We start from the raw sequence: 52163 nt of genomic DNA on the forward strand, positions 1-52163 counted from the left end.
CATCGCAGTGGTGATTGCAACCACCCAGCTGAAAGATTTTTTCGGACTTAGCATTGAGAGTGAAGGCCACAGCTTTGTCGATAAAGCTGTAGGGATTGTATCTGCGCTGCCGGAGTTTCAGTGGCAGGAATTGGCCATCGCCCTGTTGACGCTGTTGACCCTGCTGTTGTGGAACAGGACAGGCAGTCGGACTCCCGCCCATCTGGCAGCACTGACATTAGGTACTGTGGCTGCCTGGTTGGGCAGTCGAATGCTGGATGGCGTTTCGGTTCATACTGTTGCATCTACGTTTGAATATACGATGAATGGAATTACTGCAGGAGGCATTCCACCCATTGCTCCGCGTTTTTTCTGGCCATGGCAACAGCCCGGCCCGGATGGTGCGCCGATCGGGCTGTCATGGGAGTTGTTTGGCCAGCTTGCAGGCCCCGCCATTGCGATTGCTCTGCTGGGCGCGATTGAGTCACTGCTCTGTGCCGTCGTGTCCGACAGTATGGCCGGCACCCGCACTGATCCGAACCGTGAACTGATCGGTCATGGCATTGGCAATATGGTCGTGCCGTTTTTTGGCGGTATTCCGGCTACGGCTGCAATTGCCCGAACCGCCACAAACTTTCGCTCCGGTGCAACGAACCCGCTGGCTTCGGTGATCCATGCATTGGTCATTCTGGCCGCCATTCTCCTGCTGGCACCGTTACTGGGCCACATCCCTATGGCTGCCATGGCTGCATTGCTGATGGTGGTGGCATGGAATATGAGTGAAGCAAGACATTTCATCCATATACTGAAGGTGGCTCCGCGCCACGATATTCTGGTGCTGCTGACATGCTTCTCGCTCACTGTGTTGATCGATATGGAGGTGGCTGTCGCTGCGGGCATGGCTCTGGCTTCAGTGCTGTTTATCAAGCGCATGATCGAACTAACCGGCGTGAATCTGATTAACCCCGGACATGAGCATGCTGATGCCGATGTGCCCGAGGAGATCGTAATCTACGACATCAACGGACCGATGTTTTTCGGAGCTGCACAAAATGCATTGAAAACGCTGGTTTCTATTCGCAGCGAAGTGAAAGTTGTTGTCCTCGATTTGTCCGATGTGCCGATGATCGATATGACTGCCATGGTGGCCATGCAATCTATCGTAAACAACCTGGCAGCAAGAGGTGTATCACTGATTTTCTGTGGTTTGACGGCAGAAGTGCGGTTGAAACTGAAGCAGTCGGGTATGTTGAGTGGTGCGAGTGTTTCACTCAAACGCAATCGGGGGGACAGCATCGATGCTGCGAAAGTGATGCTGTCAGGAGAAAAAAAAGAGGGGTAATGTTGCCATCACCCCTCTGAAATCCATGAAGCGTCAGACTCAGGCTTTTTTGACGAACTCCGATTTCAGACCCATCGGGCCAATGCCGGGAATTTTGCAGTCGATGTTGTGATCGGAATCGACCAGGCGAATGTTTTTCACCTTGGTGCCGACCTTCGCAACAGATGAAGAGCCCTTGATTTTCAGATCCTTGATGATGGTGACGGTATCGCCATCGGTCAGCACAGTGCCGTTGGCATCACGCACAACGAATGCGTCGCTCTCTTCGGCTGCAGCCTGATCGCTGGCCGTCCACTCATGCGCACATTCCGGACAGACAAGCATGCCACGGTCTTCGTAGGTATATTCTGAACTGCACTGCGGGCAATTGGGTAATCCACTCATTTGTTAACCTCATAAAACGGGTGCCGATTCCGGCACCACCGGATAATGGCGCGCACTCTCTGCCTGACCCACTGCAAAAGCAAACGACCTTTCCGGATGGGGAGAATCTGCCACTGCACATCGCGCTTAAACTTGCTAGCGTTCGCCGCTTACCGGGCTTGCATTGCCCATTGATGGAGTAGATACATGAAAGTAATGGTAGTTGGTGGTGGCGGTCGCGAACATGCGCTGTGCTGGAAGCTGAAAGGCTCGCAGTCAGTTTCGGAAGTGTTTTGCGCGCCTGGTAATCCGGGCATTGCGCGTGATGCGCGCTGCGTGAATGTCGGTGCTGAAGATATTGATGGCTTGATGGAGCTCGCACTGGCAGAGAAACCTGACCTGGTAGTCGTTGGTCCTGAAGTACCACTCGTGCTTGGTTTGGGAAATCAACTGCGTGCCGAAGGTTTCCCTGTGTTTGGCCCGGACAAAGCCGCTGCAAACCTTGAGGGAAGTAAGTCATTCTCCAAGCGTCTGATGCATGAAGCGAGCGTACCAACGGCTCGCTTTGAAGTGCATGTCGATGTTGAAGAGGCGATTGAAACTATCCGTGCATGGGGTGCGCCAATTGTGGTCAAAGCATCCGGCCTCGCAGCTGGCAAGGGCGTCATCGTGGCACAAACCGAAAAAGAAGCGATTGATGCAGTACGCGATATGTTATCCGGCAACAGCTTCGGAGAGGCCGGTTCTCAGGTTGTGATTGAAGAGTTTCTGACTGGTGAAGAAGCATCATGCCTGTTTATCGTATCCGGTGACACCATTTTACCGTTAGCATCTTCGCAAGATCATAAAGCCTTGCTTGATGGTGACAAAGGTCCAAACACCGGTGGCATGGGCGCTTATTCACCAGCGCCTTGCGTCACTGAGGCGATCGCCAACGAAGTCCTGGAAACAGTTGCCCATCCAATCATCAATGCCTTGAAAAAGAAGGGTGCTGAATTTATCGGCATTCTGTATGCCGGTGTCATGCTGACTGAAGATGGTCCGAAAGCGCTGGAATTCAACGTGCGCTTTGGTGACCCTGAATGCCAACCGCTGATGAGCAGACTCAAATCCGATCTCGGTGAAGTGCTTTTGGCTGCTGCTAACAAAAAACTCGATGGTGTTGAACTTGAATGGCATGAAGGCACGGCATTATGTGTGGTTGTCTCCTCTGACGGATATCCTGCAAGTTTTGACAAAGGCCAGAGCATCGGTGGACTCGATGCCGTGGAAGCTGCAGGAACCACTGTATTTCATGCAGGTACCGCTGAAAAAGATGGCAATATCATCAATGCCGGAGGCCGTGTACTGGGCGTCACTGCAGTTGCACCAACTGTGAAAGAAGCGCAGCAGACCGTATATTCAGCACTTGAAAAACTGGATTGGCCGGGCGGGTTTTATCGCCGCGACATCGGTTACCGCGCAGTGGCAAGGGAAGCAAGCTAATTTAAGCCGTGGGTGCGGCTTAAATTGGCGCGATAGTGCAAAGCAAAAACAGCCGTGGGTGCGGCTTAAATTGGCGCGATAGTGCAAAGCAAAAACAGCCGTGGGTGCGGCTTAAATTGGCGCGATAGTGCAAAGCAAAAACAGCCGTGGGTGCGGCTTAAATTGGCGCGATAGTTTTATTTCGTTTATTGAAAGAGGTATAAAACATGGAAGCAATTAAAGTATTAATTCTAATGGGCAGCGCAAACGACATGCCTGTCATGCAGAAAACCGAAGCTGTACTGGATGAGTTCGGCGTACCGTACAAAACCATGGTGCGTTCAGCCCACCGCACTCCTGAAGCTACAGTTACAGCAATCAAGGAAGCTGAAGAAGCCGGATGCAAGGTATTCATCTGTGCCGCAGGCATGGCCGCACATTTAGCTGGCGTTGTCTGTTCGAAAACTGTGAAACCGGTGATTGGTGTGCCAATCGCATCCGGGCCGATGAATGGTGAAGATGCCCTGTTCTCTACCGTTATGATGCCTCCGGGCATGCCGGTAGCAACAGTCGGCATCAATGGTTCAAAAAATGCAGGCCTGCTGGCAGTCCAGATGCTGGCCCAGAACGATGAAGTTCTGGCTGGCAAACTGAAAGCTGATCGTGCGGCACAGGCTGAGGCCATTCTTTCTGCATAAGGCAACCATGCAATGAAAGCCACATCAAAAAAGCTGGCTGCATTAAACGCTGCAAAAACAGTCAGGCAAGGCGGGCTGATTGCCCACTATACTGATACCCTACCGGGCATTGCAGCTCATCCGCGATTAAAAAAAAGTATTCAGAGCCTTTGCCGCTTTAAACAGCGGCAGGGTCCGTTCCTGTTGCTGGCAGATTCCATTCAAACGGCCACTAAACAGATACGTTTTTTTTCTCCCGCCCTGCGCAGGCTGATTAAAACGTCATGGCCGGGGCCTGTGACCATTATTGTGCAAGCAAAACCGGGCCTGTCCAAACAGTGTTATAACAAGGCAAGCATGGCTATACGTGTCGATGCATCCATGCAGACACGCCAACTTGCTCATGCCTGCGGTGGTCTGCTGCTCTCCAGCAGCCTGAATCGACGCAGCAAGGGCTCGATGATTCCTGATCGAAAAAACCAATATCGCCTGCATCGGCTTCTTCGCAATCGCCTTGCAGGAGATGCCGGCACAGGTAAAGCCTCAACAATCTTGCGTGTATGGCGCAATGATTCCACTATGATTCGGCCATGACGGAGCCTGCATGAATGGCTAACATGCCGGCATGAATTCTTTCTCTGATCTAATCAAACAACTCTGGCAGCGCCTGGGCTCGATGTCGCTGGCCATTGTTCTACTGATGGTACTATCTCTTGCATCAGTGATTGGCACTGTTCTGCTGCAGAATCAGCAGCAGACAGATTACCTGCAACAATTCGGGCCTTTGTGGTACTGGCTGTTCCGCTCATTGGGCCTGTTCGACATGTATCACACATGGTGGTTCCTCACCCTGCTCGGTTTCCTGATGCTCTCACTTACTGCATGCCTGTGGCGTCATGTTCCTCTTATGCTCAAAGAGATGCGTAGCCATAAAGGCACCATTAATGACCGCTCGCTGAAACGTATGGAGCTCAACCAACGATGGCGGCTCGGTGATGGCATTACCATTGAAACGATGCAGGATCTGTTAAAAAAACGGCTGCATGGCTGGGAGTTCAAATCTACCGAAGAGAACGGAGTCCACTTTCTGCGTGCAGATAAGGGCCGCAAACACAAATGGGGCTACATCTCCGTGCATGCAGCCATTCTGATTGTTCTGATCGGTGGTTTCATCAGCGTTCAGTTCGGTTTTCGCGGCAATATGTCAGTTGCGGAAGGAAGCATGGAAAAGACCATCTTTTTCTCTCAAGGTACTGAGACCGCCGAGCTGGATATGCCATTTCAAGTGCGCTGTAACAGCTTTGAGATCGACTTTTTCTCAACCGGTGCACCAAAAGAATTCCGCAGCAACCTGACGATTATCGATGAAGGCAAAGAGGTGCTGACCTCAGACATCATCGTCAATGAACCGCTATTTTATAAAGGTGTATACATCTACCAGGCCAGCTTCGGTGATGGTGGCTCGGATGTAACATTCAAATTTTACCACATCGATGGCTCACAAAAAACGCGCACAGCTGCAACACAGGTATATAAAACATTAAAGGATGAAGAGTCAGACATCTCCATCGAAGTGACTGATTTCAGGCCTTACAATGTAGAAAACATATCTGAAAAGTTCGGCGAGAAAAAATTCAAGGATATCGGCCCATCGGTTGAATATGTAATGCGAGGAAATGGCTTCAAACCTGTGAAGGTAAAAGCCTATATGAATCCGTATATTGATGCCGATGGTAATAACCAAGGCTCATGGATGATGGTTTCAGTCTCCGGCGATGCCAAAGACTATGAGCCGGTTGCCCTCGGGCTTGATCTGACCAACCCGCAGGAATGGCAGTTATTCCATGCCTTTTTCACGCGCATGTCTGAGATGCAAGGCGCACGCAATGAAAAAGCCAACCTGAAAGCATTCAAGCTGGCGATGCAAGATGTTTTCGGTGACGAGCGTCCGGCTGACTTCCAGAATATGGCAGTACGCACCCTGCAGGCGGTACAGATACTGCCCAAGCTACCATGGCCTGTGATTCCCATGCTGGAAGATTATAGCCATGTTTATTATACCGGACTGCAGCTGGCAAAAGACCCGGGCATGAATATTGTCTGGGCAGGCAGTGCGATTCTGGTCATCGGCCTGTGCATCATGTTCTATCTGCCTCACCGCAAGATCTGGCTGGTCATCCGCCCTGCAGATGGCGGAACACACATAACGCTTGCGGGTTTAACCAACCGTAATCATCTCGCTTTTCAGCAGACATTTAACGATCTGTTCACAAAACTCGATGAAGAGTTCAGCCATCATAAAAACAAAGGGAGCAAGACATGAGTGCAACCACAGCTGAAGTTTCTATCTTGGGCGGTTTAAATCAGGGACGACTGGCCCTGGCCCGCTTTTACGCCTACATCGGCCTGTCTCTCGGCATCTCCGCAATGGCGTTGTACGGTGCTGATGGCTACAATGAAGATGCTTTCCTGTACCAGATTCTGAGTATGCAGGGCCTGCTTTGGGGTGGCACCGGTGCACTGATTGGTGCAGGCCTCGCGGCTACTTTATCCACCATGAAACCCGGCATGCTTGAGGGGCGCGTCGCTCCAAATACCGTGCCATGGCTCGATGGCTCATTACTCATGGTCATTCTGGCTATTATTGCCGCTCAATTTGAACCCATCGCCAGTCAGATCTCCTATGACGATCAGTCCAATCTGGTTGCCGCAGACATCATTATGACGATGAATGTTGTCTTTATTTTCTCAGCCGTTGCCTATATTGCCTACCTGTTCGCACCAGAAGTGTTTATCGGTCGCATTGCTACCGCTTCCGCCTGGTTCGGCGTTTATGCCGGTGGCACTGCGCTGTTGCTGCGCTGGCATGAATCTTACCTGTTCGACATGGATATGGGACATGCTCCGGTATCCAACCTGTATGAAGTTTTTATCCTGCTATTCATGATTACAGCAAGCGTTTATCTCTCCTTCGAGCGCCGTTATGAAGCAAAAGGTATGGGGGCATTTGTCATGGCGCTGGTTTCTGCAGGCGTATTTTTCGGCATCTGGCTCGACTCTGTAGGTCAGGCTGACATCAAACCGCTTGTACCTGCCCTTCAGTCCTACTGGATGAAGATCCATGTACCGATGAATTTCGTTGGATACGGTGCATTTGCTGTTGCCTGTGGTGCCGGCATTGCTTATCTGCTGCGTCACGGCATGGAAAATCGCGGCAGCACATCACGCATGCTGAAGGTATTACCCACACTCGAACAACTTGATCAGTTTGCCTATAAATCAGTCGCGGTAGGTTTCCCTGCATTCACACTGGCCACGATTCTTGGTGCGGCCTGGGCTGCGGAAGCCTGGGGCGGTTACTGGTCCTGGGACCCGAAAGAAACCTGGGCACTGATTGTATGGCTGGTTTACGGTGCATACCTGCATGCGCGTGTCTCACATGGCTGGCATGGCAAAGCGCTGGCATGGTGGGCGGTTGCAGGCTTCCTGGTTACCGTTTTCTGTTTCCTCGGCGTAAACATGTATCTCTCAGGCCTGCATTCATACGGTCGTCTCACATAATTCATTTTGTGCTATACTCGTGCACCAATTGGATGGGGAGTCAGGCACATGAAACCTTTGCGTAAAATTATCTTTCCGGCAGCCGGCAATGGCACCCGCTTCCTGCCTGCCACCAAGGCAACGCCGAAAGAGATGCTGACTATCGTGGACAAACCACTGATACAGTATGGCGTTGAAGAGGCTCTGGCAGCCGATATGGAACAGATCATCATGATCACCGGTCGCGGAAAACGTGCGATTGAGGATCATTTTGATATTTCGGCTGAACTGGAAACCAGCCTTAAAAACGCCGGTAAAAGCGCCCTGTACCAGGAGGTTTCACGCGTCGCACGCATGGCTGAAGTCATTTATGTGCGCCAGAAACAAGCACTTGGACTTGGTCATGCTGTTCTTTGTGCACGTCACTGGGTTGGCGATGAGGCCTTCGGTGTTTCTCTGGCCGATGAGTTGATTATCTCAGATAATCCGGCCATGCAGCAACTTCGCCAGGTTTACGATCAGACCGGCTGCTCAGTCGTTGGTTTGATGCAGGTCCCTGCTGACAAGGTCCATAAATACGGCATTGTGGCATACAAGAAAGAGAATAACGGACTGCTGCGTTTAACCGATATGGTTGAAAAACCGGCAGCAGAAGATGCACCATCTGATATGGCCATTGTTGGCCGCTATATTTTCACGCCGCGTCTGATGGACCTGTTACGCGAAGTCAGGCCCGGAAGCGGAGATGAAATTCAGCTCACCGATGCCATTGCAGCACTGGCAAAAGAACAGCCTGTATATGGTGTACTCCTTGATGGTCAGCGCTTTGATGCAGGCAACCCTGAAGGCTTTCTACAGGCCAATGCAGTGCTGGGCATGCAACACCCGCAATATGGTGAAGTCCTGCGCAAGGTACTAAAAGAACACCTGTGATTGATTCGAAAAATATTCTGGCTCTGGATACTGCCTTCGGAGAAATTTCTGCCGCCATTCTGAAAGATGGAGAGCCCTTCCTCACACGATGTGACAGTTCTACTGATGGAAAAACCCGATCCACTACGATTGTTCCGATACTGGCCAATCTACTTGCCGAGGCGGAGTTAAGCTGGGAAGAACTGGATATTCTTGCGCTTGGCGCCGGGCCAGGTGCATTTACCGGCTTGCGTGTTGCCGCAGCCACTCTGGCCGGTATCAACAGCGGTTTAAAACTGCCGATCCTGCACCTCTCTTCTCTTGCTATCACTGCCAGACAGGCAGTAACTTCAGATGAGCTATGGGTGATTGAAGATGCCCGTGCCGGTGAAGCCTTTGCCGGTTGCTATGCTGCCGGAGAAAACATTCACGCCGACCGCTGCATCACCTGGCAAGAGGTGGACTCTTTAGAGATCGATCAATTCGCCTGTCATAATGAGCCAGCCATTAACATGAATGCGTTCAAGCGCGTGCAACTGCTGATTCCGCGCTCAGCAGCTCTGCTGGCTGAAACTGAATATCTGCTCTCTGAAACACAAACCGGTCAGCTTCCTCAGTATCCTGAGCCGATCTACCTGCAACGTTCACAGGCGGAGAAGAATGCCAATGTCCAATAATCATAAAATTCGCTTGTTATTTGTCTGTCTTGGCAATATTTGCCGCTCTCCTCTGGCAGAGGTCGTAGTAAAATCCGTGGCCACAGAGCGCGGACTGAATCATTACCATATTGAATCAGCTGGCACTGGCGACTGGCATGTCGGCGGTCCTGCCGACCCTCGCTCAGCTGCCAAGGCGAAAGAGAAAGGACTCGATCTCAGCAAACATCGCGCCCAGCAGATCACCACTCAAAATTGCCATAACTGGGACTGGCTGATCGCTATGGATGCTGAAAACAGGGCCAGCCTTTTACGCATGGGTGTGCCTGAGTCGCGCATCCTGATGATGCGTCAGTTCGAAAACAGTGCGCAGATTCCTGATGTGCCTGACCCCTACTACGGCGGTGCTCACGGGTTTGAAGATGCCTACCAGATGCTGGTTGCCAATGCCGAATCCCTGCTCGACCATCTGGAGAATCAGGTCTGAATCAAGGTTAACCTGTCTTTTGTAAACCCAGAAGATATTCGACATTGCCCTTGGGGCCATGGATAGGTGATTCGGTGATACCGATAATTTCAGCCTCGTCCAGTTCAGCTTCAACCATTGCAGTCACCCGATCTCTGGCCAACTGACGATGTTCTTCATCACGTACCACGCCTCTATCGAGAAACCTTGGCTCGACCTCAAACTGGGGTTTGATTAACGCCACACACCAACCGCCTTTTTTGACGAATGGCCATGCGCACGGCAACACCTTGGTCAGGGAGATGAACGAAGTATCAATCACCAGTGCATCCACCTGTTCCGGAATCAGCTCAGACGTCAGTTTGCGCACATGCGTCTTTTCCATATTGATAACGCGTTCATCATTTTGCAGCTTGTAGTGCAGTTGGCCATGCCCGACATCTACAGCATAGACTTTTCGGGCACCGTTTTGCAGCAACACATCGGTAAACCCACCGGTTGAGGCCCCGACATCAAGTGCCACAATATCTTTGGCACTAAAGGGAAAAACTTCCAGCCCCTTTTCAAGCTTCAAACCACCGCGAGACACATAACGCAGAACCTCTCGCACCTCAATATCGGCATCTTCGACGATCATATTGCCTGCTTTGTCTGATTTCTGGCCGTTCACATAAACAAGACCAGCCATAATCAAGCGCTGCGCCAGATCAGAAGATTCGACCAATTCACGCATAACCAGCAGCTGATCCAGCCGCTTCTTCCTGACTCTGGGTTTTGCCATTTAACTAGCTACGCAGCTGCTTAAGAATTCCCGCTGCATCAAGTTCCATATCACGGAGAATCTCATCCTGAGTACCATGTGCAGGCCAGGCATCAGGCATAGCCAGATGTGTAAACGGCCCACTCCAGCCTGATTTCAGAGCCAGTGTTGCGATGGCCTCACCTACGCCACCGCAAGCTACACCCTCTTCAATCACCACCAATGGATTACCCGGCTTCAGGTGATAGAGAATCGCAGCTTCATCCAGCGGTTTAATAAAACGAAGGTTGAGCAGGGTCATGCTTTCTCCATCTTCCTTGCGCACGGTTTCGACCGCAGACAGAGCATCACGAACACGCGTACCCACACCGATCACCAAACCGGCATCACCCTCTGCCAGAACTTCCGCTTTACCGACTTCGAGAACATCAGCCCCCTGCAAGTCCACGCCATAGCCATTCCCACGTGGATACCGAATAGCTGTCGGACCATTTAAGGTCGCAGATGTATACAGCATCGCTTTCAATTCAGCCTCATCTTTCGGGGCCATAACAGTCATATTGGGAAGATTGCGCATGTACGCGATATCAAACATACCGGTATGCGTTGCACCATCAGCTCCCACGATACCTGCGCGGTCCATACAGAATGTCACAGGCAAATTCTGGATACAGACATCATGGATAATCTGATCATAAGCACGCTGCATAAAGGTCGAATAGATCGCCACATAAGGGCGGCGGCCTGCAGCAGCAAGGCCTGCAGCAAACGTCACAGCATGCTGCTCGGCTATACCAACATCAAAACAACGTTCGGGATGACGCTTGCCAAAACGTGACACGCCTGTGCCTGCCGGCATGGCTGCCGTAATCGCCACGACAGTGTCATTTTCATCGGCCATATCGGCCAGAGTATCACCAAATACCTGCGTATACGTTGGCGGCTTTCCGTTGCTTTTGTGAGGAACGCCTGTCTCAATATTATATGGACCCAGACCATGCCATGTTTCCGGGTCATCCTCAGCCGGTGTAAAACCAAGACCTTTTTTGGTCACAACATGCAGCAGAATCGGTCCATCCAGCTCTTTGCAGTTGGTCAGTGTTGGCAGCAGATGATCGAAATCATGCCCGTCAATCGGACCGATATATCGGAAGCCCATCTCTTCAAACAGGGTGCCTGGAGTAATCATACCTTTCACATGCTCTTCAACACGTTTCGCCGCATCCAAGGCACCGGGCAGTTTTTCCAACAACCGTCTGGCAGTATCTCTTGCCTGTGTATATGGCTTGCCGGTAATAATACGAGCCAGATAAGAAGACATCGCACCAACATTCGGAGCAATCGACATTTCATTGTCATTGAGGATAACCATCAAACGATTGTTGCGGGCACCTGCATGGTTAAGTGCTTCAAAGGCCATGCCGCCGGTAAGAGCACCATCACCGATAACAGCAATCACTTGGTTATTATCACCGGCCAGATCACGGCCACAGGCCATTCCGTAGGCTGCTGAAATCGAAGTCGACGCATGACCAGCCCCAAACGGATCATGTTCTGACTCACTGCGCTTGGTAAAACCACACAGACCACCATACTGGCGAATCGTCGGCATCTGACTTAAGCGACCGGTTAGAATTTTATGAGGGTAGGCCTGATGACCAACATCCCAGATAATTTTATCGCGTGGAGAATCAAACAGATAATGCAGGGCAATGGAGAGCTCAACCACACCAAGTCCAGCCCCCAGATGACCGCCAATCGGAGCCAGCGTTTCGATCAAATACTGGCGCATTTGCTGTGCCAGTCGCGGTAGCTGCTCGGGATAAAGCGCCTTCAGGTCAGCTGTGCCGTGAATACGTGTCAGCAGGTCATCACTCATTGACCGCGCTCCAGAATGTAATGTGCCAATGCCTTCAACTGAACTCCCTCGTCGCCCAAAGGCTGACATGCATCCAGTGCAATGTCGCGCATCTCATCGGCCAGTTCTCTGGAACGCTGCAATCCCAGTATCGAAACATAGGTTGCCTTAAGCTGTTCAGCATCCTTGCCTGCACTTTTACCCAGCACATCAGAGCTGGCAGTCACATCGAGAATATCATCAGCCACCTGAAACAATAAACCCACTGCTTTACCGTAGCGGGAGCAGGCATCGAGCTGTTTTTCATCTGCTGCAGCCAATAGTGCGCCGGCTTCACAACACCAATGCAACAGGGCACCCGTTTTGTGCAGGTGAATACGCTCAACCTGAAGCAGTTCCACATGTTTGCCGCTGGCCGCATCATGCTCAGCCTGCATATCCAGAACCTGACCGCCCACCATGCCCTGACAACCGGAGGCCAGAGCAAGCGAATGCAGCAGCTTACAACGAAGGTCTGAATCCACATCCATGTCTGCAACCAACTCAAATGCCAATGCCTGCAATGCATCTGCAGCCAGAATAGCTGTCGCTTCATCGAATTTCTTATGGCAGGTCGGGTTGCCACGTCTGAGATCATCATCATCCATGCAAGGCAGGTCATCATGAATCAACGAATAGGTATGAATGCATTCAATTGCCAATGCAGCCGGCATCACCCGCTGCACTTCATTGCCACCACAGGCACGATACGATTCCAGCAGTAAGCCGGGACGCACACGTTTGCCACCTGCCAGCAGGGAATAGGACATGGCATCAAGCAGGACATCCGCCACGACACATTGACGCGTTTTCAACATGGATGACAGAGCCGCTTCCACATGCGATGCATGCGATGCTAGAAAATCAGGAGCTTTCATTTATTCGGGGTCTTCGCCGCTTTCCAGCACCTGCAGCCGCTGATCCGCCTGATCCAGTAGAGACTCACAGCGTCGTGACAGTTTTACACCGGTTTCAAATGCCGCCACGCTCTCTTCCAGAGGCAGTTCACCGGACTCAAGCTTTGCAACCAATTCGCTGAGTTGATTCAGCGCCTGTTCAAATGAGAGTTTGCTTGTATCCAGATCATTACTCACAGCTGACACTCCTTATCCCCGACTACAGAAAGGCAGTCAAAAGGGGAGGGTGATTCTAGGAGTCCATCCCCCTTGGTCAATGTGAATAAGCCCCGCTAGGGTGCGGCCATGAAAATTTTCTTCTTTCTGGTGCTTTTCTGCATCCCTGTACAAGCATGGGCAATCATCAATGCAGAGGATCTCGATCTGAGTATGGACGAAGCGGGGATTGCCGGGAAAATAGGACTGTCACTTACAGGAAGTTCGGGCAATAGCGATAAAACCAATGGCGAAGCCAGCGGCAGGCTGATGTGGCGGCATGCCCGTCATACTGAGATGCTGGTTGGCAGTTATACATATGGAACAAGTCGAGGCATTCGCGACACCAACAAAGCTTTTGCTCACCTTCGCCACCGTTATGCTCTGAACAATGTGTGGGATATAGAGGCATTCGCACAGGCGCAACAGAATGAGTTTGCCAGCCTGAAATTACGTACGCTGCTTGGCGGCGGCATGCGCTGGACCCATCGAGACAACGACCTGACCCTGCATGTTGGAATGGGGGCATTTCATGAGCGGGAAAAACTGCGCAACAGTATTGCTCCGGCCACGCGACTCTGGCGCGGCAATGCCTACATGGCACTGGGTTATAGCGTAAATGAGCGAGTAAGGTTGCAGAATACGCTTTATTTCCAGCCGGCCTTAAATGATTCGGCTGATTATCGCCTTCTCGATGACGCGGCTCTGAGTGTCACCCTGACTGAACAGCTGGATTTACGTCTTTCCATTGAATATGCAAATGATTCCAAGCCCCCGGTTGGCATTAAAGACACGGACATCAACTACAAAACAGGCCTGGAGCTGCGCTTCTGATGCGAATCATACGTCATGTGCAACAGAAGTATCCGGAATCACAGCAGGAACAGGAGACTATTGTTGCCGATATTTTGGCTGGAAAATCCGAACCGGCACTGATTCTCACTGAGCATCCACCACTGTATACGATTGGTACGTCAGGTTCGAAGCAGGATATACTCCGCTGTGATATTGATGGCGAAAGCATCGCAACATTTGATAGTGGTCGTGGTGGTGAAGTGACCTACCACGGGCCGGGGCAACTGGTCTGTTATGTTATTGCTGACCTTCGCCAACAACAGGATCTACACAAACATGTTTGGCGACTGGAAGAGATGATCATCCGCACGCTGGCTGATTTTGATATTTTTGCAGAGCGCAATAAACGCGGTATAGGTGTCTGGGTGGGTGAGAAAAAAATTGCAGCAGTTGGTGTACGCTGCCGTCGTTGGATTACTTTTCATGGCATTGCCCTGAACATCAACCCGAATCTGAAACACTTCTCAGGCATTGTAACCTGCGGCATGACAGATAACCCGGTCACATCGATGCAACAGCTGGGCGTGAATGTGCAACGATCAGATGTGGAAAAAAGCCTGTCATTGCACAGCGCCATCTTTTCATGAGAATCGCGGCCATGAAACGGATTGAAGCAGGACTGAGTTTCAACTGGATGCATCGCATGCCATGGGGATTGTCCATGCTGGCTCTGGTCGCGTGCCTCTGGTCTGCTGGATCCATCCACAGCCATGAAGCCGGCCTTCATTCGGCTGAAAGTGCATGTATTAGCTGTGATCTGGAAGATATCTCGACACATGGCGCTGCGCTTTCCGTTTCTGCTGCTGTCACAGAGCCCCCTTTCATGCTCGAACCTGTCGCTTTCCAGCCATCAATGTTTATTGTAAAGACTGGCAGCAGTTTACTTGTCCGGGCTCCACCATCGATCTCCTGACCCCATGTAGCGTTTTAGACGCAAATTATTTTCAGGAGAGGATCATTGAATAACAGAACTAAAGGTGCACTGTTGGCTGCAACGCTGCTTGTCGGCAGCCATAGCAGCGGGGCCGGCGGACTTGGTGATGATGGCATCACCGTCGAGTTAGGATTTACGGGTGTCGCTCAGCAAATCAGCAAACGCAATGCAGATATCAACAAGCCATTTACCGGTAGTCTGGATCTTGTCATTGATGCCGACCTCGGCTTTGGCACCCTGCATCTGTATGGAGAGGGTGCGACCACTGCCGACATATCCGCTTCCAGTCTGCTTTCAGGCTCCAATCTTGATGCAGGAACAGCCGCCACGCCAAATGGACAGGGCCGTTTCCAGCTTTCTGAAATCTCATTTGGCACTGATATTGGTGATGTAAACCTGAATGTCGGTGTCATGGACCTGACTGCCTTCGCCGATGCCACGAGCACGGCCAATGATGAAGGGGTACAATTTCTTGCTGGTGTTCTGGTAAACAATCCGACGATTGCATTTCCGGATTACACACCTGCTCTTGTCCTCAACTACGGTGAAGAGGATGCCACCCAGTTTACTATCCTGACTGCCAATGCCTATGGCTTGGGGGACAATCCGAACGGTAACTATGCACAACTATTCAAATTCAACAAAACCCCGACAGGTGAAAGAAAGGGTTTGTTCACATTGGCTGAACTGCGCCTGCCAATCTCGCAAGGCAGCGCACTGCTAACCGCTGGTGGCTGGCACAGCTCTATGGAAGCAGCACGCTTTGATGCTACAGGTAATGACACAAGTGCTTTCGGCGCTTATGCAAACCTGGACAGCATGGCAGGTAATACTGCGTGGTCACTGCGTTTAGGTTTCAACAATGCAAAAACCGACATAACCGGTGGCGTAAACAGTTTTGCCTCACTCTCTGCTGAGCACGCCATCAACGAACAACATGCATTTGGTGCAGGGTTGGCTTATTCCGGCCTGCTAAACGCCTACAAAACCAGCCTGGCCCCGAACAGTGGGGCCAACACCACTGTGGCTGAAGTCCATTACCGCTGGCAAATCACTGATGAAATCGCCATTAGCCCTGATATTCAGTATCACCACAATGCCAACAATCTGGCTACAGGTGCTCCGACTGAAGTATTCGGCAATGTCTGGGCTTATGGACTGCGTGTTCAGTTCGGGACCTCACATCAGATGGCTCACAGACAATAAAACAATGCTACAGTAAGTTCAGACGGAATTTTAGTGATTTACGTCTGCTGCCATCACCATGTCACCTGCCTGTCACCTGTATGACATGCACATACTATTGAGTTTAACTCCTGATCAAGTTTCTGATAAATGACAGGAGTTTACTATGATAGCTATGAAGCAGTATTTCGATGAAGAGCGAAATAACATACTGAAATGGATCAGCACACACGCGCACATTATCCCCACATCTGATCTCGAATTTATGATTGGAAACATTCCAACATTTGAACCTGGGGCTGAACATGAAAGGGGTGTTGACCACCAGGATTAGCCTCTTATTGCCACACATTCCAAACATCACAACTCCATCTTTTCTACCTGGATGAACATCACCCCTCAAAACATCTCGCCCGCCTGAAAAGCAATAACCATAATCCGTACCGTATTGTTCCTGATTCCATATAAGACTAGAATGGTCGCCATTAAAGAAACAGCCCTTTCATTGCCTATTTCTTATGGCTCCGGACGGGCCATCAAAACATGGCAATTTGCCCTGTTTTGTGAGAAAGCCTGAAATCAGGTTTTCATGACTGAATAAATGCATCATGCATTTATTCAGTGTTTGAAGGAGTCACCATGCTCAGGCTGACCAAATTGACGGATTACGGTATTCTGCTGATGACACACATGGCGTCATCCGAACAGCAGCGCCTGACTGCAGGTGAACTGGCGGAGGTAACCCACATCCCATCGCCGACTGTGAGTAAAATCCTGCAGATGCTACTGCACGAGGGACTGCTGGATTCCACCCGTGGCGCCAAAGGCGGCTACTGTCTGACTCGTCCATCCACTGAAATCAATGTGCGCGATATCATCAATGTCTTTGAAGGTTCGATTGCACTGACCGAATGCAACCTCGATGAGAGCTCTTGCGACCAGCATGAGGTTTGCTCCACCAGCAACAACTGGAAGCGGATCAATCAGGCTGTGGGTCAGGCATTGCAGGATATTTCTCTGGCCGATATGACCGAACAGGATTTTGTACCTATTTTCCGCCTGCAACGCGGTATTTCTATAGCGAAGGTGTGTTAATGTCTGAAGTAAAAGTTGAACGTAAACCTGAAGAGTTTACTCACAATGAATATGAAGCAGGTTTTGTTACAGACATTGAAACCGATACCCTGCCGCCAGGTCTGGACGAAAATGTCATTCGTCACATTTCGGCGAAAAAGGATGAGCCGGAATGGCTACTCAACTGGCGTCTGGAGGCGTTTCGTCACTGGCAAACCATGACCGAGCCACATTGGGCGCATGTGAACTATCCCCCGATTGATTATCAGGCTATCTCCTACTATTCAGTCCCCAAATCACAGGAAGACGGCCCGAAAAGTCTGGACGAAGTTGATCCGAAACTGCTGGAAACCTATGAAAAGTTAGGCATTCCACTGCGCGAGCAGGAGTTCCTGGCTGGTGTAGCTGTGGATGCGGTGTTCGATTCAGTTTCGGTAGCCACCACATTTAAAGGCAAACTGAAAGATGCCGGTGTCATTTTCTGCCCGATCTCGGAAGCGGTACGTGACTATCCTGAACTGGTACAACAGTACCTTGGCACAGTGGTGCCAGGCGGTGATAATTATTATGCGGCTCTGAATTCAGCAGTATTTACTGACGGTTCATTTGTGTTTATTCCCAAGGGTGTACGTTGCCCGATGGAGCTCTCCACCTATTTCCGTATCAACGCTTTGAACACCGGCCAGTTTGAACGCACCCTGATTATTGCGGAAGAAGGCTCCTATGTTTCTTATCTGGAAGGTTGTACAGCACCCCAGCGAGATGAAAACCAGCTGCATGCCGCAGTGGTAGAGCTGGTGGCGCTTGATGATGCACAGATCAAATACTCGACGGTGCAGAACTGGTATCCGGGTGATGAGAATGGTGTTGGCGGCATCTACAACTTTGTGACCAAACGAGCCGACTGCCGCGGCGCCCGTTCAAAAGTGAGCTGGACACAGGTGGAAACCGGCAGTGCAATCACCTGGAAATATCCGAGTTGCGTATTGCGCGGTGACGATTCAGTCGGCGAATTCTATTCGGTGGCGCTGACCAAAATGCGTCAGGAAGCTGATACAGGCACCAAAATGATTCACATCGGCAAGAATACAAAAAGTACGATAGTCTCCAAAGGCATTTCAGCCGGTCGTGGACAGCAGTCCTATCGCGGGCTGGTACGCATTGCCAAATCGGCAGAAGGTGCACGCAACTTTACCCAGTGCGATTCGCTATTGATTGGCGATAACTGCGGCGCGCACACCTTCCCATATGTGGAAGTGAAAAACTCGACAGCCACAATGGAGCATGAAGCCACCACCTCGAAAATCGGGGAAGATCAGCTGTTTTACTGCCAGAGCCGGGGTATCTCGGAAGAAGATGCAGTAAACATGATCGTCAACGGCTTCTGTAAGGATGTATTTAACGAGCTGCCGATGGAATTCGCTGTTGAGGCGAATCGATTGATGGAAGTATCACTTGAGGGAGCCGTCGGATGATCCGCACATGGAAGTGTCACTCGAAGGCGCAGTAGGATAAAGATTCACCACGAAGATCGCGAAGCATACGAAGAAAAGCCTGCATGCTTACTTCATGTCCTTCGCCTCCTCTGTGGTCAAAAGGTGTTAAATAATGTTGAAAATTGAAAATTTACATGCCTCTGTAGGTGGCAAAGCAATCCTGAAGGGTATTAATCTGGAGATTGGTACAGGTGAAGTGCATGCCATCATGGGGCCGAATGGCTCGGGCAAATCCACGCTCTCCAATATCATTGCCGGCCGGGACGGATATGAAGTTACCCAAGGGTCTATTACCTACAAGGGCAAAGATCTGCTGGCCATGAACCCGGAAGAACGTGCATGGGAAGGAGTTTTTTTGGCATTTCAGTATCCGGTTGAAATTCCCGGCGTGAACAACACCTATCTGCTCAAGGCAGGTGTGAATGCCAAGCGCACGCACCAGGAGCTGGAAGAACTGGACGCGATGGATTTCCTGAAAATCGTTAAAGAGAAAGCTAAACTGGTAGAACTGGATCAGTCTTTCCTCTCACGCGGTGTCAATGAAGGCTTCTCCGGCGGCGAGAAAAAGCGCAACGAGATTTTTCAAATGGCAGTACTGGAGCCATCTCTGGCCCTGCTCGACGAAACTGACTCGGGACTGGACATTGATGCCCTGCGTATTGTTGCCAATGGTGTAAATCACCTGCGCAGCGAAGAGCGCTCTGTTGTGATGGTCACCCACTACCAGCGTCTGCTTGACTATATCCAGCCGGATGTTGTGCATGTACTGGCCGATGGAAAAATCCTCAAAACCGGTGACAAAAGTCTTGCTCTGGAACTGGAAGAACGTGGCTACGACTGGGTGCGTGAAGAGGCCGCTGCATGAGTGCTTCACTGCAACAAGTTCGCGAAACCGCGTGGCAAGCTTTTGAACAACAGGGCTTGCCAACCACACGTGATGAAGACTGGAAATATACGGACCTGTCTCGCATAAGCGCACTCCTGGGCGAGCAGTGGTGGCAGACTGTTGAACAAGGCGAGCTTGATGTCACTGCTGCCGACATTCCTGAACTGGATGCCTGGCGCATGGTATTCATCAATGGTCATTTTGACTCTGAAACATCTGAATTGCCTGCTGGCATCACAGTCACAGCATTATCTGCCTTGATTCAGGATGACCCGGATCGTTCCGTTGAGCTACTGGAATTCGAGCCCGATGCCCCACTGAGTAGCGGCATGACAGCTGCGAACAGTGCGCTGGCTATTGATGGCGCCTGCATCTGTGTGTCAGACAATACGAAACTGGATAAACCGCTATATATTCAATATGTCAGTAACGGCGGCACATCACATCTGCGCACCGGCATTCAACTCGGAAAACACGCCGAAATAGAAGTGATTGAACATTTTGTTGGTCATCATGCTGAATCAGGTTTGACCAATCATGTGACAGCAATCCGTTTAGCTGCTGGCGCAAGCTGCACGCATTACCGGCTGCAATTGGAAGCGGCCAAACAGTGCCATGCAGGCCGTGTAGAGGTGAACCAGTTGGCTGACTCTTCCTACACGCTGCATGCGGTTGAACTCGGAGGCCTGTTATCGCGCAGTGATGTCATCAACAGACTGAATGCATCGGGTGCAAGCTGTCATCTGAACGGGCTGTTTGTGCTTGCTTCTCGCCAGCATGCCGACCATCACACCCGCATCGAACACAATGCGCCTCACTGCAAGAGCCGTGAAAATTACCGGGCCGTGCTGGATGGCCGTTCACATGGTGTATTTAACGGCAAGATAGTCGTGGCGGAAGGGGCTGTAAAAACAGACTCGGCGCAATCCAATGCCAATCTACTGCTCTCATCCAATGCAGAGATTGATACCAAGCCTGAACTGGAAATTTATAATGATGATGTGAAATGTGCGCATGGCGTGACCGTCGGCCAGCTGGATAAGAACCAGCTCTTTTATCTCACAACACGCGGTATTTCGGAAGAAGAAGCAAAACAGATGCTGACCTTTGCTTTTGCCGATGAGATCCTGGCCAAAATGGAAAACAAGGCTGTACGCCGCTTTATTGAGAAAGAAGCTTTTTCCAAACTGCCGAACATCACCGACCTGGAAGGTATGCTGGCATGATGATTTCACCGCAGAGGACGCAAAGTTCCGCAAAGGAAACAGTGTCAGTTGCGCAGGGGAATTCGACCGAGTCTCGGTGGATTTCCAATGCATCATTGCCACTTAACAAAACCCCTTTGCGTTACCCCACCTCCTACGTGCCGGGCAGGATGCCCAAATGCCGCGAGCGCATGGATGCGCAGGAGCGGCCGGTAAAAGAAGGTTTTTGAATATGTTTGAAATAGAGAAGATTCGCGGGGATTTCCCGATTCTGACACAGCAGGTTTACGGCAAACAGCTGGCTTATCTGGACAATGCTGCCACAACGCAAAAGCCACAATCAGTCATTGATGCCATCTCCCACTACTACGAATGTGATAATTCAAATGTACATCGCGGCGTGCATGCACTCTCTGAAAGGGCCACCGCTGAATATGAGGGCGCGCGTAAAATTATTGCCGCTTTTTTCAATGCACGTTCTGAACGCGAAGTTATATTCACTCGCGGCACCACTGAGGCGATCAATCTGATCGCAACATCATGGGGCAGTGCCAACATCAAAGCAGGTGATGAAATACTGATCACGCATATGGAGCACCATTCCAATATCGTGCCGTGGCAGATGTTATGTGAACGCACAGGCGCAGTTCTGAAAGTCGCTCCGATCAATGATGACGGGGAACTCATTATTGAAGCATTTGACGAACTGCTTTCTGAACGCACGAAGCTGGTTGGTGCAGTACACATGTCCAATGCACTGGGTACCATCAACCCGATTGCAGATATAATCAGAAAAGCCCATGCAGTGGGTGCCAAAACACTCATTGACGGTGCGCAGGCTGCGGCTCACCTGGCTGTAGATGTTCAGGCACTGGATGTCGATTTCTATGTTACCAGTGCGCACAAAATGTATGGCCCTACAGGCATCGGTGTAGTGATTGGCAAAGAAAATATTCTGGCTGCCATGCCGCCTTATCAGGGTGGCGGTGACATGATTCGCATGGTCACGTTTGAAAAGTCCGAATACAATGACCTGCCATACAAATTCGAGGCTGGCACTCCACATATTTCAGGTGCTATCGGTTTCGGCAAAGCCATTGAATATATCGAAAACATTGGTTTTGATGCCATCGGTAAACGTGAAAAGGAGCTGCTGGCCTATGCCACGGCCAAAGCTGAAGCTTTTGAAGGCCTGCGACAGATCGGTACGGCAAAAGAGAAAGCATGTGTACTCTCGTTCGTGCTCGACAGCGTGCATCCACATGATCTGGGAACCATCGTTGACCGTGAGGGCGTTGCTATTCGTGCCGGTCACCACTGTGCTATGCCTGTGATGCAATTCTTTAAAGTTCCGGCTACAGCTCGCGCCTCTTTCTCGGTTTATAATACAGAGTCCGAGATTGATGCCCTGTTCGCAGCGTTGAAAACAGCGCAGGATATTTTTGCATGATGATTGCACCACAGAGGACACGAAAGAGACAGAGAAAAACCGGTATGAATCATTTCATGGCAGGTTCAGGTATTATGCTATCGAGTTACGAGGCAATGCCTGCCCATAACCTAATCTACTCTGTCTCCTCTGCGGCAAAAAGGGTTTGAATAATGTTTGATTTAAGAGATTTGTATATGCAGGTGATTGTCGATCACAACAAGGCACCGCGTAATTTCGGTGTGCTTAAAGCGTATAATCATGATGCAGATGGTTATAATCCACTATGCGGTGACAAGCTGCATGTTTATGTGAATGTGAATGATGATGACATCATCGAAGACATATCCTTTGAAGGTGAAGGTTGTGCCATTTCAGTGGCATCCGCTTCATTAATGACTGAGGCATTGAAAGGCAAATCTGTGTCTGAATTTCCCGCAACATTTAACGATTTCCAGCATATGGTCACAGCTGACATTGCAGAAGAACCGGATGAAGAAGCTTTGGGTAAGTTGGCCGTACTGGCGGGGGTGCGTGAATTCCCAAGCCGTATTAAATGCGCAGTACTCTGCTGGCATACAATGAAATCAGCCGTAGAAGATTCTCATAAGGTGGCAGTAACAGAATGAATAGTGCAGGCGACACCATAACCACAACCCGTGATGTCGATGCGGTCCTGATTCCGCTTGGCACTCCGGTAACCATCCCGGAAGGTGCGATGGTACTTATCACTCAGGAACTGGGCGGCTCATATACAGTCAGTGTTTCCGGAAATCTCGCTCGTGTAGAGGGTAAAGATGCAGATGCGCTGGGCTTTGGCATGGCGGAAGAAACCGTCCCTGAAGAAGTACAGGCAGACGATAAACATAGCGGTGGGCCAGTGGACGAACAGGCGATATGGGATGTTTTGCGCACCTGCTACGACCCGGAAATTCCAGTGAATATTGTCGATCTCGGCCTGGTTTACGATTGTCATGTCGTGGATACAGATGAGGGTGGCAATCATATTGACATCACCATGACTCTGACCGCTCCCGGTTGCGGCATGGGGCCCTTCATTGTTGATGATGTGCGGGCCAAAGTACTCAGTGTTGAGAACGTTACTGATGTAGAAGTGGAACTGGTGTTTGACCCGACCTGGGATCGATCCATGATGTCCGATGAGGCACGCCTGCAACTGGGCATGTTTTAAACCAGTGACTGGCAATGGTTCCACCGAGAGCCGGGATTCAACTGACATGAAAAATACTGAATCCACAAAATGGACGCCATTGGCGCTGGGATTCCGTCCATTCTTCCTGCTCGGTATCTGGTTTGCCGTTTTATTGATACTGACCTCACTGGGCGGCTTTGCCTCCGGCATCTGGCACTACAACTATTTTGATCTGCCATTATGGCATGCCCACGAGATGGTGTTCGGTTACGCTGTTGCCGTGATTGCCGGTTTTCTGCTGACGTCTGTACGCAACTGGACCGGTTTAGCGACGCCATCAGGCAAATCGTTACTTTTGCTGGTTCTTCTTTGGCTCGCCCCCCGACTTCTCTCTGCAGTATCACTGATTCCTGCCACAGCATTTGCCTTGCTCGACATGCTCTTTCTGCCTGTGCTTGCTACTGTGCTTGGCAAACTGATCGTCAAAAGCAAACAACCTCGAAACTATCCCATTCCACTACTCTTACTACTGCTGGCGTTGTGTAATGCCGCAATACATCTGAATGTGCTTGGTTTTATTGAAAATAGATCTTCTCAGGCTATACAGATTTCGGTGCTTGCGATTATTGCCATCATCGTGGTCATTGCCGGCCGCGTAGTCCCCTTTTTCATGCAGCGGGGCATCGGTATAAAACCTGAATCCAATGCTCTGATTGAGAAGCTGGCTCTGCCTTCGGTTTTGCTGGTTGCAGCAAGCATAGCTATTGGAAATGACTGGCTAATCATCAATGCATCCCTGCTCACCGGCTTGATTCACGGCATCCGCCTTATCAGCTGGTTTGATCGTACGGTTTTTAAAGAGCCAATGTTGTGGATCCTGCATGCCGGTTATGCATGGCTGGTTACTGGCTTCCTGCTTTACGCGATAGCACTGCTCATGGATCTGGCGACCATGCATGCGGTACACGCCTGGACAGTGGGTGCCATCGGTCTGTTTACGCTTGGTATGATAACGCGCGTTGCCCTTGGCCATACTGGCCGCCCTATTCATGCTCTCAAGTGGATTCCGACTGCCTTTATCCTATTATTTTTTGCCTCTTTGGTGCGTGTGTTTTTACCTGTTATCCAGGCGGATTTACTTGACACTGCCGTACATATCAGCGCAACGTGCTGGATCGTTGGGTTTATTATCGTCGGTCTACGCTATTCCTCTATCCTGATGCAGGCCAGGACAGATGGAAAACCGGGCTGAATTGAAAAGCCCCGGGGAGATGAGATATGGCTGAGTGGATTGATATTGCTACTGTAAGTGAATTGCCACCCGGCAGTCGTAAAGTCATCAATACGCCCTACTGTGAAGTGGCAGTATTTAATCTTGATGGCCAATTCTATGCCATTGAAGATGTTTGCACACATGACGGTGGCGAGCTTGCCAGTGGCACTTGCGAGGGTGATCAGATCATCTGTCCGCGCCATGGTGCCCGTTTCTGCATTCGCAATGGCCAGGCGCTCACACCACCGGCGTATGAAAACATTGATACCTTTCCTGTCATCGTGGAAAATGACATGGTCAAAGTTGATATCGATGGTTAATCAATATGCAGGACAATTCCAATAAACCCAAAAGAGCTCCCTGTATGAGCTGCAAACACTATTTTGTGACCTGGGACCAGGATCGCCCCTATGGCTGCAGGGCGTTTAAATTCAAGTCTGCTATACTGCCCTGTTATGATGTTCAGATCGTCTCTAATATTAATTGCCTTAAGCATGAGCCCCGACAGATCAAAACTTGAAATGGTATCATTTCAGGTTTTAACCTAGTCTGATGACGATGATGAAACGCTTTGGCAGGATACAAACGCGATTCCACTCATGCTTTCCGGAAAAGGATTCATGTTTTCGGATTTCTGATATGGATCTCTGCTGCCAATTCGGGGGCTATCAGAATGAATAAACTGGCCAACACAGGAGTTGATCGCCTGGAACTGGCAAAACGTAACCCTGAGTATTCGCAGTCACTGACTCGCGCCATTCTTGTATTGCTCATCTGCATCTATTTTTTCTATACTGAGAATCATCTCATACTTTCTGTAACCATTTCATATCTGCTTGTTTCAGTTGGATTTCTGGTTTGGATTGCTCTATCTCCCGATGATAACAGCAAGCGCAGGATTCTGATGGCTGTTGGCGACATCGCCATCACAACATTCTGTATGCATCAAGCTGATGGCGAAGATGGCACCCTGTTTGTAGGGCTCTATCTGTGGATCATCACCGGCCATGCATTCCGCTACGGCATCAAATATGCCTACGTGGCAATGGCCCTTTCCGTGACTGGTTTTATCTCAGTCGTATTGATCAATCCATTCTGGCTTGAGCACCTGCACATGGCGGCTGGTAACCTGATTCTGATTCTGGTGGTACCTCTGTTCATGGTCAGCCTGATCAAAAAACTGCACCGCGCCATTGATGCTGCCGAAGCAGCCAATCGAGCCAAATCAGAGTTCATCGCCAACATGAGCCATGAACTGCGTACACCGCTGAATGGCATCATCGGTATGAATGATCTGCTACTGAGTACCACACTAAATTCGGAACAGAAGCGTTTCTCATTTGTCATCCGGGAATCTGCCTATCATCTACTGGGCCTGATCGAGCGCATTCTCGATACAGCGAAAATTGAGGCTGGTAAACTCGAACTGCTTGATGAACCCTTTGACATGCACCAGTTGGTTCATGGCTCTGTTGCCATGTTTGAAGGGCAGGCAAAAGAAAAAGGAATCCGCATCGAACTTCACATCGAACCTGATGTTCCATTCGCCCTGATCGGCGATCCCAAACACATCAAACAGATTCTGCTGAATATTATCGGCAATGCGGTCAAGTTCACCGAACATGGACTGGTTACCGTAACCATTAAAGCGCTTGAAAACACGGACAAGACAAGTTTGCTGGAATTCAGTATTCGCGATACAGGTATCGGCATCTCAAAAGAGGTGCAGCAGAATATTTTTGAACAGTTCAGCCAGGCTGATGCCAGTATAACCCGTCGTTTTGGTGGCACTGGCCTTGGCACTACGATTGCAAAAAACCTGACCGAAATGATGGGTGGATCTATTCGTCTGCAAAGTAGCATGGGTGAGGGAAGCATATTCACGATCGTCATTGGCTTTGCGAAACAGGCTGAAAAACAAAAAGCCCGAGACCTGAATCAGGCCCATGTCCTGCTGCTGGGAGAAAGAGCATCGCTCGGTAATATTGAAGCAATGCTGGAGCGCTGGGGCTCCAGTCATAGCGTGGTTGAAGATGAAAAGCTGCTGATGTCCACGCTTGTCGATGCATGGTCCGTCGGACAACCCTATGACGTACTGATGATCAACAGAAATTCACTACACTGCAAACCAGAATTTATTGCCAATGCCATACGCGACAAACATGATCTGGCCGGTCTGGATATGATCCTGATCGATCCGGATCAGCAAAAGGGCAATGATCCGATTTTAATCGCATCCGGCTTTGCATCCGTCTTGCATCTGCCTGTTCAGGAGTCACTGCTGTTCAATGCCCTGCATGCATCAAGCATCATCCACCATTCGGAAGATGTAATCTCCATTGCCGACATTATGCAGAAAAAACTGGATTTTCCGCCTTTGAAAATTCTTCTTGCCGAAGATAACCCGGTCAATCAGGAAGTGGTCAATGAGGTTCTGAAAAAAGCCGGTCATCAGGTGAACATTGTTGATGATGGTGAAATGGCACTCGATGCACTGACCGAAGACACCGAATACGATCTGGTTATTCTGGACATGAATATGCCCAGGGTAAGTGGACTGGAAGTACTCAAACAGTTTCGCTTCATGGATACCAGCGGCAGCACCCCGGTACTGATGCTTAGTGCGGATGTGATGCCGGAAACTATCAAGGAGTGCAGGGAAGCGGGTGCAAACGATTATCTGACCAAACCTGTACAGATTGCTGCCTTGCTGGAGAAAGTAGCTGCTTTCAGCAAACCTTCTCCAGCCACTGTCCACAAGCAGGAAACCAAACCGGATTCTGATTCAAAGCCTGAGTTGGACAGGGCAGTACTGGGTGAACTGTTCAGCCTGATTCGCTCCAGCGCGAAACGAGAGTACATCTATCAAACATTTGAAAAGAGTGGCGCAGAACATCTATTTCATTTGGACAGCGCCGCCAATCAGGGAGATCTGGGCATGTTTCAACTAAGGGTACATAGCCTGAAAGGCAGTGCCTCCACACTGGGTATCAGTAAAATGGTTACCATATGTAATGATATTGAGTCCTGTGCAACTGCGATCACCCGGGAACAAATGCAGGTCTATGTCAGGCAAATGACAGCTGCTTTCCATGAAGGTCTGGAGTTGCTGAAGGAATACATGCAGCAGAGCGATCCCTATTTCAGAGAATCAGAGTAGGATCCAGCATGCCCCGGGAGAACTAATCTCCCGGAGCATGCATTGAATGATACCTGAACGATCAGTGTGGCAGATTAGCCAACCCGCTGCGTCTGACGTTTCACCAACCGCTCCATCATACGCAGATCCCTGGCATCCAGTTGAAATGCCGTATCCACCCAGATTCTGGAGGTCTGCATCAGTTCTTCATAGGTGATAGAATTACAGCATCGTTTGGCCTTGCGGAATGCACGATAACCATTTCTCAGACGGCTCTCCTTTTTGATATAGTCATATACCGCCTGTCTTCCCTCGCCATCTTCAGCCAGCACATCAACCACACCCAGATCAAACATCTCTTCAGCACTGTACAATCTGCCGCTAAGAACCAATCGCTCCGCTGCTGCCATACCAATTTTTCTGGATAACTGATTATAGGCTCCTGCCCCGGGGAACAAATTGAACAGGATATCAGGTAGTCCCATTTTTGCACTGCGCTCAGCAATCAAGACTTCACTTGAGATGGCGCATTCGAATCCGCCTCCCAGAGTATCGCCCTGCACAAGAGATATCGTGGTGATGTTGCCGTTGATGCCATTATAGTTTCGCATAAACATCTCATTACACATGCTGACGTAGTGCATCAGCGCATCCCTGTCTCCACGTCCGATGAGTTCAAGGAACAGATTCAGATCACCTCCAAGATTAAAAATTCCGGGGACCTGGGAACCGGCAACCACATACTGAACCCGCTCCTGATGAGTGAGAATGTCACACCAGTCCAATATTTCAGATACCAGCTCGGGGGTGAAACATGGCCTTGGACTGGCATTCATATACATCCATGCCAATCCCAGCTCCTCTTCGTAACAAATATTCAGATTGTGATAAGCATGCACTTCATTATTAAGGTTTGGTCGTCTCTGTTGTTCCATCATGTGAAACTCCTTTTCTTGTTGTATTTCGAGGATTCCGGTCCTCGCAGGTCTGAGCATGAACCTGTTTTTGCCGATGCGTCAATTATTCGACGGTGAATGGTGGCTAATTCACTCACTTCAACCTCGACTGATAGAATTCCGGGTGTATCTTTTGAGACATGAGTGACCAGCACATTATTTTTGACACACCTGAAGCATGGAGAGATGAGGCAATGAAGCGGTCTCCTGTCATTGATGCTGAGGAATCAAGACAACGACAAAACTTTGCCGATAGTCATAATCGACAGCAGGGCATATCCGACCCGGATATCCTGAATGATCAGCAGTTATATATTCTGGGTAAAATGGATATGGAGGAATATGAGCAATACCTTCTGTTCAAACATTCACAAGCCAGGTAAGCCCGCAGAGTCAGACGTCATTCATGCCTGAATTTGATCTCAATCTGATCGTCTACGGCCTTGCAGTCGGACTGGCTGCAGGACTGATCGGTGGCATGCTGGCCGGATTGGCAGGGGTTGGTGGTGGCCTGGTGTACGTGCCTCTGTTTTATGCTCTGATGCCGGATATAGATAAAGGCATCAGCATGCATGTGTTTGCCAGCATGGTGGCAATAGTGATCACCGGTTTATTTTCCGCCCGGGCCCACTGGCGACTGCAACATGTGAATATTCCAGGGCTGACCCAGCTACTTCCCGGACTCATTATCGGGGCAGCTTTGGGACTGTGGAGCACGCTACATATAGATGAGATCTGGGTACTGCTCTGTCTCTCCCTGCTCAATGCCTGGGTCGCATACGATTATGGCAAAAGGATAAAACCGGCGAAATCAGAAGCGCCGTCACTTCATCTGCTCTCTGGCCCCATCGGCTATATTTCGGGCTTTCTGGGCATTGGCGGCGGCACCATGCTGGTACCCCTGCTTCGACGGCACATCAAGCTACGCCTTGCAGTTGGCACGTCCGCAGTAGCCGGTGCTGTCATGGCTGCATCTGCTGTGACTATCAACGTAACATTGGAAACAAGCTGGCAACTTCAATTTTCTGCACACCGGGAATTTCTCTTGTCTGCCTGGTTGGGCATATTGCTGATTTTGCCAGCCAGCAGCACATGGGCCGCAGCTTTGCATACATCGGTTGCTGAGCTCAGCTTGCGTATGATCCTGAAATCTATCTTCATTGCCTTATCGGCAGGACTCTTTATCGCAGCCCTCTTGGCAGGTTTATGATAACGGGCTACCCGGGCGCTGCCACGGAATCCTGTCTTTGGACTCTATACTGACGCGCATCACCAGACCGAGTGCAGCCAGCATTGTCACCATGGCTGAACCACCATAACTGATGAAAGGAAGTGGCAAGCCTACAACCGGAAAAATACCGGAAACCATGCCGATATTAACCGTGATATAGAGCATAAAGATAGATGCCACCCCGATACATATCAGTGATGCAAAACGGCTGTGCGCGCGGGAACTCACCATCAGAATTCGTGTAATCAGGGATATGTATAGCAACAGTAAAAACATCACAGCTATAAAACCGCCCTCTTCAGCCAGCACTGCGAAGATAAAATCAGTATGCTGCTCAGGCAGAAAATGCAGGCGCCCCTGCGTACCCTGCAGAAAGCCTTTACCAGTCAAACCACCCGAGCCAATAGCAATGGTCGATTGAATAACATGATAACCCGCCCCCAGAGGATCGGACTGGGGATCAAGCAGTGTTAACACCCGCTGCTTCTGATAATCATGCATGAAATGCCACAGTACAGGCAGTGACCCGATCGCCGCGATCACCGCCAAACCAAACCAGCGCCAGGGTAGCCCTGCAGCAATAAACATGGATGTGGCAGCAAACAACAGCACCAGTGTCGTACCCAGATCCGGCTGGTTCACAATCAGTGCCGCAGGAACCACAGCAAGCAGCAAAGCGGTGCCAATTTCCCGAAGGGATCTTGGCTCTTTTGTGGCAAACCAACTGGCCAGAATCAACATCAGCGCCCACTTCATCAACTCTGAAGGTTGCAGATTGAAGAAACCCAGATTCAGCCAGCGTCTGGCCCCCATCTGCACATCTCCCACCAGAGGTACCAACACCAGTAGCAGTAGCGCCACGATATAAAATGGCCAGCTGATCAGGCCAAGCAGGCGCAAGGGTACAAAACATATAACCATGAATGCGGCAAACCCGATACCCCAGTAGGTAAGCTGTTTCTGCCATAGCCCTACATCACCCTGATGCACAGCAGCATAGAGGGTAACCATCCCCAGTACTGCCAGGCAAATAATCAGCATAAGCAGTATCCAGTCCACACCTCGCAATAAGCGCATCACTTGTCTGCCGCCTGTTCTTGTTCCTGAGCAGCCAGAACATTAATCACAGCTGCCGCAACCGGTGCAGCATCACTGCCGCCGTGACCACCATGCTCGACGAAAACAGCGATGGCAATCTTTGGATCCTCATACGGTGCATAACCCATAAACCATGCATGATCCTGATGACGCCTTAAAATCTGTTCCGGCGTATAACCTTCTTTCTCATCATCCTGTGACATCTGAATCACCTGCGCCGTACCTGTTTTACCTGCCACTTTCCATGCCGCATTCGCCAACGCCCGATGCGCTGTCCCATAAGGCTTTTCCACCACACCGCGCATAGCTTTTTGAACTGTCTTCAGATGTCTCGGCTCAACACTGGCCTGATGTAACACTTCAGGCTCTACTCCGGCCAGGAGCTGAGGCTTCAGTACTTTGCCGCCATTGGCTACTGCGGCTGTCATGCGAGCCATTTGCAGCGGTGTAACCGTTAACGCCCCCTGCCCGATAGAAGCAATCATGGTTTCACCACGGAACCATTTCTTGCGTTTACTGGACTCATTTTTCATCGCCGCCATCATGTAAGGACGATGCGCTGGAATGACACCGCGAGACTCCGGCGACAAGTCGATTCGTGTCTTCTCACCCAGGCCCCACTGCAATGCAGCATCAGAAATTTCCTCCATGCCCATCTGATCACCAAGTTCATAAAAATAGACATCACAGGAACGAATCAAAGCATCCTGCATCGTAACCCTGCCGTGTCCGGTTCGCTTCCAGCAGCGTAATTTTCTGTCTGCCAACTCCAGATAACCCGGACATGTCGTGTGTCCCCTGGCCAGATGTGCGCCCGCATGCAAACCGGCAAGACTGGTGATCACTTTAAATGTTGAGGCCGGCGGATAGGCCGCCTGCGTAGCCCGATTGAGCAATGGCTTCTCAATATTGTTCAACCATTCCTGCCACTGCTCAGATTCCAGCCCTGTAATAAAACGATTCGTATCGTATCCCGGCTGACTCAATAGCGTAATGACTTCGCCGCTATGCACATCCATTACCACTACCGCACCGGTTCGATCACCCAATGCATCTGCAGCGGCCTGCTGAACTTCTGCATCCAGCGCCAACCGAAGCTGTTGGCCCATCGTCGACGGCGTACGTTTATTTACAGCAATACGACGACCAAGTGCATCAACCTCTTCCTGCTGATAACCAAGACTGCCATGCAGTACTTTTTCATAGGATTTTTCCACACCGGTTCTGCCGACAAATTCATTGGCAAGAAAACCTTCATCGGTATCGGATTTTCTGGCCAGCGAGAGATAACCCACGAGATGTGAGGTTAGTTCGGCATACGGATATTGACGATAACTTCCCGCCTCAACGTCGATGCCGGGCATATGATGTAATCTGGCCGCTATTGGAGAGACCTGCAGCCACTGCAACTTGTCATCAAGAAGGATGGGTCTGTCAGGACGGGAACGTTTGATACGCTTATGGATATTTGCCAGTTTGTCCGGACTCCATTGCAATATCCCGGAGAGCTTCTTCAATGTGACATCAAGGTCTTTGACACGTTCTGGAATCAGCTGCACCTGATATGCGATCCTGTTTACAGCAAGGCCCTTGCCCTGACGGTCTACAATTTCACCACGAACAGGCAGAACAGGAACAATATTCAGGCGATTATTATCAGCCTGAAGCGCCAGCTTCTCGTGTTCCAGCCATTGCAGTTGCAGCAAATGCATGGCCAGCAGGCCGAGAAATATGGGTGTAGCTGCAAAAAAGAACAGCATACGCACATCGAAGCGCTGGCGTCCCTCAAGCTGTTGCTTTTGCATACAACCCCGTTAGCAGATACCAGACCGGCACACACAGGCACAGGGTCAACAGTATAGCCTGCATTGCCCATCCCCAGGCCACCAGACTCAGAATTGCCGCAGCCATGATAACCACACGCTGGGGAATACCCGGCCCCAGGTGCCTGTCGAAATAGATCATGGCCAGTGGAATCAAAGCCATGACAATAAAGCTGCTGCCAAATGACCAGTGCAGTATCACGTCATGCAGAAATGTGCATGGCAGAACCCATATCCAGTTATGTCTGTGAGCCAGTATCGCCGCCAGCAACAGTGCCAGCGCCCAGTCCGGCTGCATGAGCGAAGCTGAAAATGCCAGATTCAGGCTCATACCCAGAAACGAAATCAGCGTGACAGTTAGCGCTATCATGGTGTCGCATGCAGGTGTGATGCCACCGCCAACCAGTTATCACGCTGCCAATGCGCTACAGGCTCAGCAGAAACTTTTACAAACAACTGCCCTGCAACAGGTGTCACCTCTGTAATTCTGGCAACGGCTATACCGGGAGGAAACAGTCCACCAGCACCGCTTGTGTAAAGAATTTCTCCGGTTTTGGGGGCAATATCCAGAGGTACAAAATCGATAGCCAGACTTTCGCCCTGACCACGAGCCAGTGCCGCTAATGCAGTTCGGGGAATCGTTACCGGCACAGAAATGGACGCATCAAATACGGTACGTACCGTAGCATGGTCCTCGGAAATGCTGTCAACAACCCCGACCAGCCCCTCGCTGGATACAATCACATCATCTTTTGAAACACCGTAAACCTGCAGCAGAATTCGCTGACTCATTTTTTCCGGACTACGGCCACGAACCTTTGCTGCATGCCAGCGATAACCTGTAATGCCTGATATATCGAGAATTTTGCGCAGCTGGCGATTTTCCTCGCGCAGGGCATTCGATTCCTGAATCAATGCCGCCTGTTGCTGCGCCTTTTTTTGGAAGGCAAGGTATTGTTCCTGAAGTTTTTCGCTATCAGTAAACCAGAGACTGAGAGAATTCCACCACTGTACCGGCTTCTGCAGAGCCTCCAGTGCCGGCCATGTTGCCAGCATGGGCCACGAGCCCACTGAAAGTCTGGATACAGAAAGCAGAGCGATGATGATGAACAGTCCAATCAGCCACGGCTTATAGCGGCGCCTGATAAGGCCCATCTGTTACTCCTCGAAGAGCACGCCCCGCATGCGATCCAGTTCGTCAAGCACGCGGCCACTGCCCAGCACCACACAATCCAGTGGATTTTCTGCGACAGTCACAGGCAGACCGGTCTCTTCGCGCAGCAACTGATCAAGACCTACCAACAAAGCACCGCCACCGGTCAATACGATACCCTTATCAACAATATCAGCAGCCAATTCAGGCGGCGTCCGTTCCAAACAAACTTTGACACCTTCGATTACTGCATTCACAGACTCGGTTAGAGCCTCAAGAATTTCAGAATCATCCAGTAGCAGGTTTTTCGGCACACCGTTGATCAGGTCACGGCCTTTGACTTCCATCTGGCGACGGCTTTCCTGCGGGAATGCACTACCCAGCTGCATTTTGATTCTTTCTGCTGTCGGTGTACCCACAAGCAGACTGTATTTACGACGCAGATGATTGATTATCGCTTCATCTAGCTTATCGCCACCCACTCGTACGGAACGGGAATAGACGATACCGCCATAGGAGATCACAGCGATTTCACTGGTGCCACCACCAATGTCCACAACCATGGAACCCGATGCTTCGGTTACCGGCAGACCTGCCCCGATTGCAGCCGCCATCGGCTCCTCAATCAGGTAAACCTCACGTGCTCCGGCAGAGAGTGCGGACTCACGAATAGCGCGGCGTTCAACAGGTGTTGAACCATAAGGCACGCAAATGACGATACGCGGATGAATGCCCCAGGTGCGGTCATGCACTTTGCGAATAAACTGCTTAAGCATCTCTTCAGTAATAACGAAATCGGCAATCACACCATCTTTCAGAGGCCGGATCGCTTGAATAGAATCGGGCGTACGCCCCAGCATACGCTTGGCATCCGTGCCCACGGCCAGCACCTTGCGGTGATGTTTGCCACCACTGACGTTCACAGCAACAACTGAAGGTTCATTGAGCACAATGCCTTCACCACGCACATAAATCAGCGTATTGGCCGTGCCCAGATCGATGGAAATGTCGCGGGAAAAGAACCCGAATAGTCTATGCAGCATCTTAAAAACCCGCCTCAGAAAATGAAGTGGTAGAAGCTAGTTGTATAAACAGGACAGGTAAAGTGATGCAAGTGACATTTCAGGCATTAATTTAACGATAACTTGAAAAGAAAACCTGATGCTCATGCGAATCCCTGCGTCTACTCAAACTCGACCCATACAGGCGCATGATCGCTGGGCCGCTCCATGGCCCGGTATTCAGTGTCCACACCGGCCTCCATCGCCTTCATATTTGCAGTGGCCAGTTGATGATCTATTCGCAAGCCCCATGAACGACGAAATGCATTCATACGATAATCCCACCAACTGAACAGCGGCGTATCTGTATGCAGGCTGCGTACCGTATCAACAAGGCCAAGCCCCAGGAAATCTGCAAACACCTGACGCTCGGGCGGTGAGCAGGTAATCTTTCCCGACCAGCGGGCAGGGTCATGCACATCAATATCTGCCGGTGCAATATTGTAATCACCAAGCAGCACCAGCCTTTCATGCTTGTCCATCTCATCTTTCAGGAAATCGGCAAATGAAGCCAACCAGCGGAATTTATAGGCATATTTATCCGAACCTACTTCCTGACCATTGGGAATATAGACATTGATGATGCGAACACCTTCTATCGTTGCTGCCAGAAGCCGGCGCTGCGGATCATCCAGATCAGGCACGTCCATGATCAGATCACTTGCAGCTTTACGACTGATAATCGCTACCCCGTTATAAGTTTTTTGCCCGGAATAGACCGCCTGATAGCCGGCATTCTGAATCTCTTCAGCCGGAAATTTCTCATCCGGCAATTTGGTCTCCTGAAGACACAGGACATCGGGCCTGTGTTTCTCCAGAAACAGCAGCACATGGGCAAGACGTACATTCAGCGAGTTCACATTCCAGGTAACAATTTTCACAGCTGTGATATTGAATGACCTGGCTCACAGTCACAAGCACTAATCGCCAGTAGCGTTGGCACAAGCCATGCTTAATGTTTAAACAAGCAGGAGAGATAATTTATTGAATCACAGCTACGCAAAACGGTAAAGGAGGATTCATGATGAATGCACAACGCGCTCAAACCATTGCGAAATCATTTGCACGTATCAATTCATTTGCTGTCGAACACACCAGGAAAGGTGTGCTGGTGCACTATCTGAATAACCATGCTTATTTTGTTCGCGAAGCCTGTTTCTGGGCCTTTGCCTTCAATCTCGGACGCATCGTTCACGAAGAGGGTCAGATTGCTGAAATAGAGGCCAAACTTAGCGCTTAGAGTTTACTCACTTTTTTGCCGGAATAGCAGTAACAGCCAGATCAGACCTGCAAGCAGCATGGCAGAAGAAAGCAGCATACCCATGGTGACCGGGCCAAACAGGAACCCCAGCTGGGCATCCGGCTGCCGGTAATTTTCACAGATAATGCGTGCTACGGCATATCCGGTCAGAAAAATCGCTACGCGTACACCGGCAGGCCAGACTTTCTTGCGCACAAACCACAGTATTAAAAACAGCACCATCCCTTCAAGCGCCATCTCGTACAACTGGCTCGGATGCCTTGCTTCAGGCCCTGCATGCGGGAATACCATCGCCCACGGCACATCAGCAGGGTTTTCAACAATACGCCCCCACAACTCGCCATTAATAAAATTGCCCATTCGTCCGAACATCAGGCCGAGAGGTGCGACAGTAAAAAAGTAATCAGACAGCTTCAGAAACGGCAGATCATGCTTACGACAATAGAACCAGCCCATCACAATCGGGCCGACCATGCCGCCATGAAAGGACATACCACCCTGCCATACATAAAAAATTTCAATCGGATGCCCGATGTAATAACTGAAATTATAAAACAGCACGTAACCGATACGGCCACCAATCACCACGCCAAGGATCAATGTTGTAAACAGGCCTTCATAAGCATCTCTGGACACTCTGGTTTCCCACAGACCCTCGGTTCTCAGCTGCAAGCGCACCAGATACCAGGTGGCAAAAAAACCGGCAACATACATCAAGCCGTACCAGTGAATAGCCAGCGGCCCAATTTGCAACGCTACCGGATCAATACCGCTCCAAACCATCAGTACACCATCCACAATAAGACTGCACCGAGCATAACACGATAAATAACAAATGGACCCATGCCGATGCGTTGCAAATACTTGATGAAATAGTGAATGCACAGATAGGCTGAGATTGCCGACACGCCATAGCCGACCAGCAGTTCCACTACACCGGCGGCCTGATCCGGCTGCTCGATCCAGTCTTTAATTTTGACGCTGCCAGCCAACACGATTACAGGAATGGATAACAGGAAGGAGAAACGGGCTGCTGCTTCACGACCATAACCCATCATCAGAGCAGCAGTCATGGTTATGCCTGAGCGCGATGTGCCCGGGATCAGAGCAATCGCCTGTGCAAAGCCAACAATCATAACATCGCGAAAGCCCCATGATGTCTCTGTTTTGGTGTTTTTATCTTCTGTATCCGCCAACCACAGCAACAGGCCGAAAATAATGGAGGTGGTACCGATGACTGTCAGTGAACGAAAGTCCGTTTCAATCATATCTTTGAATGTCAAACCAAACAGGCCGACCGGAATTGTGGCAAAACCGATCATCCAGGCCAGATATCCGTCTCGATCAGCTGAAATCGAGCGCTGTTTCACAGTCACTGCAAAACCTGAAGCCATTCGAGCCAGATCCTCACGAAAATAGAATACGACTGCCGTGAGTGACCCCAGATGCACGACACAGTCAAAGGCCAGCCCCTGATCCGGCCAGCTTGTCAGCAATGGCACCAGAGCAAGGTGTGCTGAAGAAGAAATCGGCAGAAACTCGGTAATACCCTGAATCAGGGCCAGAAACAGAGCTTGAATAGTATCAATGGATTGTGAAGCGGCTTGTGGCATGGGCGGCACTATACGTGATGTTTTTTCGAAACTACACTGTTACGCTAAGCCGAATATTATCCCGCTGCGACCAGCTGCCTGAAAGGAATAACACGCATGAAAAAATTCTTCAGTACTATGATGACCTGGCTGGACCGATTCCGCCGCATTCTGGTCAATGGCATATTCATCCTTTTAATCCTTGTCTATGGCGCAGCTATCATGAGTAGTCAAACTACAGTGCCCGAGGATGCCGCATTGATTATTAATCCGAGCGGCAAAATCGTTGAAGAGCTGGAATTACCATCACCCACGCTGCTGCCTTCCGGCCTGGATGTATCAACCCCCAACCAGACGAGTCTGCATGATATGGTTGCAACCATTCGCCATGCCGCCAGTGACCCTCGCATTCGCATGCTCATTCTGAAGCTGGATCAGATGGATGCAACATCGCTACCCAAGCTTCAGGAGATCAGGCACGCCATTGATGATTTCAAAAAGACAGAAAAAATGGTGATTGCTGTCGGACCGAATTATAGCCAGTCACAATATTATCTGGCTGCCACTGCCGATCAGGTATTTCTCAATCCAATGGGTGTTGTGGCGCTGTCTGGTTTTGCTGTTTACCGTAATTATTTCAAGGATCTGCTGGCAAAACTGCATGTCGACATCCAGCTGTTCAGAGCCGGTGAATACAAGGCTGCAGCAGAACCATTGATACGTAATTCTATGTCAGATGCCGACCGCAGGGCCAACAAACAGATGATTGATGTCCTATGGTCCGAATACAAACGAGATCTGGCCGACATGCGCAAGATCAAAACCGAAAGGATACAGGGCGTACTGGATCAGCCATCCAAATATCTGGCTGAACATGGCAATAGCCTGGCTGAGTTAGCCAAAGCTGAAGGGCTCGTCGATACACTGGCTGATCATGGCAACATCGAGAGTTACATCTCCGGTGCCATGGGTTATGCATCAGGCGATTATCCCAGCATCGAATTCAGACAATATATGGCTGCCGTCAATGATGACGATGCCCCGGAACAAAAAGATCGAGTAGGCATCATCACTGCCAGCGGTATGATTCTTGATGGCGAACAGCCACCGGGAACCGTTGGCGGAGAATCCATTCGACAGATGCTGGAACAGGCCCGCAAAGACCCAGATATTAAAGCCGTTGTTATTCGCGTGGACAGCCCCGGCGGCAGCGCACAAGCCTCAGAAGTAATTCGGGCCGAAGTCGAACGCTTAAAAGCCAGTGGCAAACCCGTTGTCGTCTCCATGGGTAGTGTTGCCGCCTCAGGTGGCTACTGGCTGGCAGCTCCGGCTGATGAGATATGGGCTTCTTCTTCAAGCATTACCGGTTCCATTGGCGCCTTCGGCATACTGGCCAATGCCGGCAAAGGCCTGAAAAAACTGGGCATTCATTCCGATGGCCTTGGAACTACTTCTGTGGCTGCCGGCATCAGAGGGGATCGCCCACTGCCGAATGAACTCAACAAAGTCATGCAACTTTCCATCGATTTTGTTTACCAGCGCTTCCTGCAAGTTGTCGCTGACGGCAGAAATATTCCGAAAGCCAAAGTCGCCGACCTGGCTGAAGGTCGGGTATGGACCGGCAAGGATGCCTATCGCCTTGGCCTTGTTGATTCACTTGGCAGCTTTGATGACGCAGTCACATCGGCAGCCAGTAGAGCTGGCCTGGAGCAATATAGCAGAGAATGGATTCAGCAGCCTATGGGACTGCGTGAACTGCTACTGGTGAAAATGTTCGGTAACGCTGACAGCTATTTCTCGGGAATCTTTTATGCCATGGAACGGCAGCTGACATCTCTGACTGGTGTATCTCTGCCTGCGCATTCCATACAGCATGCTGTAAAACTGGCAGAAATGGTTGGCCTGTCTGACCGGGCTCCGAGTGTATTTACCATCTGCAATGTGCAAGTAATACCATAGCATATATGTCCAGTTTCATTGTATTTTCATCTTTACAGGTCTAACGTAGGCCGCATGTTGAATCGTAAACTGAATCTGCGTGGCCTGTCCCGACTGATGATCGGGCTGTTTGCCGTGCAGATTCTGGCAGCTGGATTTTGTCTGATTTCACCAGAGTCACATAGCGCTAATGCTCACACTGCAGATATGCAGATGCCAATGTCAGCTGACATGCTTGAGCATTGCGATGTGAATGCTAAAGCTGAATCCGGCCATGATGATCATGGTTCTGCATGCGCTCACTGTAACCAGCCGGATGAACTGGTGCAGAGCAAAGCTTCTACTTTCAACATCGATTTCGATCAGCCCGTTTTGCAAGTGGCATCTACCGAAATAGTGCTTTCTACACCTGTCAGTATCGATCTGGCTGTGCGAACACCCACAGGGCCCCCGCGAAGTTCTTCCTTAATCTACACAACCACTAAACGTATTCGTATTTAAAACCCACCTTCTGCTGATACCGCGATTCGAATGAATCGGGGTGCATGTCCCTGTGACTTCAAACAGGCATGCGCATCTTTTGCAGGAGGCCCTCATGCCTTTATTTAAACCGCCTTTTTATAAACTTCCTATTTTCAAAACCGGCTGGCTGTTGCTGGCACTGCTTTCCTATTCTTCTCTTGGTATAGCAGCAACACTGACGCTCAAACAGGCTGAGGCGTTGGCATTAGCCAGCAACCCGGCACTGCATGCCGCCGACAGTAACGCTGTAGCCATGGCTGCCATTCCATCTCAGGTGAGCAGCCTGCCTGACCCGACACTTTCACTGAACGCCATGAATCTGCCCGTGAATTCATTCTCCACCACGCAGGAAAACATGACCCAGATGCAGATCGGTTTTTCACAGGCACTACCATTCCCCGGCAAACTGGCTCTGAAAGCCGAGGCAGCAGAAAGACTTGCTGAAGCTGCAGCCAGCAATCGTGATGAGTTGCGGCTGCTTCTACTGCGCAATGTACGTATCCACTGGTGGAACCTGGCCTATCTGGATAAAGCACTAATGCTGGTACAGAGCAATCAGGCTCTGCTACGCAATCTGGTGAGGGTTTCAGAAGCCAAGTACAAGACCGGCTCAGGGCTGCAGCAGGATGTGCTACTGGCACAGCTTGAATTATCTCACCTGTTGGATAGGGAATTATCCCTGAAGACTCAACGCGAATTCCAGGTGGCAGAGCTCAATGCCCTGCTTGGCCGTGATTCAGTTGCTGCGCTTACATTGCCAGAGCAGTTACCTGAAATCATAAAGGCCACCCCGAATATTATTGTTCTAAAACAGTGGGCGCGGGATAACCGCCCCATGCTGGCATCTCTCAACCGCCATGTTGATGCAGCGGGCAGTTTAGTTGCTCTGGCTGAAAAAGATTATTACCCGGACTTCAAACTTGGTGCGGTCTACGGCGTCAGGCAAGGTATCAATCCCGTGAATCGCCAGTCACGTTCCGATCTCGGCAGCATTATGCTATCAATGACTTTGCCTATTTATGCTGGCAACAAGCAGGACCGGGCTGTAGACCAGCGCAAGGCTGAAAAGGCCAAAGCGGAGTTCTCCTGGCAGGACGGGCTCAACCGGGTTTATGCCGAGATTGATGCAGCAGCTTCAGATCTTCGCATAACACGAGAGCAACTATCCCTGTTCAAACAGGGCATCATCCCGCAAGCGCGTCAAACCACAGCCTCCATGCTGGCGGGATATCAGGTAAACAAGGTCGATTTCCTTAACCTTGTTCGAGCCCAGTTGGCTGAATTCAATAACGACATTCAATACTGGCAACTCTATGCCCGCGCAGCACAGGCCGAAGCTCGCCTTGCTGCTGCATCCGGTAAAAAACATCTGGAAAAGGACGTGATAAATCATGAATAAAAACACACTGATGATGGTTGTGGCGGCTCTGGCTGCTGGCCTTGCAGGCGGTTACTTTTTCTCCGGCACTGAGCAGAAAAGCAGTGGAGTTGAGCCTGTTGCAGGCGATGGCCCATGTCCCGATGGCTCCAAGGCATTGTCCTGGCGCAATCCGATGAATCCAGCGATCACCTCGCCGGTATTCAGCAAGGATGAAATGGGCATGGACTATTTACCTATCTGTGCCGAGACTAAAAAAGAGAAAGTAGTACTGTTTTATCGCAACCCGATGAATCCTGCCATCACTTCGCCGGTAGCAGCCAAAGATGAAATGGGCATGGATTATATCCCGGTTTATGAAGACGGTGGCAATGATGCAGTAGCAGGCACTGTCAGCATTGACCCGACTGTCGTTCAGAACATCGGCGTGCGCACTGTGGAGGCCAGAAAGAAGACCATCTCTCGTGATGTCCGCACGGTTGGCCGTGTCACCTTTGATGAGCAACGTGTGGCTCGCTTGCATCCCAAGGTTGAAGGCTGGGTAGAGAAACTGTTTATCGACAGAACCGGCGAGCAGGTGGGCAAGGACACCATGCTTCTGGCGATCTATTCACCACAGCTCGTAGCCAGTGGCGAGGAGTACCTGCTGGCCCTGAAAAACTGGCAGACTTTAAAGAATAGCCCGTTTGCAGATATCCGCGATGGAGCCAAACGGCTGCTGAACACATCACTGGACCGGCTGAAACTGCTTGATGTACCTGAGCATCAACTGAAACAGATTCGCGATACCGGTCGCGTACCAAAAGCTCTGCATATCCATTCACCGTTCGATGGCATTGTCATGAATATCGGTGCCCGTGAAGGGCAACGCATTACACCGGAAACCGAACTGTACATGGTTGCCGATCTCTCCCGTGTCTGGGTGCAGGTGGATGTCTATGAGGATGAACTGCCCTGGGTACAGCTTGGTGATGAAGCAGAAATGCGATTGCCGTCCGTACCCGGTAAGGTGTTCAAGGGTAAGCTCAGTTATATCTATCCTTATCTGGAAGGAAAAACCCGCACCAACAAGGTACGCATCGAATTCGCCAATCCCGATCTGGCCCTGAAACCGGACATGTTTGCCAATATCACCCTGAAAGCATCACGCACAGTAGATGCAGTGGTCGTACCAAGTGAGGCGATTGTACGCACCGGAGCACGCGAGCAAGTGTTTGTTCAAAGGGCTCCCGGAAAGTTTGAACCGCGTGTAGTACGGCTGGGTCTCTCTTCTGACGGTGAAGTACAGATCACTTCCGGTATCAAAGCCGGTGAACAGGTCGTCACCAGCAGTCAATTTCTGATCGATTCCGAATCCAAACTGAAAGAAGCCACCGCCAAAATGGTGGGTGCGATGAATGAACAACAAACTCCAGCTCGGGAAATGGACATGCAGATGGAAGGCATGGAAATGGACTCGATGAAGATGGATGGAATGGATATGAATGGTATGGAAATGGACAGCAAAGAGATGGATAAGGAACAGAAACCTGTCAACCAGCCGACTCAGCGCCAGATGAAAATGGAGCATCAGCATGATCACTAATATAAAGCTATTGCAGGTTGATACGAGGGTGACCCCATTATGATCCGTAAGCTGATTGAATACTCGATTCACAACCGTTTCCTCGTACTGATCGCAACAGTCATTGTGGTCGTGGCAGGTTGGCAGGCGATGCGGGCAACACCGCTGGATGCCATTCCCGATCTCTCCGATGTACAGGTGATAGTCTTCACAGATTATGCCGGTCAGGCACCACAGGTGGTTGAAGATCAGGTTACCTATCCGCTGACCACAGCCATGCTCTCTGTGCCCAACACCAAGGTGGTGCGCGGTTACTCATTCTTCGGCTTCTCCATGGTCTATGTGATTTTTGAGGACAAGACAGATATGTACTGGGCGCGTACTCGCGTGCTCGAATATCTGAATTATGCCCGTGATCGTTTGCCATCATCCGTATCTCCAAGGCTGGGGCCTGATGCGACAGGAGTCGGCTGGATCTATGAATATGCACTGGTAGATAAAACCGGCAACCTCGATCTGGCACAACTACGTTCACTTCAGGACTGGTATATGCGCTATCCGCTGCAGACGGTTCAGGGTGTTGCGGAAGTGGCCTCCATCGGTGGATTTGTGAAACAGTACCAGGTCGAAGTTGATCCTGATGCCCTGGCCGCATTCAATATTCCTTTATCCAAAGTAAAACAGGCGATTGCGCGCAGTAATAATGATGTCGGTGGCCGATTAATTGAAATGGGCGAAACCGAATACATGGTTAGAGGCCTGGGTTATATCAAATCCATTGCTGATCTTGAGATCACACCAATTGGCGTGGACGCGCACGGAACGGCGATTTTTCTCAAACAGGTAGCTCATATTCACCTTGGCCCTGAACTTCGGCGTGGTGCGGCTGACCTGAACGGTGAGGGTGATGTTGCCGGCGGCGTGGTGGTCATGCGTTATGGTGAAAATGCTCTGACGACAATCGAGCATGTGCGTGAAAAACTGGATGAACTGGCCAAAGGGTTACCTGAAGGCGTGGAGATTGTGCCGGTTTATGACCGAGGGGCACTGATTGAACGCGCTGTTGATAATCTGGCTGAAAAGCTGATTGAAGAATCCATCGTTGTGGCTCTGATCTGCCTGATCTTCCTTATACACGCCAGAAGTGCATTGGTTGCCATTATTTCATTGCCCATAGGCATCCTGATGGCCTTCCTGATTATGCAGTGGCAGGGGATATCGGCCAATATCATGAGTCTTGGCGGTATCGCCATTGCTATTGGTGCCATGATTGATGGTGCGATTGTCATGATCGAGAATGCACACAAACATCTGGAGCGTGCCGGCGAAGATCTTTCTACATCGGCCCGCTGGGATGCTGTGTTGGCTTCCACCAAGGAAATCGGACCGGCACTGTTTTTCAGCCTGCTGATAATCACTGTCTCCTTCCTTCCTGTATTCACACTTGAGGCTCAGGAGGGGCGGCTCTTCTCGCCACTGGCCTTTACCAAGACCTACTCCATGGCCGCAGCAGCTTTGCTGGCTGTGACACTGGTGCCAGTACTGATGGGGCTGTTCATTCGTGGCCGCATCCCGTCTGAAGAGCGTAACCCGCTGAACCGTTTCCTGATGGCCGTGCATACACCATTATTGAATCTGGCTGTTAAAGCGCGGACGTTGACCGTGGCTCTGGCCTTGGTGCTACTGGCTGTGTCCGCTTATCCGGTAATGAAAACAGGTTCGGAATTTATGCCGCCGCTGGATGAGGGAGACATTCTCTACATGCCGACGACATACCCGGGTATTTCGATTACCAAGGCACGTGAGTTATTGCAGCAGACTGACCGTATTCTGAAAACCTTCCCTGAAGTGGAATCGGTGTTCGGTAAAGTCGGACGTGCTGAAACGGCAACTGATCCTGCACCTCTGGCCATGCTGGAAACCACGGTCAAACTCAAGGATAAGAAGGATTGGCCTGATCCCGATAAAACCACGCGCCAGCTGATGGATGAGATGGATGCTGCGATCAAGTTTCCGGGTCTGGCCAATGCCTGGACTTTCCCGATCAAGACGCGCATCGACATGCTCTCTACCGGCATCAAAACACCCATCGGCATCAAGGTTTCCGGCCCTGATCTGAAAACCCTGGAGAAAGTCGCTGGTGACATTGAACAGGTGTTGAAAACCCATCCGGATACCCTCTCTGCTTTTGCCGACAAGGCGGCTGGTGGTTATTACCTCGATTTCGATATCAAACGCGAAGAGGCAGCGCGATACGGGCTGACCGTTGGTGATGTTCAGGATGTGATTACCAGTGCCATCGGTGGTATGAATGTCACACACACCATTGAAGGCCTGGAGCGTTATCCGGTTAACGTGCGTTACCCGCGTGAACTGCGTGACAATATCCAGTCATTGAAACGTGTGCTGGTGCCCACACCAACCGGTGCACAGGTACCACTCTCGTTGGTTGCTGACCTGCAGTTGCGGCGCGGCCCGCCATCCATCAAGACCGAAAATGCGCGCCCCAATGCCTGGGTCTATGTCGATATAAAAACCAGTGATATCGGTGGCTTTGTACGGGAAGCCAAACAGATCGTAGATGAGCAAGTGAAGATTCCGGCAGGATATACTGTTGGCTGGTCCGGCCAGTTCGAATACATGGAAAGGGCCGCAGCCAAGCTGAAACTCGTTATTCCGGCAACACTGCTGATCATCTTCCTGCTGCTCTGGTTCAACTTCCGCAATATGGCGGCACCGGTTGTCGTGATGCTATCCATCCCCTTCGCCATGGTTGGCGGCTTCTGGCTGGTCTGGTGGCTGGGTTACAACCTGTCGGTTGCAGTCGCTGTCGGTTTTATTGCTCTGGCAGGCGTTGCAGCCGAAATCGGCGTGCTGGTGCTCACCTTTATTGATCAGGCAGTAGCTGAAAAGCGAGCTGAAGCAACGGGTTCTTTAAACAGAGATTCATTATGGCAAGCGGTTCAGGAAGGCGTAGCTCAACGAGTGCGCCCCATTGCCATGACCGCCACGGCAGTGATTGCAGGCCTGTTACCCATCATGTGGGGCAGTGGCACGGGCTCGGATGTTATGCAGCGCATCGCAGCTCCCATGATCGGCGGCATGGTGACCACCACCATCCTCTGCCTGATCGTATTGCCTGTTATTTACGGGCTGGTTTTACAGACCAATGAGAAGAGACAATGAGAAAACATATGAATAAATCCATGATCATTATGACCTCTGTAATAGCAATGGCAGCGATACAACCAGCTTGGGCAGCTGGAGATACACATCATATGGGTGCTCACATGCAAGGAGACCACCATATGGGGAACATGCCGAATCAAGACCATATGCAGGGTGATATGGATAAGATGAAAGGTACGACCAGCGCATTTCTCGTTACAAAAGAGATTGATGGTTACACGGTTAGTTTCCATGTCATGAAAGCGAAAGAAGGTATGCAGCATGGTGGGAGTCACCATTCGGCAGGAGTGCCGAATGGGACGGCTGTAAGCCGCCCGCAGGGAGAGGGGCAGGATGCCCCGAGTCACCATTCAGCAAGACAGCTGAATGGGATGGCTAGCAGCCACCCGCAGGGCAAGGGACAGGATGCCCCGAGTCACAATTTGATGGCTAAAGTTGAGAAAGATGGCAAAGCATTGACCGATCTGGTGGTTAATTCAAAGGTCACACATCCGAATAACAAATCGGAATCAAAAATGCTGATGAAGATGGGGGACTGGTATATGGCCGGTTACGACCTTGGGCACGAGGGCCAGCATCAGTTGATGATACTGTTCAAGACTGCCGATGGAACCAAGCACTTTGGTGGCGTTTATTTCCCTGAGAATGCACCGGAGCAGAAAGAATTTCACAAGGAACAGGCTGCAGACCATGAACAACATCATTGAACCGGTACGCCATGGTATGATCATGGCGGTTATTGCTCTGATCAGTGGTGCACTATGGGCAGCTTACATGGCAACGCATCATGAACAACTGCATTCCGCCTTCGAAGTGCAACAGGCTAAATTAGAACAGGTCGCCATGCAGCAACAGGCAAAGTCGATGAATATGGATAACATGAGCATGGGAGCTTCGGCGGCTCACAAACATGACTCTTCAGTTCCGACTGCTGCTCACCACGATATGGAACCGAAGTTAGCAGGCGCCAAGCACACTCATTCAGGCTCTCTGGCGCTTGATGCCATGCAGCGTTTGCTGCGTGGACATATCCATTTCATGGGGCTGGGTGTACTGGCTGCAGTGTTGCTACTGGTTACGGCCTTCACTTCTCTGAAGACATGCTGGAAAAAAGTGCTCGGTTGGACATTCGGGTTGGGGGCACTGGCTTACCCGCCAGCATGGATATTGATGGGTTTTCGTACAGTGGAAATGGGGCCACAAGCCGCAGAGGCAAGCATCATGTGGCTGTTCGGCCCTGCGATTGCTTTACTGCTCGCCTCAATGGGCACACTGCTGGCCACTCTGCTGATTGAGTGGATCGGATTTCAGAATAACGCGTTGTTACAGCTGTTCTTCCAAAAGTCATAGAGATCCCTAAGGAGACGCGCTATGAATATTGATCCTGTATGTGGAATGGAAGTCAAAACAGATTCTCTTCACAGTACTGAGCATGACGGTCACCAGTGGCATTTCTGCAGCATCCACTGCCATGAAAAATTTGAGGCTGATCCTGATCAATACATCATTGATCCGGTCTGCGGCATGCACGTTAAACCTGAATCTCCCCATCGGACAAAACATATCGATATCAGTTACCGCTTCTGCAGTGAAAAGTGTTTGCACAAATTTGAGGCCAATCCGGCAGCTTATGAAGGCAATAGTCATGCATGCGAACATGAGCATGCCTCCAAACCTGTTGCAGCAGCAGATCCGGAAGCAACGTATTTCTGCCCCATGTGTCCCGGTCAGGAGCAGAAAGGGCCGGGTATCTGTAAGTCGTGCGGCATGGCACTGGAGCCAATGGCCACACCGGCATTAAAAGAGAAGACTGAATACGTGTGCCCGATGCATCCGGAGATTGTCAGTGATGCTCCGGGGGCCTGTCCAAAATGTGGGATGGCACTGGAGCCGCGCACCGTGTCTGCCGAAGAGGATCATGCTGAACTCGATGATATGTCCCGTCGATTCAAGGTTAGTGCAGTACTGGCCGCGCCGGTCTTCGTACTGGCCATGGTCGCTGATCTGGCACCGGGCTGGTTGCCAGAGGGCTTGAGTATGGGGGCAGTTCAATGGATTGAATTTGCCCTGGCCTCTCCTGTAGTGCTGTGGGGTGGCTGGCCATTTTTCGAACGTTTTGCCCTGTCTCTGAAAACCCGGAACCTGAATATGTTCACCTTAATTGGCCTCGGTGTCGGTGTGGCATGGATTTACAGTGTAGTTGCGCTGTTGATGCCGGATATTTTCCCACCGGTGATGCAGATGGAAGGTGGTTTCGTCGATGTATATTTCGAGGCCGCAGCTGTGATCACTGCGCTGGTTTTGTTGGGCCAAGTTCTGGAACTGCGCGCACGCTCTCGCACTGATGAAGCAATAAAACTATTGCTTGGCATGACTCCGAAAACAGCCCGCCGAGTAGCGGAAGATGGAACTGAAGCTGATGTGCCTTTGGAGGATGTGCTGCCGGGTGATGTGCTGCGCATCCGCCCCGGAGAGAAGGTGCCTGTGGATGGTGTTGTAACCGAGGGTGAAAGTAATGTCGATGAATCGATGGTAACTGGTGAGCCGATTCCCATCGAAAAAAGTGCTGGAGAAAAATTAATCGGTGCTACAGTGAATGGAAACGGTTCCTTGTTGATGCGAGCTGAGAAGGTGGGTGCGGACACATTGCTCTCGCAGATCGTAAATATGGTGGCTGAAGCCCAACGCTCTCGCGCTCCGATCCAGAAAATGGCTGATACCGTGGCCGGATATTTTGTGCCGGTCGTGGTGCTGATTGCGATTATAGCCTTTATCGTTTGGGCAACAGTTGGTCCTGAACCGCGTTTAGCACATGCAGTTGTGAATGCTGTTGCCGTACTGATTATTGCCTGTCCTTGTGCACTGGGTTTGGCGACACCTATATCTATCATGGTTGGTACTGGTCGAGGTGCCACTGCCGGCGTATTGATCAAAAATGCCGAAGCATTGGAGGTCATGGAAAAGGTTAATACAGTCGTTGTGGATAAAACCGGAACATTGACTGAAGGCAAACCCACCTTAACGACTGTTCAAGCTATCGGTGGCATGACTGAAGACGAAGTTATGGTATTGGCAGCCAGTATTGAACGAGCCAGCGAACATCCTCTGGCCGAAGCCATTGTAGCAGGTGCGACAGAAAAAGGACTGGAACCTCAATTAGTTGAAGGGTTTGCAGCAATCACAGGTAAGGGGGTATCTGCTACTGTAGCGGGCCGAACCGTATTGCTGGGTAATGCGAAACTGATGCAAGAGAACAACATCGATGTCACTGATGTGGCTATTACCGTTGAAGAGCATCAACGGGGAGGTGAAACGGTGATGTATCTGGCTGCAGATGGGAAACTGGCAGGGATGGTTGGTGTATCTGATCCCATCAAGGTATCGACTCCCGACGCGATTAAAGAACTGCATGATGAAGGTATCGAAGTAGTGATGCTAACCGGTGATAATCACAATACAGCCGCAGCCGTAGCCGAAAAACTTGGCATCGACCGCTTTGAAGCGGATGTGTTGCCCGATCAGAAGGCGGAGGTAGTCAAAAAGCTACAGGGTGAAGGGAAAATCGTGGCAATGGCTGGTGATGGGATCAATGATGCACCCGCACTGGCACAGGCTCATGTTGGCATTGCCATGGGAACAGGTACCGATGTGGCGATGGAATCTGCAGGTATAACCCTGGTGAAGGGAGATCTTCGTGGTATCCTCAGGGCAGTTCGACTTTCACGGGCAACGATGCGAAACATTCGTCAGAACCTGTTCTTTGCCTTTATGTATAACTCAGCGGGAGTTCCTGTAGCGGCAGGCATTATTTACCCCTTCACCGGACTGCTGCTTTCACCGATTATTGCGGCTGCAGCGATGAGTTTCTCATCCGTGTCCGTGATCAGCAATGCTTTGCGCCTGAAGCGAACAAAAATATAAGGAGAGAGATATGCATTACCTCAAAACATCAAAACCCAAATGGTCAAATTTTCTTCTGGCAAGTTTTGCAGTCCTCCTGTTTGCCTGCAACGCTGTTGAGCAAGTTTCTGCAACTGAAGTGGTGATGTACAAAGACCCGAACTGCGGCTGTTGTGGTGACTGGGCTAAACACCTCAAAGCGGAAGGTTTTACAGTCACTGAAAAACTCAGCGATGATATGGGCAGCGTAAAAGCTGAGCATGGTGTGCCTGCACCTCTGGCCTCCTGCCATACTGCATTGGTTGACGGCTATATTATTGAGGGACACGTGCCTGCCGATGACATCAAACGACTGCTCAAGGAACGGCCTGCAGTCACTGGTTTGACCGCTCCCGGCATGCCCATGAAATCTCCCGGCATGCAACCCGAGGGATTACCACCTAAAGGGTATGATGTGCTAAGCTTCGACAAGCAGGGCAACAGCAGCGTATACCATAGCTACAAATAATCGAAACAGACAACCAAAGGATATTCATATGAAGCGGATCATTCTCTCCATTGCAACTGTATTTCTAAGCACGCTACTACTTGCCGGCTGCAGCAGCGAAAGCACTGAGCAGGCCTTTGTCAAGAAGGGCGCTAAAATGCCCGCGTTTCAGATGCAGCCTCTGGTCGGTGAAGTGGTCGACAATCATAAACTCTTTGCAGGTAAAGTTGTCATTCTAAATGCGTGGGCAACATGGTGCCCTCCATGTCGTCAGGAGATGCCGGACCTGGTTCGCCTGTCTCAACTGCTTCCTGCTGACAAATTTCTTGTAGCAGGTATATCCGTTGATAATAATCTGGACGATGTGAAAAAATTTGTGGCTGAAACTCAGGTTACTTTCCCCATGTTCTGGGATCAGGGTGGTGAAAAAATCGCATCGCCAATTTTTAAATCTTTCCGTTTCCCTGAAACATTCATTATCAACCGTGAAGGTATCGTTATAGAAAGAATTCCAGGCACCTTGCCATGGGCTGATCCTGAAACAGTCGCTGCCTTACAAGCTGTTTACGAAACAGGGAAATTGCCCTTCTCCGAATAACAAACCTTCCAATATTACCAGTATTCAAATCAAGATCGTCAATACGCGGGCTAAGTGGTTGTTTATATGTAACTTATTGAACATTACAAACTTCACCCTACACTATGAATCTTGCATTAAATGCAAGTATTTTCTGAACATTGGAGTTTCCACCCCCCACTTAAAAAACCTTTCAGATCAGATAGTTGCATTTAATGTAATGTTCACCACCCTACTTTATGCCCCCATGCAGGAATGTCGCATTAAATGCTTGCATATTGCATTAAATGCAATTATAATGCGCTTTATGCAGAGAGAAGATTGGAAATTCCGCATTGTTGAATTAAGTAGATTAGGAGGCAACCATGCCTCGTAAGCACGTGCAAGTTGTCCAGACTCAAGCCAACCATCTTAATATTTCTGAAAAGGAGCAAGCTCTACTGAGCGCCATCACCAAGGGTTATGAGCAGCGTAGACTTGGCTCATTAAATCACACTGAAAAATCAGTCTGTTATTCAGCGTTCAAAATTGACCCCCTAGAGGGGTAAATCAGCGTCCAAATTTGACCCCCCTGTAGTATCCCCAGCTAATGATTTAGTTGGAGGAAAAAACAGGAGTGATCACAGTGGAAACGAA

51 protein-coding genes (1 of these 51 cut by a window edge) are annotated in these 52163 nt (G+C 50.4%); 37 read left to right on the forward strand and 14 right to left on the reverse strand.

Features of this window, described 5'->3' with window-relative positions; genetic code table 11:
* Nucleotides 1–1321, forward strand: partial view of a C4-dicarboxylic acid transporter DauA gene (gene dauA / locus MMIC_RS05870; RefSeq protein WP_072659536.1) — the 3' portion only. Its footprint begins 368 nt before the window's first position; only the last 1321 of its 1689 coding nucleotides appear in the window; the start codon falls outside the window, past its left edge; its stop codon occupies nucleotides 1319–1321.
* A 39-nt stretch (nucleotides 1322–1360) separates the two neighbouring features.
* On the opposite strand, the gene MMIC_RS05875 is transcribed toward dauA, so the two are convergent.
* The gene (locus MMIC_RS05875; protein WP_072659537.1) at nucleotides 1361–1705 is read right to left on the reverse strand and encodes a zinc ribbon domain-containing protein YjdM; all 345 of its coding nucleotides are present in this window, start codon (nucleotides 1703–1705) and stop codon (nucleotides 1361–1363) included.
* 186 nt (nucleotides 1706–1891) lie between these two features.
* On the opposite strand from MMIC_RS05875, the gene purD reads away from it, so the two are divergent.
* The 8 genes from purD (at nucleotide 1892) to MMIC_RS05915 (ending at nucleotide 9420) form a co-directional block, all read left to right on the forward strand.
* Entirely contained in the window at nucleotides 1892–3169 is a 1278-nt protein-coding gene (gene purD / locus MMIC_RS05880; RefSeq protein WP_072659538.1) for a phosphoribosylamine--glycine ligase, read from the forward strand.
* A gap of 206 nt (nucleotides 3170–3375) precedes the next feature.
* Complete coding sequence (gene purE, locus MMIC_RS05885; protein WP_072659539.1) at nucleotides 3376–3846, forward strand: 5-(carboxyamino)imidazole ribonucleotide mutase; 471 nt, start codon at nucleotides 3376–3378, stop codon at nucleotides 3844–3846.
* Nucleotides 3847–3858: 12 nt separating this feature from the next.
* The gene (locus MMIC_RS05890) at nucleotides 3859–4419 is read left to right on the forward strand and encodes an L-threonylcarbamoyladenylate synthase (protein ID WP_072659540.1); all 561 of its coding nucleotides are present in this window, start codon (nucleotides 3859–3861) and stop codon (nucleotides 4417–4419) included.
* A 31-nt stretch (nucleotides 4420–4450) separates the two neighbouring features.
* Entirely contained in the window at nucleotides 4451–6148 is a 1698-nt protein-coding gene (locus MMIC_RS05895; protein WP_227819384.1) for a cytochrome c biogenesis protein ResB, read from the forward strand.
* Nucleotides 6145–7386, forward strand: a complete 1242-nt coding sequence (ccsB, locus tag MMIC_RS05900) for a c-type cytochrome biogenesis protein CcsB (protein WP_072659541.1) — start codon at nucleotides 6145–6147, stop codon at nucleotides 7384–7386. Before MMIC_RS05895 ends, ccsB begins: the two co-directional genes overlap by 4 nt.
* 48 nt (nucleotides 7387–7434) lie before the next feature.
* On the forward strand, nucleotides 7435–8298 hold the full coding sequence (gene galU / locus MMIC_RS05905) for a UTP--glucose-1-phosphate uridylyltransferase GalU (protein WP_072659542.1): 864 nt from the start codon (nucleotides 7435–7437) through the stop codon (nucleotides 8296–8298).
* A complete protein-coding gene (gene tsaB / locus MMIC_RS05910) occupies nucleotides 8295–8954 on the forward strand; it encodes a tRNA (adenosine(37)-N6)-threonylcarbamoyltransferase complex dimerization subunit type 1 TsaB (RefSeq protein WP_072659543.1) in 660 nt (219 codons plus the stop codon). Before galU ends, tsaB begins: the two co-directional genes overlap by 4 nt.
* A complete protein-coding gene (locus tag MMIC_RS05915; RefSeq protein ID WP_143144887.1) occupies nucleotides 8944–9420 on the forward strand; it encodes a low molecular weight protein-tyrosine-phosphatase in 477 nt (158 codons plus the stop codon). Before tsaB ends, MMIC_RS05915 begins: the two co-directional genes overlap by 11 nt.
* Nucleotides 9421–9427: 7 nt before the next feature.
* Here the strand turns inward: MMIC_RS05915 and MMIC_RS05920 are convergent, their stop codons facing one another.
* Genes MMIC_RS05920 through xseB form a run of 4 tightly spaced genes read right to left on the reverse strand, consistent with a single transcriptional unit; the run spans nucleotide 9428 to nucleotide 13150 of the window.
* The gene (locus MMIC_RS05920) at nucleotides 9428–10180 is read right to left on the reverse strand and encodes a TlyA family RNA methyltransferase (protein WP_072659545.1); all 753 of its coding nucleotides are present in this window, start codon (nucleotides 10178–10180) and stop codon (nucleotides 9428–9430) included.
* A gap of 4 nt (nucleotides 10181–10184) precedes the next feature.
* Nucleotides 10185–12038, reverse strand: coding sequence for a 1-deoxy-D-xylulose-5-phosphate synthase (dxs, locus tag MMIC_RS05925; RefSeq protein WP_072659546.1), 1854 nt, complete (start codon nucleotides 12036–12038; stop codon nucleotides 10185–10187).
* Nucleotides 12035–12934: a polyprenyl synthetase family protein gene (locus tag MMIC_RS05930; protein WP_072659547.1), complete on the reverse strand. Its 900-nt coding sequence runs from the start codon at nucleotides 12932–12934 to the stop codon at nucleotides 12035–12037. The genes dxs and MMIC_RS05930 overlap by 4 nt, the downstream gene beginning before the upstream one ends.
* Nucleotides 12935–13150, reverse strand: a complete 216-nt coding sequence (gene xseB / locus MMIC_RS05935) for an exodeoxyribonuclease VII small subunit (RefSeq protein WP_072659548.1) — start codon at nucleotides 13148–13150, stop codon at nucleotides 12935–12937.
* A gap of 108 nt (nucleotides 13151–13258) precedes the next feature.
* Between xseB and MMIC_RS05940 the strand changes: the two genes are divergently transcribed.
* From MMIC_RS05940 to MMIC_RS06015, 14 genes are all read left to right on the forward strand, one after another.
* A complete protein-coding gene (locus tag MMIC_RS05940; protein WP_072659549.1) occupies nucleotides 13259–14002 on the forward strand; it encodes a DUF481 domain-containing protein in 744 nt (247 codons plus the stop codon).
* The gene (lipB, locus tag MMIC_RS05945; protein WP_072659550.1) at nucleotides 14002–14610 is read left to right on the forward strand and encodes a lipoyl(octanoyl) transferase LipB; all 609 of its coding nucleotides are present in this window, start codon (nucleotides 14002–14004) and stop codon (nucleotides 14608–14610) included. Before MMIC_RS05940 ends, lipB begins: the two co-directional genes overlap by 1 nt.
* A gap of 11 nt (nucleotides 14611–14621) precedes the next feature.
* Nucleotides 14622–14936 carry a hypothetical protein gene (locus MMIC_RS05950; RefSeq protein ID WP_072659551.1) on the forward strand — a complete coding sequence of 105 codons (315 nt, stop codon included), beginning with the start codon at nucleotides 14622–14624 and terminating at the stop codon, nucleotides 14934–14936.
* A gap of 45 nt (nucleotides 14937–14981) precedes the next feature.
* Complete coding sequence (locus MMIC_RS05955; RefSeq protein WP_072659552.1) at nucleotides 14982–16163, forward strand: carbohydrate porin; 1182 nt, start codon at nucleotides 14982–14984, stop codon at nucleotides 16161–16163.
* A 618-nt stretch (nucleotides 16164–16781) separates the two neighbouring features.
* Nucleotides 16782–17237: an SUF system Fe-S cluster assembly regulator gene (locus MMIC_RS05960; protein WP_072659553.1), complete on the forward strand. Its 456-nt coding sequence runs from the start codon at nucleotides 16782–16784 to the stop codon at nucleotides 17235–17237.
* Complete coding sequence (gene sufB, locus MMIC_RS05965) at nucleotides 17237–18691, forward strand: Fe-S cluster assembly protein SufB (protein WP_072659554.1); 1455 nt, start codon at nucleotides 17237–17239, stop codon at nucleotides 18689–18691. Before MMIC_RS05960 ends, sufB begins: the two co-directional genes overlap by 1 nt.
* 133 nt (nucleotides 18692–18824) lie before the next feature.
* On the forward strand, nucleotides 18825–19577 hold the full coding sequence (gene sufC, locus MMIC_RS05970; protein WP_072659555.1) for a Fe-S cluster assembly ATPase SufC: 753 nt from the start codon (nucleotides 18825–18827) through the stop codon (nucleotides 19575–19577).
* Nucleotides 19574–20824: a Fe-S cluster assembly protein SufD gene (gene sufD / locus MMIC_RS05975; RefSeq protein ID WP_072659556.1), complete on the forward strand. Its 1251-nt coding sequence runs from the start codon at nucleotides 19574–19576 to the stop codon at nucleotides 20822–20824. Before sufC ends, sufD begins: the two co-directional genes overlap by 4 nt.
* 211 nt (nucleotides 20825–21035) lie before the next feature.
* Nucleotides 21036–22253 (forward strand): cysteine desulfurase, encoded by a 1218-nt coding sequence (locus MMIC_RS05985; RefSeq protein ID WP_072659558.1) that lies wholly within the window; start codon nucleotides 21036–21038, stop codon nucleotides 22251–22253.
* 152 nt (nucleotides 22254–22405) lie between these two features.
* A complete protein-coding gene (gene sufU, locus MMIC_RS05990; protein WP_072659559.1) occupies nucleotides 22406–22861 on the forward strand; it encodes a Fe-S cluster assembly sulfur transfer protein SufU in 456 nt (151 codons plus the stop codon).
* Nucleotides 22858–23424 (forward strand): putative Fe-S cluster assembly protein SufT, encoded by a 567-nt coding sequence (gene sufT / locus MMIC_RS05995; RefSeq protein ID WP_072659560.1) that lies wholly within the window; start codon nucleotides 22858–22860, stop codon nucleotides 23422–23424. The genes sufU and sufT overlap by 4 nt, the downstream gene beginning before the upstream one ends.
* Before the next feature lie 46 nt (nucleotides 23425–23470).
* Nucleotides 23471–24637, forward strand: coding sequence for an NnrS family protein (locus tag MMIC_RS06000; protein WP_072659588.1), 1167 nt, complete (start codon nucleotides 23471–23473; stop codon nucleotides 24635–24637).
* A gap of 26 nt (nucleotides 24638–24663) precedes the next feature.
* Nucleotides 24664–24978, forward strand: a complete 315-nt coding sequence (locus tag MMIC_RS06005) for a non-heme iron oxygenase ferredoxin subunit (protein ID WP_072659561.1) — start codon at nucleotides 24664–24666, stop codon at nucleotides 24976–24978.
* Between the two features lie 353 nt (nucleotides 24979–25331).
* Complete coding sequence (locus tag MMIC_RS06015; protein WP_083530472.1) at nucleotides 25332–27818, forward strand: response regulator; 2487 nt, start codon at nucleotides 25332–25334, stop codon at nucleotides 27816–27818.
* Nucleotides 27819–27892: 74 nt separating this feature from the next.
* Here MMIC_RS06015 and MMIC_RS06020 read toward each other — a convergent pair whose 3' ends face one another.
* Nucleotides 27893–28735: a crotonase/enoyl-CoA hydratase family protein gene (locus tag MMIC_RS06020; protein WP_072659564.1), complete on the reverse strand. Its 843-nt coding sequence runs from the start codon at nucleotides 28733–28735 to the stop codon at nucleotides 27893–27895.
* A gap of 158 nt (nucleotides 28736–28893) precedes the next feature.
* Between MMIC_RS06020 and MMIC_RS06025 the strand changes: the two genes are divergently transcribed.
* Complete coding sequence (locus tag MMIC_RS06025; RefSeq protein WP_072659565.1) at nucleotides 28894–29136, forward strand: hypothetical protein; 243 nt, start codon at nucleotides 28894–28896, stop codon at nucleotides 29134–29136.
* Nucleotides 29137–29159: 23 nt separating this feature from the next.
* On the forward strand, nucleotides 29160–29963 hold the full coding sequence (locus MMIC_RS06030) for a sulfite exporter TauE/SafE family protein (RefSeq protein WP_072659566.1): 804 nt from the start codon (nucleotides 29160–29162) through the stop codon (nucleotides 29961–29963).
* Here MMIC_RS06030 and rodA read toward each other — a convergent pair.
* The 6 genes from rodA to xth all read right to left on the reverse strand — a co-directional run bounded on the left by rodA (nucleotide 29958) and on the right by xth (nucleotide 36000).
* Nucleotides 29958–31061, reverse strand: coding sequence for a rod shape-determining protein RodA (gene rodA, locus MMIC_RS06035; RefSeq protein ID WP_072659567.1), 1104 nt, complete (start codon nucleotides 31059–31061; stop codon nucleotides 29958–29960). The genes MMIC_RS06030 and rodA overlap by 6 nt on opposite strands.
* The gene (gene mrdA, locus MMIC_RS06040) at nucleotides 31061–32887 is read right to left on the reverse strand and encodes a penicillin-binding protein 2 (protein WP_072659568.1); all 1827 of its coding nucleotides are present in this window, start codon (nucleotides 32885–32887) and stop codon (nucleotides 31061–31063) included. The genes rodA and mrdA overlap by 1 nt, the downstream gene beginning before the upstream one ends.
* Complete coding sequence (locus tag MMIC_RS06045) at nucleotides 32868–33275, reverse strand: hypothetical protein (protein WP_072659569.1); 408 nt, start codon at nucleotides 33273–33275, stop codon at nucleotides 32868–32870. The genes mrdA and MMIC_RS06045 overlap by 20 nt, the downstream gene beginning before the upstream one ends.
* Entirely contained in the window at nucleotides 33272–34060 is a 789-nt protein-coding gene (gene mreC / locus MMIC_RS06050; RefSeq protein WP_072659570.1) for a rod shape-determining protein MreC, read from the reverse strand. The genes MMIC_RS06045 and mreC overlap by 4 nt, the downstream gene beginning before the upstream one ends.
* A gap of 3 nt (nucleotides 34061–34063) precedes the next feature.
* The gene (locus MMIC_RS06055) at nucleotides 34064–35101 is read right to left on the reverse strand and encodes a rod shape-determining protein (RefSeq protein WP_072659571.1); all 1038 of its coding nucleotides are present in this window, start codon (nucleotides 35099–35101) and stop codon (nucleotides 34064–34066) included.
* A 140-nt stretch (nucleotides 35102–35241) separates the two neighbouring features.
* Nucleotides 35242–36000 carry an exodeoxyribonuclease III gene (gene xth / locus MMIC_RS06060; RefSeq protein WP_072659572.1) on the reverse strand — a complete coding sequence of 253 codons (759 nt, stop codon included), beginning with the start codon at nucleotides 35998–36000 and terminating at the stop codon, nucleotides 35242–35244.
* Between the two features lie 140 nt (nucleotides 36001–36140).
* On the opposite strand from xth, the gene MMIC_RS06065 reads away from it, so the two are divergent.
* A complete protein-coding gene (locus MMIC_RS06065; RefSeq protein WP_072659573.1) occupies nucleotides 36141–36359 on the forward strand; it encodes a hypothetical protein in 219 nt (72 codons plus the stop codon).
* Between the two features lie 3 nt (nucleotides 36360–36362).
* Here the strand turns inward: MMIC_RS06065 and lgt are convergent, their stop codons facing one another.
* Both lgt and MMIC_RS06075 read right to left on the reverse strand, forming a co-directional pair.
* A complete protein-coding gene (lgt, locus tag MMIC_RS06070) occupies nucleotides 36363–37163 on the reverse strand; it encodes a prolipoprotein diacylglyceryl transferase (protein WP_072659590.1) in 801 nt (266 codons plus the stop codon).
* Nucleotides 37163–37969: an undecaprenyl-diphosphate phosphatase gene (locus MMIC_RS06075; protein ID WP_072659589.1), complete on the reverse strand. Its 807-nt coding sequence runs from the start codon at nucleotides 37967–37969 to the stop codon at nucleotides 37163–37165. The genes lgt and MMIC_RS06075 overlap by 1 nt, the downstream gene beginning before the upstream one ends.
* Before the next feature lie 120 nt (nucleotides 37970–38089).
* On the opposite strand from MMIC_RS06075, the gene sppA reads away from it, so the two are divergent.
* From sppA to MMIC_RS06130, 11 genes are all read left to right on the forward strand, one after another.
* Complete coding sequence (gene sppA / locus MMIC_RS06080) at nucleotides 38090–39931, forward strand: signal peptide peptidase SppA (RefSeq protein ID WP_072659574.1); 1842 nt, start codon at nucleotides 38090–38092, stop codon at nucleotides 39929–39931.
* Nucleotides 39932–39985: 54 nt separating this feature from the next.
* Nucleotides 39986–40411: a hypothetical protein gene (locus MMIC_RS06085; RefSeq protein WP_072659575.1), complete on the forward strand. Its 426-nt coding sequence runs from the start codon at nucleotides 39986–39988 to the stop codon at nucleotides 40409–40411.
* Nucleotides 40412–40505: 94 nt separating this feature from the next.
* Nucleotides 40506–41831: a TolC family protein gene (locus MMIC_RS06090; RefSeq protein ID WP_072659576.1), complete on the forward strand. Its 1326-nt coding sequence runs from the start codon at nucleotides 40506–40508 to the stop codon at nucleotides 41829–41831.
* On the forward strand, nucleotides 41824–43395 hold the full coding sequence (locus MMIC_RS06095; protein ID WP_072659577.1) for an efflux RND transporter periplasmic adaptor subunit: 1572 nt from the start codon (nucleotides 41824–41826) through the stop codon (nucleotides 43393–43395). Before MMIC_RS06090 ends, MMIC_RS06095 begins: the two co-directional genes overlap by 8 nt.
* A 39-nt stretch (nucleotides 43396–43434) precedes the next feature.
* Entirely contained in the window at nucleotides 43435–46560 is a 3126-nt protein-coding gene (locus MMIC_RS06100) for an efflux RND transporter permease subunit (protein ID WP_072659578.1), read from the forward strand.
* Nucleotides 46561–46568: 8 nt separating this feature from the next.
* Nucleotides 46569–47270 carry a hypothetical protein gene (locus MMIC_RS12455; RefSeq protein WP_227819387.1) on the forward strand — a complete coding sequence of 234 codons (702 nt, stop codon included), beginning with the start codon at nucleotides 46569–46571 and terminating at the stop codon, nucleotides 47268–47270.
* Nucleotides 47254–47913: a hypothetical protein gene (locus MMIC_RS06110; RefSeq protein ID WP_072659579.1), complete on the forward strand. Its 660-nt coding sequence runs from the start codon at nucleotides 47254–47256 to the stop codon at nucleotides 47911–47913. The genes MMIC_RS12455 and MMIC_RS06110 overlap by 17 nt, the downstream gene beginning before the upstream one ends.
* Before the next feature lie 21 nt (nucleotides 47914–47934).
* Nucleotides 47935–50484 carry a heavy metal translocating P-type ATPase gene (locus tag MMIC_RS06115; RefSeq protein ID WP_072659580.1) on the forward strand — a complete coding sequence of 850 codons (2550 nt, stop codon included), beginning with the start codon at nucleotides 47935–47937 and terminating at the stop codon, nucleotides 50482–50484.
* A gap of 10 nt (nucleotides 50485–50494) precedes the next feature.
* Complete coding sequence (locus MMIC_RS06120; RefSeq protein WP_072659581.1) at nucleotides 50495–50971, forward strand: DUF411 domain-containing protein; 477 nt, start codon at nucleotides 50495–50497, stop codon at nucleotides 50969–50971.
* A 28-nt stretch (nucleotides 50972–50999) separates the two neighbouring features.
* A complete protein-coding gene (locus MMIC_RS06125; RefSeq protein ID WP_072659582.1) occupies nucleotides 51000–51548 on the forward strand; it encodes a TlpA disulfide reductase family protein in 549 nt (182 codons plus the stop codon).
* A 344-nt stretch (nucleotides 51549–51892) separates the two neighbouring features.
* Nucleotides 51893–52075 (forward strand): hypothetical protein, encoded by a 183-nt coding sequence (locus tag MMIC_RS06130; protein ID WP_072659583.1) that lies wholly within the window; start codon nucleotides 51893–51895, stop codon nucleotides 52073–52075.
* The last annotated feature ends 88 nt before the right edge of the window (nucleotides 52076–52163 follow it).

The sequence above is a fragment of the Mariprofundus micogutta genome (assembly GCF_001895085.1).
Lineage (GTDB): Bacteria > Pseudomonadota > Zetaproteobacteria > Mariprofundales > Mariprofundaceae > Mariprofundus > Mariprofundus micogutta.

Coding starts and splice junctions, on each gene's coding strand:
- MMIC_RS05890 (WP_072659540.1), top strand. CDS start 3,859: ATGAAAGCCACATCAAAAAAGCTGGCTGCATTAAACGCTGCAAAAACA.
- MMIC_RS06110 (WP_072659579.1), top strand. CDS start 47,254: ATGAACAACATCATTGAACCGGTACGCCATGGTATGATCATGGCGGTT.
- rodA (WP_072659567.1), bottom strand. CDS start 31,061: ATGCGCTTATTGCGAGGTGTGGACTGGATACTGCTTATGCTGATTATT.
- MMIC_RS06055 (WP_072659571.1), bottom strand. CDS start 35,101: ATGCTGCATAGACTATTCGGGTTCTTTTCCCGCGACATTTCCATCGAT.
- MMIC_RS05920 (WP_072659545.1), bottom strand. CDS start 10,180: ATGGCAAAACCCAGAGTCAGGAAGAAGCGGCTGGATCAGCTGCTGGTT.
- MMIC_RS12455 (WP_227819387.1), top strand. CDS start 46,569: ATGAATAAATCCATGATCATTATGACCTCTGTAATAGCAATGGCAGCG.
- MMIC_RS05895 (WP_227819384.1), top strand. CDS start 4,451: ATGAATTCTTTCTCTGATCTAATCAAACAACTCTGGCAGCGCCTGGGC.
- MMIC_RS06115 (WP_072659580.1), top strand. CDS start 47,935: ATGAATATTGATCCTGTATGTGGAATGGAAGTCAAAACAGATTCTCTT.
- MMIC_RS06030 (WP_072659566.1), top strand. CDS start 29,160: ATGCCTGAATTTGATCTCAATCTGATCGTCTACGGCCTTGCAGTCGGA.
- mreC (WP_072659570.1), bottom strand. CDS start 34,060: ATGGGCCTTATCAGGCGCCGCTATAAGCCGTGGCTGATTGGACTGTTC.
- ccsB (WP_072659541.1), top strand. CDS start 6,145: ATGAGTGCAACCACAGCTGAAGTTTCTATCTTGGGCGGTTTAAATCAG.
- MMIC_RS06020 (WP_072659564.1), bottom strand. CDS start 28,735: ATGATGGAACAACAGAGACGACCAAACCTTAATAATGAAGTGCATGCT.
- sufB (WP_072659554.1), top strand. CDS start 17,237: ATGTCTGAAGTAAAAGTTGAACGTAAACCTGAAGAGTTTACTCACAAT.
- MMIC_RS05930 (WP_072659547.1), bottom strand. CDS start 12,934: ATGAAAGCTCCTGATTTTCTAGCATCGCATGCATCGCATGTGGAAGCG.
- mrdA (WP_072659568.1), bottom strand. CDS start 32,887: ATGCAAAAGCAACAGCTTGAGGGACGCCAGCGCTTCGATGTGCGTATG.
- MMIC_RS06090 (WP_072659576.1), top strand. CDS start 40,506: ATGCCTTTATTTAAACCGCCTTTTTATAAACTTCCTATTTTCAAAACC.
- sufU (WP_072659559.1), top strand. CDS start 22,406: ATGTTTGATTTAAGAGATTTGTATATGCAGGTGATTGTCGATCACAAC.
- MMIC_RS06095 (WP_072659577.1), top strand. CDS start 41,824: ATGAATAAAAACACACTGATGATGGTTGTGGCGGCTCTGGCTGCTGGC.
- MMIC_RS05960 (WP_072659553.1), top strand. CDS start 16,782: ATGCTCAGGCTGACCAAATTGACGGATTACGGTATTCTGCTGATGACA.
- MMIC_RS05950 (WP_072659551.1), top strand. CDS start 14,622: ATGAAACGGATTGAAGCAGGACTGAGTTTCAACTGGATGCATCGCATG.
- MMIC_RS05985 (WP_072659558.1), top strand. CDS start 21,036: ATGTTTGAAATAGAGAAGATTCGCGGGGATTTCCCGATTCTGACACAG.
- MMIC_RS06100 (WP_072659578.1), top strand. CDS start 43,435: ATGATCCGTAAGCTGATTGAATACTCGATTCACAACCGTTTCCTCGTA.
- MMIC_RS05915 (WP_143144887.1), top strand. CDS start 8,944: ATGTCCAATAATCATAAAATTCGCTTGTTATTTGTCTGTCTTGGCAAT.
- purE (WP_072659539.1), top strand. CDS start 3,376: ATGGAAGCAATTAAAGTATTAATTCTAATGGGCAGCGCAAACGACATG.
- sppA (WP_072659574.1), top strand. CDS start 38,090: ATGAAAAAATTCTTCAGTACTATGATGACCTGGCTGGACCGATTCCGC.
- MMIC_RS06120 (WP_072659581.1), top strand. CDS start 50,495: ATGCATTACCTCAAAACATCAAAACCCAAATGGTCAAATTTTCTTCTG.
- MMIC_RS05875 (WP_072659537.1), bottom strand. CDS start 1,705: ATGAGTGGATTACCCAATTGCCCGCAGTGCAGTTCAGAATATACCTAC.
- MMIC_RS06025 (WP_072659565.1), top strand. CDS start 28,894: ATGAGTGACCAGCACATTATTTTTGACACACCTGAAGCATGGAGAGAT.
- purD (WP_072659538.1), top strand. CDS start 1,892: ATGAAAGTAATGGTAGTTGGTGGTGGCGGTCGCGAACATGCGCTGTGC.
- MMIC_RS06015 (WP_083530472.1), top strand. CDS start 25,332: ATGAATAAACTGGCCAACACAGGAGTTGATCGCCTGGAACTGGCAAAA.
- sufC (WP_072659555.1), top strand. CDS start 18,825: ATGTTGAAAATTGAAAATTTACATGCCTCTGTAGGTGGCAAAGCAATC.
- MMIC_RS06130 (WP_072659583.1), top strand. CDS start 51,893: ATGCCTCGTAAGCACGTGCAAGTTGTCCAGACTCAAGCCAACCATCTT.
- lipB (WP_072659550.1), top strand. CDS start 14,002: ATGCGAATCATACGTCATGTGCAACAGAAGTATCCGGAATCACAGCAG.
- sufT (WP_072659560.1), top strand. CDS start 22,858: ATGAATAGTGCAGGCGACACCATAACCACAACCCGTGATGTCGATGCG.
- MMIC_RS05940 (WP_072659549.1), top strand. CDS start 13,259: ATGAAAATTTTCTTCTTTCTGGTGCTTTTCTGCATCCCTGTACAAGCA.
- sufD (WP_072659556.1), top strand. CDS start 19,574: ATGAGTGCTTCACTGCAACAAGTTCGCGAAACCGCGTGGCAAGCTTTT.
- MMIC_RS06125 (WP_072659582.1), top strand. CDS start 51,000: ATGAAGCGGATCATTCTCTCCATTGCAACTGTATTTCTAAGCACGCTA.
- lgt (WP_072659590.1), bottom strand. CDS start 37,163: ATGGTTTGGAGCGGTATTGATCCGGTAGCGTTGCAAATTGGGCCGCTG.
- dxs (WP_072659546.1), bottom strand. CDS start 12,038: ATGAGTGATGACCTGCTGACACGTATTCACGGCACAGCTGACCTGAAG.
- MMIC_RS06000 (WP_072659588.1), top strand. CDS start 23,471: ATGAAAAATACTGAATCCACAAAATGGACGCCATTGGCGCTGGGATTC.
- galU (WP_072659542.1), top strand. CDS start 7,435: ATGAAACCTTTGCGTAAAATTATCTTTCCGGCAGCCGGCAATGGCACC.
- MMIC_RS06005 (WP_072659561.1), top strand. CDS start 24,664: ATGGCTGAGTGGATTGATATTGCTACTGTAAGTGAATTGCCACCCGGC.
- MMIC_RS06045 (WP_072659569.1), bottom strand. CDS start 33,275: ATGATAGCGCTAACTGTCACGCTGATTTCGTTTCTGGGTATGAGCCTG.
- MMIC_RS06085 (WP_072659575.1), top strand. CDS start 39,986: ATGTTGAATCGTAAACTGAATCTGCGTGGCCTGTCCCGACTGATGATC.
- MMIC_RS06065 (WP_072659573.1), top strand. CDS start 36,141: ATGATGAATGCACAACGCGCTCAAACCATTGCGAAATCATTTGCACGT.